At 71.7% G+C, this 53,677-nt stretch carries 55 protein-coding genes (1 of these 55 running past the window's edge); 28 read left to right on the forward strand and 27 right to left on the reverse strand.

Features of this window, described 5'->3' with window-relative positions:
* The 4 genes in view from FXF51_RS48365 to FXF51_RS48380 are tightly spaced (at most 58 nt apart) and all read left to right on the forward strand, a layout consistent with a single transcriptional unit that may run on beyond the window.
* Positions 1–85, forward strand: the 3' portion of a protein-coding gene (locus FXF51_RS48365; RefSeq protein ID WP_148441574.1) for an ABC transporter permease. It extends 770 nt beyond the left edge of the window; 85 of the gene's 855 nt are visible here — the last part of the coding sequence; the start codon falls outside the window, past its left edge; its stop codon occupies positions 83–85.
* Positions 86–98: 13 nt separating this feature from the next.
* Positions 99–332 carry a helix-turn-helix transcriptional regulator gene (locus FXF51_RS48370; RefSeq protein ID WP_148441575.1) on the forward strand — a complete coding sequence of 78 codons (234 nt, stop codon included), beginning with the start codon at positions 99–101 and terminating at the stop codon, positions 330–332.
* 35 nt (positions 333–367) lie between these two features.
* A complete protein-coding gene (uvrB, locus tag FXF51_RS48375) occupies positions 368–2,476 on the forward strand; it encodes an excinuclease ABC subunit UvrB (RefSeq protein WP_148441576.1) in 2,109 nt (702 codons plus the stop codon).
* 58 nt (positions 2,477–2,534) lie between these two features.
* Positions 2,535–3,146, forward strand: coding sequence for a PepSY domain-containing protein (locus tag FXF51_RS48380; RefSeq protein ID WP_148441577.1), 612 nt, complete (start codon positions 2,535–2,537; stop codon positions 3,144–3,146).
* 53 nt (positions 3,147–3,199) lie between these two features.
* Here the strand turns inward: FXF51_RS48380 and FXF51_RS48385 are convergent, their stop codons facing one another.
* Positions 3,200–3,961 (reverse strand): alpha/beta fold hydrolase, encoded by a 762-nt coding sequence (locus tag FXF51_RS48385; protein ID WP_148441578.1) that lies wholly within the window; start codon positions 3,959–3,961, stop codon positions 3,200–3,202.
* Positions 3,962–4,020: 59 nt separating this feature from the next.
* Between FXF51_RS48385 and FXF51_RS48390 the strand changes: the two genes are divergently transcribed.
* Positions 4,021–4,554: a PadR family transcriptional regulator gene (locus FXF51_RS48390; RefSeq protein ID WP_148441579.1), complete on the forward strand. Its 534-nt coding sequence runs from the start codon at positions 4,021–4,023 to the stop codon at positions 4,552–4,554.
* A gap of 21 nt (positions 4,555–4,575) precedes the next feature.
* Here FXF51_RS48390 and FXF51_RS48395 read toward each other — a convergent pair whose 3' ends face one another.
* From FXF51_RS48395 to FXF51_RS48405, 3 genes are all read right to left on the reverse strand, one after another.
* Positions 4,576–5,451: a serine protein kinase RIO gene (locus tag FXF51_RS48395; RefSeq protein ID WP_148441580.1), complete on the reverse strand. Its 876-nt coding sequence runs from the start codon at positions 5,449–5,451 to the stop codon at positions 4,576–4,578.
* A gap of 204 nt (positions 5,452–5,655) precedes the next feature.
* On the reverse strand, positions 5,656–6,171 hold the full coding sequence (locus tag FXF51_RS48400) for a Uma2 family endonuclease (RefSeq protein ID WP_262380340.1): 516 nt from the start codon (positions 6,169–6,171) through the stop codon (positions 5,656–5,658).
* A 94-nt stretch (positions 6,172–6,265) separates the two neighbouring features.
* Positions 6,266–6,871 (reverse strand): hypothetical protein, encoded by a 606-nt coding sequence (locus FXF51_RS48405; RefSeq protein ID WP_148441582.1) that lies wholly within the window; start codon positions 6,869–6,871, stop codon positions 6,266–6,268.
* A 155-nt stretch (positions 6,872–7,026) separates the two neighbouring features.
* On the opposite strand from FXF51_RS48405, the gene FXF51_RS48410 reads away from it, so the two are divergent.
* On the forward strand, positions 7,027–7,803 hold the full coding sequence (locus tag FXF51_RS48410) for a glucose 1-dehydrogenase (protein WP_262380341.1): 777 nt from the start codon (positions 7,027–7,029) through the stop codon (positions 7,801–7,803).
* Positions 7,804–8,598: an alpha/beta fold hydrolase gene (locus FXF51_RS48415; RefSeq protein WP_148441583.1), complete on the forward strand. Its 795-nt coding sequence runs from the start codon at positions 7,804–7,806 to the stop codon at positions 8,596–8,598.
* 170 nt (positions 8,599–8,768) lie between these two features.
* Here FXF51_RS48415 and FXF51_RS48420 read toward each other — a convergent pair whose 3' ends face one another.
* Together FXF51_RS48420 and FXF51_RS48425 are read right to left on the reverse strand one after the other, a co-directional pair.
* Positions 8,769–9,377, reverse strand: coding sequence for a DUF4126 domain-containing protein (locus FXF51_RS48420; RefSeq protein WP_148441584.1), 609 nt, complete (start codon positions 9,375–9,377; stop codon positions 8,769–8,771).
* Positions 9,378–9,381: 4 nt separating this feature from the next.
* Positions 9,382–10,290 carry a choline kinase family protein gene (locus tag FXF51_RS48425; RefSeq protein ID WP_148441636.1) on the reverse strand — a complete coding sequence of 303 codons (909 nt, stop codon included), beginning with the start codon at positions 10,288–10,290 and terminating at the stop codon, positions 9,382–9,384.
* Between the two features lie 68 nt (positions 10,291–10,358).
* On the opposite strand from FXF51_RS48425, the gene FXF51_RS48430 reads away from it, so the two are divergent.
* Complete coding sequence (locus tag FXF51_RS48430) at positions 10,359–12,719, forward strand: FAD-dependent oxidoreductase (RefSeq protein WP_148441585.1); 2,361 nt, start codon at positions 10,359–10,361, stop codon at positions 12,717–12,719.
* Here FXF51_RS48430 and FXF51_RS48435 read toward each other — a convergent pair.
* Genes FXF51_RS48435 through FXF51_RS48445 form a run of 3 tightly spaced genes read right to left on the reverse strand, consistent with a single transcriptional unit; the run spans position 12,697 to position 15,331 of the window.
* Complete coding sequence (locus FXF51_RS48435) at positions 12,697–13,467, reverse strand: GntR family transcriptional regulator (protein WP_148441586.1); 771 nt, start codon at positions 13,465–13,467, stop codon at positions 12,697–12,699. The genes FXF51_RS48430 and FXF51_RS48435 overlap by 23 nt on opposite strands.
* Before the next feature lie 45 nt (positions 13,468–13,512).
* The gene (locus tag FXF51_RS48440) at positions 13,513–14,640 is read right to left on the reverse strand and encodes an NAD(P)H-dependent flavin oxidoreductase (protein ID WP_148441587.1); all 1,128 of its coding nucleotides are present in this window, start codon (positions 14,638–14,640) and stop codon (positions 13,513–13,515) included.
* Between the two features lie 46 nt (positions 14,641–14,686).
* Positions 14,687–15,331, reverse strand: a complete 645-nt coding sequence (locus tag FXF51_RS48445; RefSeq protein WP_148441588.1) for an acyltransferase — start codon at positions 15,329–15,331, stop codon at positions 14,687–14,689.
* 110 nt (positions 15,332–15,441) lie between these two features.
* On the opposite strand from FXF51_RS48445, the gene FXF51_RS48450 reads away from it, so the two are divergent.
* From FXF51_RS48450 to FXF51_RS48495, 10 genes are all read left to right on the forward strand, one after another.
* A complete protein-coding gene (locus FXF51_RS48450) occupies positions 15,442–17,106 on the forward strand; it encodes a CTP synthase (protein ID WP_148441589.1) in 1,665 nt (554 codons plus the stop codon).
* Positions 17,103–17,714: an NUDIX domain-containing protein gene (locus tag FXF51_RS48455; protein WP_148441590.1), complete on the forward strand. Its 612-nt coding sequence runs from the start codon at positions 17,103–17,105 to the stop codon at positions 17,712–17,714. The genes FXF51_RS48450 and FXF51_RS48455 overlap by 4 nt, the downstream gene beginning before the upstream one ends.
* A 15-nt stretch (positions 17,715–17,729) precedes the next feature.
* Complete coding sequence (locus FXF51_RS48460; protein ID WP_148441591.1) at positions 17,730–18,635, forward strand: site-specific tyrosine recombinase XerD; 906 nt, start codon at positions 17,730–17,732, stop codon at positions 18,633–18,635.
* Between the two features lie 123 nt (positions 18,636–18,758).
* Complete coding sequence (locus FXF51_RS48465) at positions 18,759–19,694, forward strand: ParA family protein (RefSeq protein ID WP_372513629.1); 936 nt, start codon at positions 18,759–18,761, stop codon at positions 19,692–19,694.
* Positions 19,691–20,512 carry a segregation and condensation protein A gene (locus FXF51_RS48470; RefSeq protein WP_148441593.1) on the forward strand — a complete coding sequence of 274 codons (822 nt, stop codon included), beginning with the start codon at positions 19,691–19,693 and terminating at the stop codon, positions 20,510–20,512. The genes FXF51_RS48465 and FXF51_RS48470 overlap by 4 nt, the downstream gene beginning before the upstream one ends.
* A 453-nt stretch (positions 20,513–20,965) precedes the next feature.
* A complete protein-coding gene (gene scpB / locus FXF51_RS48475; RefSeq protein WP_148441637.1) occupies positions 20,966–21,544 on the forward strand; it encodes an SMC-Scp complex subunit ScpB in 579 nt (192 codons plus the stop codon).
* Positions 21,541–23,592, forward strand: a complete 2,052-nt coding sequence (locus FXF51_RS63200) for a pseudouridine synthase (RefSeq protein WP_262380345.1) — start codon at positions 21,541–21,543, stop codon at positions 23,590–23,592. Before scpB ends, FXF51_RS63200 begins: the two co-directional genes overlap by 4 nt.
* Positions 23,593–23,663: 71 nt before the next feature.
* On the forward strand, positions 23,664–24,023 hold the full coding sequence (gene aroH / locus FXF51_RS48485; RefSeq protein ID WP_148441594.1) for a chorismate mutase: 360 nt from the start codon (positions 23,664–23,666) through the stop codon (positions 24,021–24,023).
* 88 nt (positions 24,024–24,111) lie between these two features.
* A complete protein-coding gene (locus FXF51_RS48490) occupies positions 24,112–25,242 on the forward strand; it encodes a prephenate dehydrogenase (RefSeq protein WP_148441595.1) in 1,131 nt (376 codons plus the stop codon).
* A gap of 75 nt (positions 25,243–25,317) precedes the next feature.
* Positions 25,318–26,481 (forward strand): NAD(P)/FAD-dependent oxidoreductase, encoded by a 1,164-nt coding sequence (locus FXF51_RS48495; RefSeq protein ID WP_148441596.1) that lies wholly within the window; start codon positions 25,318–25,320, stop codon positions 26,479–26,481.
* Positions 26,482–26,540: 59 nt separating this feature from the next.
* Here FXF51_RS48495 and FXF51_RS48500 read toward each other — a convergent pair whose 3' ends face one another.
* The 3 genes from FXF51_RS48500 to FXF51_RS48510 all read right to left on the reverse strand — a co-directional run bounded on the left by FXF51_RS48500 (position 26,541) and on the right by FXF51_RS48510 (position 28,606).
* Positions 26,541–26,735 carry a DUF2795 domain-containing protein gene (locus FXF51_RS48500; RefSeq protein WP_148441597.1) on the reverse strand — a complete coding sequence of 65 codons (195 nt, stop codon included), beginning with the start codon at positions 26,733–26,735 and terminating at the stop codon, positions 26,541–26,543.
* Between the two features lie 20 nt (positions 26,736–26,755).
* Complete coding sequence (locus FXF51_RS48505; RefSeq protein WP_148441598.1) at positions 26,756–27,691, reverse strand: glycosyltransferase family 2 protein; 936 nt, start codon at positions 27,689–27,691, stop codon at positions 26,756–26,758.
* A gap of 66 nt (positions 27,692–27,757) precedes the next feature.
* Positions 27,758–28,606 carry a glycosyltransferase family 2 protein gene (locus FXF51_RS48510; RefSeq protein ID WP_187414988.1) on the reverse strand — a complete coding sequence of 283 codons (849 nt, stop codon included), beginning with the start codon at positions 28,604–28,606 and terminating at the stop codon, positions 27,758–27,760.
* Between the two features lie 117 nt (positions 28,607–28,723).
* On the opposite strand from FXF51_RS48510, the gene FXF51_RS48515 reads away from it, so the two are divergent.
* The 5 genes from FXF51_RS48515 (at position 28,724) to aspS (ending at position 34,488) form a co-directional block, all read left to right on the forward strand.
* Positions 28,724–29,353: a TetR/AcrR family transcriptional regulator gene (locus FXF51_RS48515; RefSeq protein WP_148441599.1), complete on the forward strand. Its 630-nt coding sequence runs from the start codon at positions 28,724–28,726 to the stop codon at positions 29,351–29,353.
* Positions 29,350–30,699 carry a carotenoid oxygenase family protein gene (locus FXF51_RS48520; protein ID WP_148441600.1) on the forward strand — a complete coding sequence of 450 codons (1,350 nt, stop codon included), beginning with the start codon at positions 29,350–29,352 and terminating at the stop codon, positions 30,697–30,699. The genes FXF51_RS48515 and FXF51_RS48520 overlap by 4 nt, the downstream gene beginning before the upstream one ends.
* Before the next feature lie 165 nt (positions 30,700–30,864).
* Positions 30,865–31,521: a (d)CMP kinase gene (gene cmk / locus FXF51_RS48525; protein WP_148441601.1), complete on the forward strand. Its 657-nt coding sequence runs from the start codon at positions 30,865–30,867 to the stop codon at positions 31,519–31,521.
* 38 nt (positions 31,522–31,559) lie between these two features.
* Positions 31,560–32,954 carry a ribosome biogenesis GTPase Der gene (der, locus tag FXF51_RS48530; RefSeq protein WP_148441602.1) on the forward strand — a complete coding sequence of 465 codons (1,395 nt, stop codon included), beginning with the start codon at positions 31,560–31,562 and terminating at the stop codon, positions 32,952–32,954.
* Between the two features lie 271 nt (positions 32,955–33,225).
* Entirely contained in the window at positions 33,226–34,488 is a 1,263-nt protein-coding gene (gene aspS, locus FXF51_RS48535; RefSeq protein ID WP_148441603.1) for an aspartate--tRNA(Asn) ligase, read from the forward strand.
* Between the two features lie 107 nt (positions 34,489–34,595).
* On the opposite strand, the gene FXF51_RS48540 is transcribed toward aspS, so the two are convergent.
* The 3 genes from FXF51_RS48540 to FXF51_RS48550 are packed head-to-tail and all read right to left on the reverse strand — an operon-like array spanning position 34,596 to position 37,314.
* Complete coding sequence (locus tag FXF51_RS48540; RefSeq protein ID WP_148441604.1) at positions 34,596–36,110, reverse strand: MFS transporter; 1,515 nt, start codon at positions 36,108–36,110, stop codon at positions 34,596–34,598.
* A 35-nt stretch (positions 36,111–36,145) separates the two neighbouring features.
* On the reverse strand, positions 36,146–36,796 hold the full coding sequence (locus FXF51_RS48545; RefSeq protein ID WP_148441605.1) for an LppX_LprAFG lipoprotein: 651 nt from the start codon (positions 36,794–36,796) through the stop codon (positions 36,146–36,148).
* 59 nt (positions 36,797–36,855) lie between these two features.
* The gene (locus FXF51_RS48550) at positions 36,856–37,314 is read right to left on the reverse strand and encodes a MarR family winged helix-turn-helix transcriptional regulator (RefSeq protein WP_148441606.1); all 459 of its coding nucleotides are present in this window, start codon (positions 37,312–37,314) and stop codon (positions 36,856–36,858) included.
* 34 nt (positions 37,315–37,348) lie between these two features.
* On the opposite strand from FXF51_RS48550, the gene FXF51_RS48555 reads away from it, so the two are divergent.
* Entirely contained in the window at positions 37,349–38,281 is a 933-nt protein-coding gene (locus FXF51_RS48555; protein ID WP_148441607.1) for a cation diffusion facilitator family transporter, read from the forward strand.
* Positions 38,282–38,297: 16 nt separating this feature from the next.
* On the opposite strand, the gene FXF51_RS48560 is transcribed toward FXF51_RS48555, so the two are convergent.
* The 11 genes from FXF51_RS48560 to FXF51_RS48610 all read right to left on the reverse strand — a co-directional run bounded on the left by FXF51_RS48560 (position 38,298) and on the right by FXF51_RS48610 (position 49,221).
* Positions 38,298–38,894, reverse strand: a complete 597-nt coding sequence (locus tag FXF51_RS48560; protein WP_148441608.1) for a 4'-phosphopantetheinyl transferase family protein — start codon at positions 38,892–38,894, stop codon at positions 38,298–38,300.
* Between the two features lie 17 nt (positions 38,895–38,911).
* Complete coding sequence (locus FXF51_RS48565) at positions 38,912–39,637, reverse strand: hypothetical protein (RefSeq protein WP_148441609.1); 726 nt, start codon at positions 39,635–39,637, stop codon at positions 38,912–38,914.
* Positions 39,634–40,953 carry an MCE family protein gene (locus FXF51_RS48570; protein ID WP_148441610.1) on the reverse strand — a complete coding sequence of 440 codons (1,320 nt, stop codon included), beginning with the start codon at positions 40,951–40,953 and terminating at the stop codon, positions 39,634–39,636. Before FXF51_RS48570 ends, FXF51_RS48565 begins: the two co-directional genes overlap by 4 nt.
* Positions 40,950–41,948, reverse strand: a complete 999-nt coding sequence (locus FXF51_RS48575; protein ID WP_148441611.1) for an MCE family protein — start codon at positions 41,946–41,948, stop codon at positions 40,950–40,952. The genes FXF51_RS48570 and FXF51_RS48575 overlap by 4 nt, the downstream gene beginning before the upstream one ends.
* A complete protein-coding gene (locus FXF51_RS48580) occupies positions 41,945–42,970 on the reverse strand; it encodes an MCE family protein (RefSeq protein WP_148441612.1) in 1,026 nt (341 codons plus the stop codon). The genes FXF51_RS48575 and FXF51_RS48580 overlap by 4 nt, the downstream gene beginning before the upstream one ends.
* A complete protein-coding gene (locus FXF51_RS48585) occupies positions 42,967–43,986 on the reverse strand; it encodes an MlaD family protein (RefSeq protein WP_148441613.1) in 1,020 nt (339 codons plus the stop codon). Before FXF51_RS48585 ends, FXF51_RS48580 begins: the two co-directional genes overlap by 4 nt.
* A complete protein-coding gene (locus FXF51_RS48590; protein ID WP_148441614.1) occupies positions 43,983–45,026 on the reverse strand; it encodes an MCE family protein in 1,044 nt (347 codons plus the stop codon). Before FXF51_RS48590 ends, FXF51_RS48585 begins: the two co-directional genes overlap by 4 nt.
* Before the next feature lie 3 nt (positions 45,027–45,029).
* A complete protein-coding gene (locus FXF51_RS48595) occupies positions 45,030–46,043 on the reverse strand; it encodes an MCE family protein (protein ID WP_148441615.1) in 1,014 nt (337 codons plus the stop codon).
* Between the two features lie 4 nt (positions 46,044–46,047).
* Positions 46,048–46,902 carry an ABC transporter permease gene (locus tag FXF51_RS48600; protein ID WP_148441616.1) on the reverse strand — a complete coding sequence of 285 codons (855 nt, stop codon included), beginning with the start codon at positions 46,900–46,902 and terminating at the stop codon, positions 46,048–46,050.
* Complete coding sequence (locus FXF51_RS48605) at positions 46,902–47,693, reverse strand: MlaE family ABC transporter permease (protein ID WP_148441617.1); 792 nt, start codon at positions 47,691–47,693, stop codon at positions 46,902–46,904. Before FXF51_RS48605 ends, FXF51_RS48600 begins: the two co-directional genes overlap by 1 nt.
* Positions 47,694–47,829: 136 nt before the next feature.
* Positions 47,830–49,221, reverse strand: coding sequence for an aminopeptidase P family protein (locus tag FXF51_RS48610; RefSeq protein ID WP_148441618.1), 1,392 nt, complete (start codon positions 49,219–49,221; stop codon positions 47,830–47,832).
* A 138-nt stretch (positions 49,222–49,359) separates the two neighbouring features.
* On the opposite strand from FXF51_RS48610, the gene FXF51_RS48615 reads away from it, so the two are divergent.
* From FXF51_RS48615 to FXF51_RS48630, 4 genes are read left to right on the forward strand one after another with little or no spacing between them, the layout of a single operon-like run.
* Positions 49,360–49,788 (forward strand): CBS domain-containing protein, encoded by a 429-nt coding sequence (locus tag FXF51_RS48615; protein WP_148441619.1) that lies wholly within the window; start codon positions 49,360–49,362, stop codon positions 49,786–49,788.
* Between the two features lie 21 nt (positions 49,789–49,809).
* Positions 49,810–50,478, forward strand: a complete 669-nt coding sequence (locus FXF51_RS48620) for a hypothetical protein (RefSeq protein ID WP_148441620.1) — start codon at positions 49,810–49,812, stop codon at positions 50,476–50,478.
* Between the two features lie 60 nt (positions 50,479–50,538).
* Entirely contained in the window at positions 50,539–51,312 is a 774-nt protein-coding gene (locus FXF51_RS48625; RefSeq protein ID WP_148441621.1) for a cyclase family protein, read from the forward strand.
* Positions 51,309–53,174: a thiamine pyrophosphate-binding protein gene (locus FXF51_RS48630; protein WP_148441622.1), complete on the forward strand. Its 1,866-nt coding sequence runs from the start codon at positions 51,309–51,311 to the stop codon at positions 53,172–53,174. The genes FXF51_RS48625 and FXF51_RS48630 overlap by 4 nt, the downstream gene beginning before the upstream one ends.
* Before the next feature lie 65 nt (positions 53,175–53,239).
* Here FXF51_RS48630 and FXF51_RS48635 read toward each other — a convergent pair.
* Positions 53,240–53,677 (reverse strand): PTS-dependent dihydroxyacetone kinase phosphotransferase subunit DhaM (locus tag FXF51_RS48635; protein ID WP_262380349.1); only part of this gene is annotated, 438 nt, incomplete at its 5' end.

A 53,677-nucleotide genomic window follows, 5' to 3' on the forward strand; every position in this document is an offset into this window, starting at 1 on the left:
TCCGATCCTGCGCAGGATGGCCAGGCGCGAGTCGGGCTCGGCGATGGAAGAGCGCCGTCACCGGGCGATGCAGCGGGTGACCTGAGAAACTACGCGTGATGAGCGAGAACGTCTACAACCGCATCGCGCTGCTGCGCGCAGAGCGGAACGTGACCCGCCGGCAGCTCTCCGACGCCCTGGGGGTCCACTACCAGACCATCGGCTATCTCGAACGCGGCGAGTACAGCCCCAGCCTCTACCTGGCGCTGCGCATCGCCGAGTACTTCGAGGTGCCCGTCGAGGTCGTCTTCTCCACCACGCCCTTCCCCCGGATAGGCGAGCGCACGGCCTGACGGTTTCTGTCAGTCGGGCCGCCTACAGTGGCAGCATGCGACCGGTCACTGATTTGCAGCGGAAGGTGGCGCCCTTCGAGGTCGTCACCGAGATGACTCCATCCGGCGACCAGCCGACGGCCATCGCCGAGCTGGAGCGCCGCGTCAAGGCCGGGGAGAAGGACAGCGTCCTGCTGGGCGCCACCGGCACCGGCAAGACGGCCTCGATCGCCTGGCTGATCGAGCGGCTGCAGCGGCCCGCCCTGGTCATGCAGCCCAACAAGACGCTCGCCGCGCAGTTCGCCAACGAGCTGCGCGAGATGCTGCCCAACAACGCGGTCGAGTACTTCGTCTCGTACTACGACTACTACCAGCCCGAGGCGTACGTCCCGCAGAGCGACACCTACATCGAGAAGGACTCCTCGATCAACGACGAGGTCGAGCGGCTGCGCCACTCGGCCACCAACTCGCTGCTCACCCGCCGCGACACCATCGTGGTCGCCTCGGTGTCCTGCATCTACGGCCTGGGCACCCCGCAGGAGTACGTCGACCGCATGGCCCGCCTGCGCGTGGGCATGGAGACCGACCGCGACCAGCTGCTGCGCCGCCTCGTCGACATGCAGTACACCCGCAACGACCTGGCCTTCACGCGCGGCACGTTCCGGGTGCGCGGCGACACGATCGAGATCATCCCCAAGTACGAAGAGCTCGCCGTGCGCATCGAGATGTTCGGCGACGAGATCGAGAAGCTCTCCACCATGCACCCGCTGACCGGCGAGGTCATCACCGAGGACGAAGAGCTCTACATCTTCCCCGCCTCCCACTACGTCGCCGGCGAGCAGCGCATGGCCGCCGCCGTGGCCGGCATCGAGGCGGAGCTGGCCGACCGGCTGGCCGAGCTGGAGCGGCAGGGCAAGCTGCTGGAGGCGCAGCGGCTGCGGATGCGCACGACGTACGACATCGAGATGATGCGCCAGGTCGGCACCTGCTCCGGCATCGAGAACTACTCGCGGCACATGGACGGCCGCGAGGCCGGCAGCGCGCCCAACACGCTGCTCGACTACTTCCCGGAGGACTTCCTGCTCGTCCTCGACGAGTCCCACCAGACCGTGCCGCAGATCGGCGCCATGTACGAAGGCGACGCCTCCCGCAAGCGCACGCTGGTCGAGCACGGGTTCCGGCTGCCGTCGGCGCTCGACAACCGGCCGCTGAAGTGGGAGGAGTTCCTGGAGCGCATCGGGCAGACGGTCTACCTGTCGGCCACGCCGGGCCCGTACGAGCTGGGGCGGGTCAAGGGCGACGTGGTCGAGCAGGTCATCCGCCCGACCGGCCTGGTCGACCCCGAGATCGTGGTCAAGCCCACCAAGGGCCAGATCGACGACCTGGTGCACGAGATCCGTGAGCGGGCCGAGCGCGACGAGCGCGTCCTGGTCACCACGCTCACCAAGAAGATGTCGGAAGACCTCACCGACTACCTCCTGGAGCTCGGCATCCGGGTGCGCTACCTGCACAGCGAGGTCGACACGCTGCGCCGCATCGAGCTGCTGCGCGAGCTGCGAGTCGGCGAGTTCGACGTGCTCGTCGGCATCAACCTGCTGCGCGAGGGCCTCGACCTGCCCGAGGTGTCGCTGGTGTCCATCCTCGACGCCGACAAGGAGGGCTTCCTGCGCTCCGAGACGTCGCTGATCCAGACCATCGGCCGCGCCGCCCGTAACGTCTCCGGCCAGGTGCACATGTACGCCGACAAGGTCACCCCGTCCATGGAGCGGGCCATCGACGAGACCAACCGGCGCCGGGCCAAGCAGATCGCCTACAACGAGGCCAACGGCATCGACCCGCAGCCGCTGCGCAAGAAGATCGCCGACATCCTCGACTCGCTGTCCCGCGAGGACGCCGACACCCAGCAGCTCATGGGCGGCGGCCGGCAGCAGTCGCGCGGCAAGGCCCCCGTGCCCGGCTTCGCCGCCCGGCAGGCCGGCCAGCACGCCAAGGCCATCGCCGGTGAGATGCCGCGCGCCCAGATGGAGTCCCTCATCGAGTCGCTGACCGAGCAGATGCACCAGTCGGCGGCCGATCTGCAGTTCGAGGTGGCGGCCCGGCTGCGCGACGAGATCAAGGAGCTCAAGCGCGAGCTGCGCGACATGCGCGAGGCGGGGGTTCAATAGGTCGTATGCCTTCTGACCTGGGCGAATGCTTCACCCGTGGGTGGGCAGCGTCCAGGGTATGAACAAGACGATCATTGGGGCCCTGGTCGGTGCGTCGGTGCTGGCGGGGGGCTGCGGCGCCGTCGTCCGCGAGGCGGAGCGGCTGGCCGTCCGCACCTCGCCGTCCATCGGCACCCCCACGTCCGCGTCCTCACCGTCCGCGTCCTCACCGCCCGGGTCCTCACCGGCCGGCTCGCCGGGGGCGGGTGACCTCAAGCAGGCCGCCCAGGCGGCGCTCGGCGCGGTGCCCGGCTCCACCCTCGTCTCCATCGAGACCGAGGAGAACGGCCGCCTGTGGGAGGTGCAGGTCGTCGGCAAGGACGGCACCGAGCACCAGCTCGACGTGGAGTCCGGCAAGGTCGTCGCCGGGCCCACCACCGAGCAGGAGGACGCCGACGACAAGGCCAAGCACCGGGCCCGGGTGTCGGCGGCCAAGCTCGACTACGCCCAGGCGGCCGACAAGATCGCGGCTGCGGTGCCTGAGGGGCGGGTCACGGAGCTGAACCTGGACACGGAGCAGGGGAAGACCGTGTGGGAGGCCGATGTGATCGGGGCGGACGGGGCGAAGCACGAGGTGGCGGTGGACGCGGCCACGGGCGCGGTCACCAGGAACAACGCCGCCACGTCCTGACGGACCACGGCACGTGCCCTGCGCCACCGCGTTCGGTCTGGGGGCGCCTGAGGTCAGGGGAGCAGGGTTGTGAGGGTGCGGGCGAAGGCCTCGGGGTTGTCGAGCATGATGTTGTGCCCCGACTCCGGCACCTCCAGCACCCGCACCCCGGCCTCCCGCAACTCCGCGGCCCCGGCGGGCTCGTCGTTCTCCGGGTACAGGAAGGCGCGCGGGATCGGCAGCCCGGCCAGCAACTCGCGCACGGTCGGCTCCGTCCCCCTGGCCAGGCTGACCGCGGTGCGGTGCAGCGCGCGCAGGTCGGCGAGCCGCATCGTGGACCACCAGTGCGGCCCCACCCGATCCCGCACCTGCTGCCACCCTCCCGCCAGGAACTCCTCCTCCCCGAACGCCGCGATCCCGCTGGTACCGGGCCGGACCGGCGCAGGAGGGTAGGGGTCGAGATTGGCGTCGACCAGCACCAGCCGGGCGACCAGCTCGGGATGGCGCGCGGCCAGGACCGTGGCCACCGCCCCGCCCATGCTGTGCGCGATCACCGAGGCCCCCGACACTCCGGCCTTGCGCAGCCCTTCCGCCAGGGTTTCCGCGTGCTCCTCCAGCGTGTACGAGAACTCCTGCGGCCGGTCGCTGATGCCGAACCCGAGCAGGTCGATCAGCAGGGACCGGTGGCGGGGCAGCAGGGGATGGGCCGCCACCTCCGCGTAGTAGGGGGCCGAGGTGGCGCCGAGGCCGTGGACGTAGACACGCGCCGGCTCCTCGCCGGGCAACTCCACCCAGCGCATGCGAGCGCCGCTGGGATGGACGATGGCATCGTGCATGACGGACCTCCTCGTATATCGGCATCAATATATATCGGGCCCGAGGTATGATGACAGCCATGCTGGAGCTGGCCATACTCGGGTACCTCAGAGACCGGCCCTTACACGGTTACGACCTGCGCCGCAGGGTGGCGGCGCTGATGGGGCACGTACGCCCGGTGGCCGACGGCACCCTCTACCCGGCGATCAAGCGGATGGCCGCGGCCGGCTGGCTCATCAGGAAGGACGAGCCGGGGGCCGCCGCCGCGCCCCGGCGCACGCTCTACCTGACGCCCGAGGGCCGAGCGGAGCTGGAACGCCGGCTGCGCCACCCGGGCGAGCTCGACATCAGCGACGAGAACCGCTGGTTCACGCTGCTCGCGTTCCTGCGTCACCTGGACGAGCCCAAGGAGCAGGTGGCGGTGCTGCGTAGGCGGCTGGCGTTCCTGGAGGAGCCGACGAGCTTCTTCTACGACGGCGACAGGCCGATGGGCGCCGAGGAGTTCGCCGATCCGTTCCGCCAGGGCCTGCTCACCATCGCCCACGCCACCAGCCAGGCCGAGCTGGCCTGGCTGCGCCACACCATCGAAAGCCTCGAATCAGTCACAGGCTGAGCCAGGCCGGGCTCGAATCGGTCACAGGCTGAGCCCGGCCTCCTTGCGGAGCAGGGCGGCCAGGCCGTCCGGGTCGGCGGCGGCCACGCCCTTGGCGGCGAACCACGTCGCCACGTTGCGCGCGTCGCGATCGAGGAACGACGGCCCGGACGGATGCGCGATCACGTCCACGATCTGCGGCAGGTCGATCACCACCAGCCTGCCGTCCTGCACCAGCAGGTTGTACGGGGACAGGTCACCGTGCGCGAGCCCCTCCCCGGCCAGCGTCACCATGGCCGCCACGAGCTGCTCCCACAGCCCGTCGAGCCCCTCGGCCACCTGCGCCAGCCGCGGCGCCGCGTACCCGTCGGCCGTCCCGACGAACTCCTGAAGGATCTCCGTCCCGACGATCTGCACCGGGTACGGCACCGGCACCCCCAGCTCCCACAGCCGGCACAGCGCCGAGAACTCGGCCACCGCCCACTGCGCGGCGATGGCCTGCTTGCCGAAGGCGGTGCGGCCGGCCATGGCCCGGTTCATGCGGTCGTCGCGCGTCCTGCGGCCCTCCAGGTAGCCCGAGTCTCGGTGGAACAGGCGGTGCTCGGACGAGCGGTACCGCTTGGCGGCCAGCAGGCACACCCGGTCGGTGCCGGGCACGCCGCGCGAGATCAGGTGGACGTCGGCTTCCTTGCCGGTCTTGAGTATGCCGTGCTCGGTGTCGACGGCGGCCAGCTCGGTGACGAGCCAGTCAGGGTGAGGGCGGGGGCCCTTCTCGGTCGGGGTGCTCTGGTCCCAGGTGGACCAGCGGTCGCCCTCAGGCGGGCCGTCGAGCGTCTCGGGGGCGTTGCCGAGCCATTCGAGGTCGTCGGCGTCGAGGGCGTTCCTGCCACGGCGGCGGTGTTGCGAGTGCTTCGGCACGGTGGGATGACTCCAGGTCTGAGGCCCACCGGCGGGTCGCGATCAGATCGGCTGACGCCCGGTGGGAGGGAATGAGGACGCGGAAAACGGCACGCGGACAGTCGTTGCCACGGTCTCAGCCTCCCTTCGTGCGGCGGTGATCGATACGCGCCATGAGTATCGCGATGCGGCGGGGACGGGTGCAACCCATTTACCCCGTGTGGCTCAGCGCCGGACTTTGTTCAGGTCGAGGTCGACGTCCACGTCGAAGCCGATGTTCGTCCGCAGCCGCCCGCGGTGGATGCCGGTTGGGACGTATGCCCTGACGGCGGGCTCCAGCTCGAACGTGTAAACGACGGGTACGCCGTCTTCCTGCTCCACCCGCCAGAAATGCTTGATTCCCGCATCCGAGTACTTGATCGGCTTCGTGGTGCGGTCGCGCTCCCTGGACTCGTCCGAGACGACCTCGACGGCCAGGTGGACATCCTCGGGCTTGAACGAGGTGGTCTTCCCGGTCAAGGCGGAGCTCTTGACGATGAGGATGTCCGGCTCCGGCCGCTGGTGCGGGCCCAGCGTCACCGTCATCTCCCGGACCGTCATGAGCCCACGCGGCGGGCGGAGCGACCGCTCCAGCAGGCGGAGCGCGAGCATGTGGAAGCCGTTCTGCGGCGGTCTCGTGACGAGTGAGCCATCGATCAGCTCGACGTGCCGGGGCGCGCCAGGGGGAAGGTGATCGAGCATGTCAGCGGTCCACCCACCGGAAGGCCCGGGGCGGAGCAACCTCGACAAGTTCATGCAGGACGCCCTCTCGATGAGACACCGCACGACGTGACCGTCAGGGCCGGTCCCTGCGCTCCTCCATCGACCGCCGATACAGCTCGTCGATCTCGTCCAGCGGGTCAGGCGCGCGGCGGCGGGCCTCGATCTCCAGGTCGGTGCGGGAGGTGAGGTCGGCGATGCCGGTGGAGGTGTGCTGGACCTGGTCGCCGAGGAGGTCGGCGCGGATGCGGGCGCACATGGCGGTCAGCTTGGCCTGGTGCTCCCTGAGCCGGTCGAGGGTGGCGTGGTCGACGTACGGGGACAGGCGGCGCTGCTGGGCGTACATGCCGAGCTGCCCGTCGTGCACGTCGGCCTGCGCGGTCAGGTCGGCCAGGAGGCGGGGCAGGTCGCCCAGGCCCCAGCCGAGGCTCTGCGCGTGCTCGACGGCCTGACGGGTGAGGGTGACCTCGCGGCGCAGGTCGAGGCGCAGCCGTTCGACTTCGGCGGCGTCGCCTGTGCCCATCGCGTTGACGTGCGTGCTGATGCGGGCGGTGGCCTGTCTGGCCTTGACGGCGGCCTTCTTGCCCAGCTTCACCAGGATGTAGATGCCGACGCCGCCCAGCAGCAGGAGGAACGCCAGGATCACCAGCACGATGACAAGGAACTCGCCGATCTTCGCCACCTCCTGTTGGTGTTGGTGACTTGAAGGATAGTCGGCTCCGGCGGTTGGGGCGCGCCCGTGGCCGATGCGCTGGGCAAGCAAGCTCTTGATCAGATCTGACCGGTGTGTTTCAGTGCACATGTCTTCCCAACCCACCCCTAGAGAGGGCATACAGGGTGCTTGACGGCAAGGTTGTGATCATCACGGGTGGCGCTCGCGGCATGGGGGCGGCCACCGCGCGGCGCTGCGTCGCGGCAGGGGCTCGGGTCGTGCTCACCGACGTGCTGGTGGAGGAGGGTACGGCGACCGCGAAGGAGCTGGACGCCCGCTTCGTCCAGCACGACGTGACCAGCCAGGACGCCTGGGCGGCCGTCGTCGCCGAGACCCTGGAGGCGTACGGGCGGGTGGACGGCCTGGTGAACAACGCCGGCATCGCCACCATGCTGACGATCGAGCAGCAGCCGCTGGAGGAGTTCCAGAACGTCCTCCAGGTGAACCTGGTGGGCACCTTTCTGGGGCTGAAGGCCGTGGTCGGGCCGATGCGGGAGCAGGGCGGCGGCGCCATCGTGAACCTGTCGTCGGTCGCGGGCCTGTTCGCCCTGCCCCTGACCGGCGGTTACGGCGCCTCCAAGTGGGGGGTGCGCGGGCTGACGAAGATCGCGGCGCTGGAGTTCGGGCGGGACAGGATCCGCGTCAACTCCGTCCATCCCGGGATGATCGTCACCCCGATGACGCAGGGGCTCGGGGCCGTGTCGGGGGAGGGCACGTTCGGGCTGGCCCCGGCCGGGCGCTGGGGGGAGCCGGAGGAGGTGGCGGAGGCGATCGCGTTCCTGCTGTCCGACGCCGCCTCGTACGTGACCGGCGCCGAGCTGGCGATCGACGGCGGGTGGACGGCGGGGGAGGGCTCGTTGCTGCCCCCGCCGAAGGTGCCGCCAAAAGATCAGGAGGCCTAGATGCCGTACCTGGAGGTGGGGGACGGTGTGGAGCTCTTCTACACCGACGACGGCGCGGGCGATCCGCCGTTGCTGCTCGTGCACGGCTGGGGGACCGACTCCCACCAGTGGTCGTGGCACATCGACGCGCTCGCCTCCGCGCACCGCGTGCTCGCCGTGGACCTGCGCGGCCACGGCTACTCGTCGGTCCCGGAGACCGGCAACACGCCGCACGCGATGGCCGGCGACCTGGACGTCCTGCTCGGCCGCCTGGGCATCCCCGAGGTGGTCGCCGTCGGGCACTCCATGGGCGGCCAGGTGGTCTCCATCCTGGCCGTCGAGCATCCGGAGCGGGTGCGGGCGCTGGTCACCCTCGACCCCGGCTACGGCATGTCGGCGGAGATCGCCGCCGGCTTCCCCCGGATGATCGCGGGCCTGCGGGGCGAGGGTCCGCACCGGGCGGCCGAGCGCATCGACGAGTGGTGCACGAACGCCGCCACGCCCGCCGTGATCAGGCGCTGGCACAAGCGCAGGCTGTACGGGATGCCGCCGCACGTGCTGGTGGAGGCGTTCGAGGCGATGTTCACGGCGCCCGGCGCGATCGGGGTGCGTCCGGCGAGTGACGACTACCTGGCCCGCAGGCGGTGCCCGGTGTTGTCGATCTGGGCGGACGCCGGGCGGGCGGGCTGGGAGGCGGGGCTGCTCAAGGACCCGGCGTCGGTGGTGCTGTCGTGGGAGGGCGCGAGCCACCGGCTGCACGAGGAGCGCCCGGATGACTTCGTCAGCGCCGTGGAGGGATGGTTGCGCCGCCTGTGATGGGCCCGGCGGAACGGGATGTCCCGCCGGGCGCCAACGACGTGTGAGCGTGCCAGGGTTGGGGGCCACGGATTGACGCTCACACGTTTCGATCCCTTTGTTCGCTACCTCGGCCCCAACGGTAGGCGGCCATCGGACACCGGCGCGTCACCCCGTGGGCGGATCGCGGGTCACCCTGGCGGGTGATGCCCCCTGGCCGCCCTCCTGCGGGCGCGGAAGCGGCGGGCCCGCCGCAGCACCCACCACGCCAGTACTGCGAGCAGCAGCAGCGCGACGATCACCAGGACGGGCGCGAACAGCGCGACCAGGCTCATCCCGAACGACCCGGCGTCCTCGACCGTGCTGACGACCGGCGCGCCGACCCCGGCCGTGCCCGCGTTGATCACCGGGCGGGCGGCGGACTTGAGCGCGTGCACGGCCAGCGCCATCACGATGCCCAGCAGCCAGCCCGCCCACGGGTTCTGCGTCATCCAGGAGGAGCTCTCGAGCTCGGCGGCGGCGCTGGTGGCGGAGAACACCACGCCGCCGGAGGCGGGGCGCACCACGGTCTGGATGGCGTCGTTGACGCTGTCGACGGCGGGCACCTTGTCCAGGACCATCTCGGCCAGCAGCAGCACCGCGAGGATGGCGAGCACGCCCCAGTTGGACAGCCACGTGTAGCCGTCGGGCAGCCGCACGGCGTCGGTGACGTTCGCCAGCACCCCCACGACCAGGAGCGGGATATACGCGTTCAGCCCGGCGGCCGTGGACAGCCCCAGACCGGTCAAAGCGGCCAGCATGTCCCTAGTCTGCCCGGGCGGCCTCGTCCATGAGGCGTGTCAGCGCGGGATCGGTGAACTCGGTCATCGCCCGCTCGTACTTCTCCATGCCCCAGGACCAGAAGTCGAAGTCGATGGTGTCGTTGGCGCCGTCCTGGATGGAGGCCCACAACGTCCAGCCGTACTTGGACATGAGGCCGAGCAGGCGCGCCCGGGCGATCTTGTGGCGCAGGCGGCGGCCGTAGTACGCGGTGACGAGCTCGTCCAGGTGGCCGGGCGGCAGGTCGGACTCGCTCCAGATGTTGCCCAGCTCGAAGCAGGGGTCGTTGTTGCCCGCGTACTCGTAGTCGATCAGCCAGAGGCGCTCGCCGTCGTCCAGGATGTTGCCGGGCAGCAGGTCGTTGTTGCACGGGACCGTCCCCTCGTCCCTGATAGCGAGACATTCCCGGATCCGGGTGACGGTGGGCATGAAGTCCAGGTAGCGAGGCGGCAGCCGGAAGCCGCGATCCCGCACGATCTCCAGGTAGCGCCGCTGCACCTCGAACATGTCGAAGTCACGCACGAAACGCGGCCCGGCGTGCAGCCGCCGGCACGCCCGCGCCACGCGCGGCAGATTCGCCGGATCCAGCAGATCCGCCTCCGTGTACGTCCGGCACCCCGGCAGGAATCCGACCACGAGCACGCCGAGGTCCGGCAGGTAGTCGTGCACCGGCGCGCCGACCCCCGCCTTCGCCGCCGCGATCGAGTTGGCGTGCTCGGCGTCCCTGTCGATGGCCAGCAGCGCGCCGTCGCTGGCCCACAGGCGCACCACGTACACGCCGGACGGCGTGGTGACCTTGTAGTTGTGGTTGGTGAGCCCGCCGGGCAGCTCCTCCACGGAGCGCGGCACGCCGGACAGCAACGGGATGCGATCGAGGACCTCGGGCGCGGCCATGCTCGATGCTAGCTCCACCGTACTAAACGGTCTAGACCTTTAGGGGCGCGCCGGTTAACCTCGCGACCATGAGCGACTCGGCCCGGATCGTGATCATCGGCGGCGGGGTGGGCGGCGCGTCCGTCGCCTACCACCTCACCCAACTCGGCGAACGCGACGTCGTCCTGCTGGAACGGGACGAGCTCACCAGCGGCTCCACCTTCCACTCCGCCGGGCTCGTCGGCCAGTTGCGCGCCGACCCCACGCTGACCCGGATGAACCAGTACTCCGTCGAGCTGTACCGCACCCTCGACGCCGGATGGACCGAGTGCGGCGGCATCAAGCTCGCCTCCACGCCCGAGCGGATGGCCGAGATCCGCCGCCAGATCGGCTGGGCGCGCACCTTCGGCCTGCCGCTGGAGGAGATCTCCGTGGCCGAGGCCGTGGAGCTGTTCCCGCTGATGGACCCGGAAGGCGTCGTCGGGGCGGCGTACCTGCCGACGGACGGGCAGATCGACCCGTCCCAGCTCTGCTACGCGCTGGCGAGCCGCGCCCGCGAGGGCGGCGTCACCGTGCGCACCCGCACCCGCGTGCTCGGCGTCACCGTCGAGCGGGGCCGCGTCACGGGCGTGCGCACCGACCAGGGCGACATCGCCTGCGAGATCGTGGTCAACTGCGGCGGCATGTTCGCCGCCGAGATCGGCCGCATGGCCGGGGTGCGGGTCCCGATCGTGCCGATGTCGCACCAGTACGTGGTCAGCGACGCCTTCCACGACCACACCGGCCTGCCCACCCTGCGCGACCCCGACCTGCTCGTCTACTACCGCCAGGAGGTCCAGGGCCTGGTCATGGGCGGCTACGAGCGTAACTGCGCACCCTGGACGGCCGGCCACGACTCCTACGACGCGGTGCCCGCCGACTTCAACGGCCGCCTGCTGCCGGAGGACTGGCCCAGGTTCGAGGAGATCTCGGACAACTCCCGGATCCGCGTGCCCGCCATGGCCGACGTCGGCATCCGCAAGCTGATCAACGGGCCTGAGGCGTTCACCCCCGACAACGAGTTCTGCCTGGGCGAGACCGAGGTCGCCGGGTTCTTCGTCGCCGCCGGCTTCTGCGCGCACGGCATCGCGGGCGCGGGCGGCATCGGCAAGGTGATGGCCGAGTGGATCGTCGAGGGCGAGCCCGGCATGGACCTGTGGCACATGGACGTGCGCCGCTTCGGCCGCCACTACCGCTCGCCGTCGTACACGATCAAGCGGGCGGTCGAGAACTACGAGACGTACTACGACATCCGCTACCCGGGCCACGAGCGGTCGGCGGGCCGGCCGCTGCGGGTCTCGCCCGCCTACGGCTGGCACACCGCCAACGGGGCCGTCTTCGGCGAGAAGTCCGGGTGGGAGCGGGTCAACTACTACGCGGCGAACGAAGTCCCCGGCGAGGAGGAGCGGCCGGCCGGGTGGGCCGGGCGGCTGTGGTCGTCGGCGATCGGGGCCGAGCACCGGGCCACGCGCACGGCCGCCGGGCTGTTCGACGAGAGCTCGTTCGCCAAGATCGAGGTCACCGGGCCCGACGCCGCCGCGCTGCTGGAATGGGTGTGCGACAACCGGGTCGCCAGGGACGTGGGCGCGGTCACGTACACGCAGGCGCTCAACCGGCGCGGCGGGATCGAGTGCGACTTCACCGTCACCCGGCGCGGCGAGGAGGAGTTCCTGGTCGTCACCGGCACCGCGTTCGGCGCGCACGACATGGGGTGGCTGCGCAAGCAGGCGGCGCGCACCGGCTCGAAGGCCAGGATCGCGGACGTGACCGGGCAGTACGCGTGCTTCGCGCTGTGGGGGCCGCGCGCCCGCGACGTGCTGGGCGGCCTGACCCCCGATCCGCTGGACTTCCCGTTCATGTCCGCGCGCGAGCTCACCGTGGGGGACGTGCCGGTGCTGGCGCTGCGGGTGACGTTCGTGGGGGAGCACGGGTGGGAGCTGTACTGCTCCAGCGAGTACGGGCTCGGCCTCTGGCAGACGCTGTGGCGGGCGGGGGAGCCGTACGGGCTGACGGCCGGCGGGTACAAGGCCATCGACAGCCTGCGGCTGGAGAAGGGCTACCGGGTGTGGGGGGCCGACCTCGGGCCCGAGACGACGCCGTACGAGGCAGGGCTGGGCTTCTGCATCAAGAACGACAAGGACTTCCTCGGCAGGGACGCCCTCGACCCCGCGCCCGCGCGGCGGCTGCGCTGCCTGACGCTGGGCGACCCGCGCGCGATCGCGCTCGGCAACGAGCCGGTGCGGGTGGACGGGCAGGTGCGGGCCAGGGTCACCTCCGGCGGGTACGGGTACACCGCGCGCGAGTCGATCGCCTACGCCTACCTGGAGGCGGAGCCGGGCACGCCGGTCGAAATCGAGGTGGAGGGCCGGTGGGTGCCGGGAACGGTGGTCAAGAGTCCTCTGGTGCCGTGACGCCGCTGCGCACCGTGATGCGGACCCGGTCGGGGCGGAACAGGTCGCGGGCGTACTCCACCGGGGTGCCGTCCGCCGCGTAGGCGGTGCGCTCGATCAGCATCAGCGGCGCGCCCGGCTCGATGCCCAGCTCGGCGGCCTCGGCGGGCTGGGCGATGACCGGGTCGAGATGCTCGGTCGCGGTGCGCGGCTCCAGGTCGTACCGGGTGGCCAGGAGCGCGTACAGGGAGCCGGTGAGGTCCTCGTCGAGCAACCCGGGCAGGCGGGGGAAGTACGAGCGTTCCAGCGCCACCGGCGACCGCCCGGCCGAGCGGACCCGCGCCACCTCGTGCACCGGCTCGCCCGGCGCGACCCCCAGGGCCCGCGCGGCGGCGGCGGGCGCGGGCACCGTCGCGGCCCGCAGGATCCGCGCCTCGGCCCGCAGGTGCGCGCGGCGCATCTGCTCCGTGAACCCGGCCAGCCCGGTCAGGTCGCAGTCGATGCGCGGCGCGGGGCGCGGCTCGGCCACGAACGCGCCGCCCGACCGGCCCGGCACGCGCAGCAGCACGCCGTCGCGCTCCAGCGAGGCCAGCGCCTGCCGCAGCGTCATCCTGCTCACGCCGAGCCGCCCGGCCAGCTCCCGCTCGCCGGGCAGCCGGTCGCCCGGCGTCAGCTCGCCGCCGGCGATCGAGGCGAGCAACCAGCGCTCGATCTGCACGTGCGCGGGGACGCCGGTGCCGCGTTCCAGCTCAGGCGGAGTCCCGACCACAGGCGCAGGTTACCTTCCGGGAAAGACGGGGCAAACGCCCGGGTCTCACCCCTGCGTCAGGTCGCGCAGCCGCTCGACCGCCTCGCCGAACTCGCTGATCATGTCGTAGACCACGTCTCTGGCCGGCTTGACCTGGTCGAGCTGGCCCACGACCTGCCCCACGAAGTAGTTGACCAGCTCCACCGCGCCGGGCTCGCCCTTCTCCGCCGCCGCCCCGATGCGCGCCATCGCGCCCTCGGCCAGCAACATCTGCAGCGGCATCCCCAGCGCCCCAGGGCTCTCCTGGCCGGAGTCCCACTCCTCCGTCCAGGCGGACCTGAGCTGGCGGGCCGGCTTGCCCGTACGGGACCGGGACCGGACCGTGTCCAGCGACGAGGCCGCCAGGAACTTGGCCTTGACCGCCGGAGCCGTCTCGGCCTCCTCGGTCGTCAGCCACACCGAGCCGCACCACACGCCCTGCGCGCCGAGCGCCATGGCCGCCGCCATCTGCCGCCCCGACGCGATCCCGCCCGCCGCCAGCACCGGGACCGGCGCGACCGCGTCCACGACCTGCGGGACCAGCACCATCGTGGAGACCTCGCCGGTGTGCCCGCCCGCCTCGGTGCCCTGCGCCACGATGAGGTCGGCGCCCGCCGCCACCTGCCTGCGGGCGTGCTCGACCGTGCCCACCAGCGCGGCCACCGGCACCCCCGCCTCCCTGGCCCTGGACACCATCTCGGGCGGCGGCGGCCCCAGGGCGCTGGCGATCAGCCCGATGCGGTGCTTGAGCGCCACGTCGATCAGCCCCGTCGCCCCGGCCGCCGTCACGCGCCTGCCGAACTCGTCGGCCACGGCCGACATCGGCTGGCCTGGCGAGCTGACGCCGTACTTGTTCAGCAGGTGGGTGACGAAGTCCCGGTGGCGGTCGGGGACGGCTTCCGACAGTTGCGTGCGGCGGTCGAGCGCCGAGGGGTCGATCTTGCCGGGGACGAGCACGTCCACGCCGTACGGGCGGCCGCCCACCCGTTCGTCCAGCCAGGTCAGCTCCGTGTCGAGCTGCTCGGGTGAGTACGCGATCGCGCCCAGCACGCCGAAACCGCCCGCGTTCGTGACGGCGGCCACCACGTCGCGGCAGTGGCTGAAGGCGAACAGCGGGAACTCGATGCCCAAACGCTCACAGATGGCGGTCCGCATGGAACGACGCTAACTGTCAGAACCTTGTTCGGTCCAGAGGGTGACCTCAGGGGATGCTGTCCAGCGTGACGGGTGTGTGCCAGCCCAGCTCGGGCGTGTAGCCGCGCACCCGCCTCGCGGGCACCCCCGCCACCACGCTGTGGTCGGGGAACTCGCCGCGCACCACCGCGCCGCCCGCCACCACGCACTGGCGCCCCAGCGTGGTGCCCGGCAGGATGATCGCGCCCGTGCCCAGCCAGGAGCCCGAGCCGATGGAGACCGGGCTGTTGCGCGGCCACTGCCGCCCGATCGGCACGTCCGGGTCGTCGTAGACGTGATTCTGGTCCGTGATGTACACGTACGGGCCCGTGAAGACGTCGTCGCCGATGTCGACCGACTGGTGCGCGACGATGTGCGAGCCCCGGCCGATCGAGCAGCTCGCGCCGATCCGCAGGATTGAGTCGGGTCCCAGATCCGGGCCGGGGACCATGCCGCACGACATCGACACCCGCTCGCCGATGAGCGTGTGCTCGCCGATCTCGATCCACTGCTCGCCGAAGATCGCGCCGGGCGGGAACGCGATGCTGACCCCGGCGCCGAGCGAGCGGAATCGGTAGCCGGCGGAGCTGCCTGCGGAAATCTCACCGGCGGCGCGGATCGCCCCGTAGGCACGGTGAATCAACGCGCCCAGAGCCCGCCGAACTAGTGACATAGGGACCAAAGTTACCGCTAGGTCATGCCGTTCAGGCATGTGAGGGGCGTTGTTTGATATCCTGAGAGCCCGTGGACACTTCGACCACACCTCGAGCCACGGGAGCCCCTTTGCGCAGCGCATCGCAAACCAAGCATCTGTTCGTCACCGGCGGTGTCGCCTCCAGTCTCGGCAAGGGGCTCACGGCATCCAGCCTCGGTCGCCTGCTCAAAGGGCGCGGTCTCAGGGTCACCATGCAGAAGCTCGACCCTTACCTCAACGTCGACCCCGGCACCATGAACCCGTTCCAGCACGGTGAGGTGTTCGTCACCGACGACGGCGCCGAGACCGACCTCGACGTCGGCCACTACGAACGGTTCCTCGACACCCACCTGCACGGCTCGGCCAACGTGACCACCGGGCAGGTGTACTCCAACGTCATCGCCAAGGAGCGGCGGGGCGAGTACCTCGGCGACACCGTCCAGGTCATCCCGCACATCACCAACGAGATCAAGGACCGGATCCGGGGGATGGCCGGCCCTGACGTGGACGTCGTCATCACCGAGGTAGGCGGCACGGTCGGCGACATCGAGTCGCTGCCGTTCCTGGAGGCCGTGCGCCAGATCAGGCACGAGGTCGGCCGCGACAACGTGTTCTTCCTGCACGTCTCGCTGCTGCCGTACATCGGCCCCTCGGGGGAGCTGAAGACCAAGCCGACCCAGCACAGCGTGTCCGCGCTGCGCAGCATCGGCATCCAGCCCGACGCCATCGTGCTGCGCTCCGACCGCCCCGTGCAGGCGGCGATCAAGCGCAAGATCAGCCTCATGTGCGACGTCGACGAGGACGCCGTCGTCTCCGCCGTCGACGCGGCCTCCATCTACGACATCCCCAAGGTGCTGCACTCCGAGGGCCTCGACGCCTACGTCGTACGCCGCCTCGGCCTGCCCTTCCGCGACGTCGACTGGAAGGAGTGGGAGCAGCTCCTGCGCCGCGTGCACCGGCCGGCCAAGGAGGTCACGGTCGCGCTCGTCGGCAAGTACATCGACCTGCCCGACGCGTACCTGTCGGTCACCGAGGCGCTGCGCGCCGGCGGCTTCGCCAACGACGCCCGCGTCAACATCCGCTGGGTCAAGAGCGATGACTGCGAGACGCCCGAGGGCGCGGGGCGCGAGCTCGACGGCGTGGACGGCGTGCTCATCCCCGGCGGCTTCGGCGTACGCGGCATCGAGGGCAAGATCGGCGCCATCCGCCACGCCCGCGAGAACAAGATCCCGCTGCTCGGCATCTGCCTCGGCATGCAGGGCATGGTCATCGAGGCCGCCCGCAACATGGCCGGCATCGAGGACGCCAACTCCGCCGAGTTCGACCCCGACACCAAGCACCCCGTCATCTCCACCATGGCCGACCAGGAGGACGTCGTCGCCGGCGAGCGCGACATGGGCGGCACCATGCGCCTGGGCAGCTACACCGCCAAGCTCGGCGAGGGCACCCTGGCCAGGCAGCTCTACGGCGGCAAGGCCAAGGCCGACGAGCGCCACCGGCACCGTTACGAGGTCAACAACGCCTACCGCGAGCAGCTCGAACAGGTCGGCCTGGTCTTCTCCGGCCTGTCGCCCGACGGCCGCCTGGTCGAGTACACCGAGCTGCCGGCCGACGTGCACCCCTTCTTCATCGGCACCCAGGCGCACCCCGAGTTCCGCTCCCGGCCCACCAGGGCCAACCCGATGTTCAAGGGCCTGATCAGCGCAGCCCTCGTGTATGCCGACGCCCGCGTCGGTGCGAAGGTGGGCCCATGAAAGTCGAAGACACGCCCGAGGCGTGGGACGTCGTCGAATCCAGGCACCGGTTCAAGGGCCACGTGATCGAGGTCGTCACCGACACCGTCAAGATGCCCCGCGACGAGGTCGCCGACCGCGACTACGTCGTCCACCCCGGAGCCGTCGCCGTGCTCGCGCTCGACGAGCACGACCGGGTCCTGATGATCAGGCAGTACCGCCACCCCACGCGGCACCTCATGTGGGAGCTGCCCGCCGGGATCCGCGACGTGGCAGGCGAACCGCTCGTCACCACCGCCGCCCGCGAGCTGGCCGAGGAGGCCGGCTACCGCGCCGACACCTGGTACACCCTGGCCGACCTGCGCTCCTCGCCGGGCATGACCGACGAGCGCGTACGCGTGTTCCTGGCCAGGGGCCTGAGCAGGATCCCCGACGAGGAGAACGGCTTCGAACACCGGCACGAGGAAATCGACATGCCGGTCGAATGGGTCCCTCTGGCCGACGCGGTCGAGAAGGCGCTCATGGGAATGATCCACAATTCCTCGACCGTGGCCGGTATCCTCGCCGCATATGCGGCTTCGGTCGAGGGGCACCACCTGCTGCGCCCGGCCGACGCACCGGAGGCGTGACGGAAGGACCAGTTCGTGGAGGCGGTGCTCTCCAGCTACCTCGCCCATCTGGCCGTGGAGCGCGGCCTGGCCGCCAACACGCTCGCGTCCTACCGTCGTGACCTGCGCCGATACTTCGAGCACCTCCAGGCGCGCGGGCGCCTGGAGCTCGGCGAGGTGGGGGAGGCCGACGTGCTGGCCTTCCTCGCCGCGCTGCGCGAGGGCGACGGCGAGCACCCCGCCCTGGTCGCCAGCTCCGCCGCCCGCGCCGTCTCCGCCGTGCGCGGGCTGCACCGCTTCGCCCTGCGCGAAGGCGTCACGGCCCACGACCCCGCCCACGAGGTACGCCCGCCGCGCCAGCTCCGCAGGCTGCCCAAGGCCATCGGCGTGGACGAGGTCGAACGCCTCATCGCCGCCTCCGGCCCCGACGGCGCGCCTCTCACGCTGCGCAACCGCGCCCTGCTGGAGGTCCTGTACGGCACCGGCGCCCGCATCTCCGAGGCCGTCGGCCTGGCCGTGGACGACCTGGAGGACGACCAGGTGCGCCTGCACGGCAAGGGCAACCGCACCCGGGTCGTGCCTCTGGGGCGTTACGCCCGGTCGGCGCTGGACGCCTACCTCGTACGGGCTCGTCCGGGGCTGCTCGCCCACGGGCGAGGCACCCCGGCTGTCTTCCTCAACGCCCGCGGCGGGCGGCTGACCAGGCAGGGAGCCTGGGAAGTGCTCCAGGCCGCCGCCGAACGAGCCGGACTCGACGGGATAAGCCCGCACGTACTCCGGCATTCCTTCGCAACTCACCTGATCGACGGTGGCGCGGACGTTAGGGTGGTACAGGAGTTGCTCGGCCACGCCTCTGTGACGACCACTCAGGTCTACACCTTGGTCACGGTCGACAAGCTCCGCGAGGTCTACGCCGCAGCGCATCCCCGCGCCCGGCAGTGATCTATAGTCTTTTGGGACGTGCGCCGCCCACGGCGTGCCGCCTTGCCGCGTTAAGTGGTGACGCCATAGTGTCCGTCCGGACGGTCCGGTTCGGGATCGTCAGGGAGGTTCGAGCTGGTGACTGTGACGACCAAGGGTTCGACCCCGGGGACCCCCGACAACCCCTGGGGCGACACGAAGACCAACGCGCCTTCCAACGGCGTCAATCTCGGCCCGACGCAGCGGCCCCGCCCGGTGTTCCCGGAACCGGTGCCGCCCGCGGTGCACGGCCCGGCGCGCGTGGTCGCGATGGTCAACCAGAAGGGTGGCGTCGGCAAGACCACCACCACCATCAACCTGGGCGCCGCGCTCGTCGAATGCGGTCTCAAGGTGCTGCTGGTCGACTTCGACCCGCAGGGGGCGCTGTCCGTAGGCCTGGGCATCAACCCGCTCCAGCTCGACCTGACCGTCTACAACCTGCTCATGGAGCGCGGCGTCACCGCCGAGGAAGTGCTCCTGCAGACCGGCGTCGAAGGCCTCGACCTGCTGCCCAGCAACATCGACCTGTCCGCGGCGGAAGTGCAGCTCGTCACCGAGGTCGCCCGCGAGCAGGTGCTCGGCCGCGTCATCAAGCCGCTGCTGCCGCACTACGACGTGTGCCTCATCGACTGCCAGCCGTCGCTCGGCCTGCTCACCATCAACGCCCTCACCTGCGCCCACGGCGTCATGGTGCCGCTGGAGTGCGAGTTCTTCGCGCTGCGCGGCGTCGCCCTGCTCATGGACACCATCTCCAAGGTCCAGGAGCGGCTCAACGAGGAGCTCGAGATCGAAGGCCTGCTCGCCACCATGTACGACGCGCGCACCCTGCACGGCCGCGAGGTGCTGGCCCGCGTCGTCGAGGCGTTCGGCGACAAGGTGTTCCACACCGTGATCAACCGCACGGTGCGCTTCCCCGACGCGACGGTGGCCGGTGAGCCGATCACCACCTTCGACCCGTCGTCCCTCGGCGCCAACGCCTACCGTGAGCTGGCCCGCGAGGTGCTCTCGCGCTGGCCGGCGCCTGCGACAATGGCCAGGTGACCACCGAGCAGCCGTCGCCCCCGCAGGGCTTCCAGGTCCACCTGGACGTCTTCGAGGGTCCGTTCGACCTGCTCCTCGGCCTCATCGCCAAGCACAAGCTCGACATCACCGAGGTCTCCCTCTCCAAGGTCACCGACGAGTTCATCGCCTACATCCGCTCCCGCGGCCCCGAGTGGGACCTCGACCAGACCAGCCACTTCCTGCTGGTCGCGGCCACCCTGCTCGACCTCAAGGCGGCCCGGCTGCTGCCCAGCGGCGAGGTCGAGGACGAGGAGGACCTGGCGCTGCTGGAGGCCAGAGACCTGCTGTTCGCGCGGCTGCTGCAGTACAAGGCCTACAAAGAGGTGGCCAAGGTCTTCGCCGGGCGGATGGCGGAGGAGGCGCTGCGCTTCCCCCGTACCGCGCCGCTGGAGGAGCAGTTCGCCAACCTCCTGCCCGAGCTCATCCTCGGCATCGGCCCCGAACAACTCGCCCGCATCGCCGCCAAGGCCTTCACCCCCAAGCTGCCGCCCACCGTCAACCTGGGGCACGTCTACCAGCCGCTGGCCAGCGTCAAGGAGCAGGCGGCCATCCTCGTCATGCACCTGCGGCGGCTCCGGCGCGCCACCTTCCGCGCGCTCGTGGCCGACTGCGACGGCACCTTCGAGGTCATCGCCCGGTTCCTGGCCGTGCTGGAGCTCTTCAGGGAGTCGGCGGTGACGTTCGAGCAGGTCGAGCCGCTGGGGGATCTGCACGTGACATGGACGGGCTCCGATGACGGGGACGTCGCGGTGGGGGACGACTACGAGGAATCCGCGGAGAGACCTACTGATGATTGACGCTGATGGACGACGCTGATGAATGACGACAACCCGTTGCCTAACCCGCGCCGCTCGCCGGACTCCGAGCCGCCGCTGCCCGCCTGGATGACGCTGCCCGGGTCGATGGCGCAGGCGGGGGCGCCTGAGGTGGAGGGCGAGGACGACGCCACGGGTGCGGCCGACCCGGCTCCGGCCGAACCGGGCGCGCCTGACGCCGACCCGGCTCCGGCCGCGCTGAGCGTGCCTGACGCCGACCTGGTTGCGGCCGAGCTCGGCGCGCCTGACGTCGCCCCGGTTGCGGCCGAGCCGGCCGACCTCGGGGAGCCTGACACCGGGCCGGTGGAGCCCGAGGAGCTTCAGGAGGCCGCCGCCGACGTGGCTGACGTGCCGGGGTGGGACGCCGGGCCTGCGGATGGCGATGTGGCGGAGGAGACCACTGAGGCTGACGTAGTGCTGCTCGACGCGACACCCCTGCTCGACGAGGCCACCGCGCCGGCGACCGGAGAAGGACCGGCGCTGGAGGCGGCGTTGGAGGCTATCCTGCTGGTGGTGGACGAGCCCGTCGCCGAGGTGACCCTCGCCCAGGTGCTGGAACGGCCCACACACGAGGTGAGCGCCGCCCTGCGCTCGCTGGCAGCGGAATACACCGCGGCCGGTCGTGGTTTTGACTTGAGAGAAGTCGCGGGTGGCTGGCGTTTCTACACGCGAGCCGACTGCGCGCAACTGGTCGAGCGGTTCGTCCGCGACGGCCAGCAGACGCGGCTGACCCAGGCCGCGCTGGAGACACTCGCGGTCGTGGCCTACCGGCAGCCGGTGAGCCGCGCCCGCGTCGCCGCGGTGCGCGGCGTCAACAGCGACGGCGTCATGCGGACGCTCGTCGCCAGGGGGCTGGTCGAGGAGGCCGGCACCGACCCGGAGAGCCAGGCAGTGCTCTACCGGACAAGCTCATACTTCCTTGAACGTCTGGGGCTGAGGGACCTGAGCGAGCTTCCCGAGCTCGCCCCCTTCCTCCCCGACGACCTGGAGAATCTCGAGGAGACGACAAAGTGATCAACAGGCGTAGCACCCCGTCCGGTGATGGACGCGGTCGTGGACGTGCCGGCGGCTCGGGCCGTGGCGGGCGTCCCGCCTTCCGCTCCGACGACACCCGTGGCGACACCCGTGGCGACTCGCGCGGCGGTGGCCGTGGCGGGTTCCGCCGCGACGACGATTTCCGCGGCACCGGCGGCCCGCGCCGTGACGGTGGCTTCCGCGAGGATTCCCGCCGTGACGGTGGGTTCCGCGACGACTCCCGCCGTGATGGCGGCTTCCGTGACGATTCCCGCCGTGACGGTGGTTCCCGTGACGATTCCCGCCGTGACGACTCCCGTCGTGAGGGCTTCCGCGAGCGGTCCTCGCGTGACTCCCTCCGCGCCGACCGGGGCGGCGTCCGCGCCCGGTACGGCGGCAGGCGGGACGGCGAGAACGACGGCCGTCCGGCCCGCGAGGACCGCTACGGCGGCCGTGGCACCGGCCGTGACGAGCGCTCCGGCCGCGACGAGCGCCCGGGTGGCGCCGGCCGCTTCGGCCGCGACCAGCGCTCCGGCGGCTTCGGCCGCGACGAGCGCTCCGGCGGCGAGGGCCGCTTCGGCCGCGACCAGCGCTCCGGCGGTTACGGCCGCGACGAGCGCACCGGCCGTGACGACCGGTTCGGCGGCCGTGACAGCCGTCATGGGCGGCGTGACGAGCGCCCCGCCCGCGGTGAGGACCGCGGCGCCTACCGCGCAGAAGCCGGTGACCGCCGCCCCGCCGCAGGCCGCGACGACCGTCGTGACTTCCGCCGTGACACGGGCCGTGACGACCGTCGTGACTTCCGCAGCGACGCAGGCCGTGACGCAGGCCGTGACGCCGTCCGCGACGACCGCCGTGAGGGGCGTCCCGACGCTCGCCGCGACTACGGCCGCGACGCGGGCCGTGGCAACCGCCGTGACTACGGCCGTGACGCCGCCGTCCGCGACGGTCGCCGTGACGACCACCGCGATGGGCGTCCCGACGACCGGCGCGACGACCGGCGGGACGACCGGCGGGGAGACCGTGGCGACGTCCGGACCGGTGGTTTCCGGGCCGGCCGGAGCGGCCGCCGCGAGGACGCCGCCCCCAGGCCGTCGAGCTCGACCCGCTCCCGCTACGGCAGGCGCGACGACGCCGGCGACCGGAAGCCCGGAAGGGGCGCCGCACCGCGCCGCGACGACGTCCAGACCATCGGCGGCGGAGCCAGGCGCCCGTCGTACAACAGCCCCCAGCACAACCGGGTGAAGGCCGCCCGCCAGCCCCTGCGCGACCGCGACCTCTTCCCCGAGGGCTACACCGACGAGCGCGACACCACCGAGGTGCCGGGCGGCGTCCGCCTGCAGAAGGTGCTCGCCCAGGCGGGCGTGGCCAGCCGCAGAGCGTGCGAGGAGATGATCGGCGACGGCCGTGTGACGGTGAACGGCCAGGTGGTGCGGAGGTTCGGCGCCAAGGTCGACCCCGCCACGCAGATCATCCACGTGGACGGCAAGCGCATCCCGACCGCGCCCGACCTCGTCTACTACGCGATCAACAAGCCGATCGGCGTCGTGTCCACGATGGACGACCCGCAGGGCCGCCCGTGCCTGGCCGACTACGTCGAGGAGCTGGCGCCGCGGCTGTTCCACGTGGGCCGGCTCGACACCGAGACGGAGGGCCTGCTGCTGCTCACGAACGACGGCGAGCTGGCCAACCGGCTGACGCACCCCAGCTACGGGGTGCAGAAGAAGTACTGGGCCAAGGTGCCGGGGCCGATCCCGCGCGACCTGGGCCGCAGGCTCAAGCAGGGCATCGAGCTGGAGGACGGCCTCGCCAGGGCGGACGCGTTCTCGATCGTGCAGGAGCACGGCCAGCAGGCGCTGGTCGAGGTGGTGCTGCACGAGGGCCGCAAGCACGTCGTGCGGCGGATGCTGGAGGAGGCCGGTCACCGCGTGATCGACCTGGCCAGGATCGAGTTCGGACCGGTCAAGCTGGGCAGGACCAAGCCTGGCACCGTCAGGGCGTTGACCTTGAAGGAAGTCGGCGAGCTGTACGCGGCCGTGAAGCTGTAATCTGGCCGGACGAAGGAGCCCGTGCGAGAACCTCCGCACGGGCTCTCCGGTTATGGAAGGGGACGAACCACATGGTGCGGGCGATCCGTGGGGCGATCCAGGTGGACGCCAACGACCGCGACTCGGTCATCTCCGGCACGGCCGAGCTGGTCAGCGCGATCATGGAGCGTAACCGGCTGACCCCGGACGACGTGATCAGCGTGTTGTTCACGGCCACGCCCGACCTGACGGCCGAGTTCCCCGCGCTCGCCGCGCGTAAGCTGGGTTTTCACGAGGTGCCGTTGATCTGCTGCACCGAGATCGACGTGCCGGGCGCGCTGCCCCGCGTCGTACGTCTGATGGCCCATGTGGAGTCCGACCGGCCGCGTTCGGAGATCCAGCACGTCTATCTGCGCGGCGCGGTGGCATTGAGACAGGACATCGCCCAGTAGCCGGCACCGTGCTCTTTCCGTCAAGCGGACGGCAAGCCGGCCGCGTGACACTACCAGCCCGTACGGCCCGATAAATCAGGACATCGAGATGGAACTTCGTACCGTGCTCGTCGTCGGCACCGGTCTCATCGGCACCTCAGCGGCGCTGGCGCTGCGCAAACGCGGTGTCCGGGTGCTGCTCGCCGACCGCGAACCGGGAGCCGTACGGCTGGCACGGGAGCTCGGCGCGGGCGAGGAATGGCACCCGATGAAGGCCACGCCCGCCGCGGGAGAGGCCGGAGGGCAGGCGACGGCGCAGCCGTCCGAGCGGGTGGACCTGGCGATCATCGCGGTTCCCCCGGCCCACGTGGCGACCGAGCTGCTGGAGCTGCAGCGCATCGACGCGGCCCGCTTCTACACCGACGTGGCCAGCGTCAAGGCCGAGCCCATCCACCGGGCCGCGCAGCTCGGCTGCGACCTGGGCGCCTACGTCGCCTCCCACCCGCTGGCCGGCCGCGAGAAGTCGGGCCCGGGAGCGGCCAGGGACGACCTGTTCCTCGGCCGGCCCTGGGCGCTGTGCCCGACGGAGGAGGCCGACCCCGAGGCGAAGGCGGCGGTGCTGCGGCTGATCGAGCTGTGCGGCGCCAACGCCGTCGAGGTGAGCGCCGTCGACCACGACCGCGCCGTCGCCGTGGTCTCGCACGCGCCGCACGTGGCCGCCTCCGCCGTGGCCGCCCGCCTGGCCGACGCCACGGACGTCGCGCTGGGGCTGGCCGGGCAGGGCGTACGCGACGTCACCCGGATCGCGGGCAGCGACCCCGGCCTGTGGCTGGGCATCCTGTCCGGCAACGCGTCCCCGGTCGCCGAGGTGCTGGAGGCCGTGGCCAACGACCTGGCCGACGCGGCCAGCGCGCTGCGTGCCCTGGCCGAGGGCGACGGCACCGCCACCAACGAGATCACCCAGTTGCTCAAGCGCGGCGTGGCCGGCCACGACCGCATCCCCGGCAAGCACGGCGGCCCTGCCTCGTCCTATGCCGTCGTCCAGGTCGTGATCGGCGACCGTCCCGGCCAGCTCGCCCGGCTGTTCCAGGCGTGCGACGAGGTCGGCGTCAACGTCGAGGACGTGCGCCTGGAGCACGCCCCCGGCCTGCCGCTGGGCATCGCCGAGCTGTCGGTGGAGCCCGACGCGGCCGGCACGCTCACGGAGGCCCTGCACGAGCGCGGCTGGCAGGTTCCCTGAGGGGTTTCCCGCGCCTGATGTCACATCCGCGCCTCCTGGATTCGTCTGCAAGCACGAATCGAGGAGGCAACGAACATGACGGACATCCTGGTACTCGGCGGAGGCTACACCGGCGTCACTGCGGCCATCAGGGCCGCCCGCATGACCCGGAAGACGGGCGGGCGCGTCACGCTGGTGAACGCCTCCCCGCGGTTCACCGAGCGGCTGCGCCTGCACCAGACGGCGGCGGGCGAGCGGCTGAAGGACCACGCGCTCATCGACGTGCTGGCGGGCAGCGGGGTCGAGCTGGTGCTGGGGCGGGTGACCGCGATCGACCCGGAACAGCGGCAGGTACGCCTCGACGGCGCCCCCGGCGGTGAGCCCCACGCGCTGCGCTACGACAAGCTGGTCTACGCCCTCGGCACCGTCACCGACGCGACCGTCCCGGGCGTGGCCGAGCACGCCCACGTCTTCGACGACTACACCTCCGGCCTCCGGCTGGCACGTCACCTGGACACCCTCACCCACGGCACGATCGTCGTGGCCGGCGGCGGCCTCACGGGCGTCGAGGCGGCCACCGAGCTGGCCGAGGCCCGCCCGCACCTGCGCGTCGTCCTGCTGACCAGGGGACGGCCGGGGTCGATGATGGGCACGGCCGCCCGCGCGTACCTGGACAGGGCGCTGGAGCGGCTCGGCGTCGAGGTGCGCGCGGGCGCGGACATCACCAAGGTGCTGCCCGGCGGCGTCGAGCTGGGCGACGGCGAGCTGATCCACTCCGACGCGACCCTCTGGACGACCGGCACCGCGGGCCTGCCCCTGGCCGCCCAGGCGGGCCTGACGGTGGACGCGCGCGGCCGGATCGTGGTGGACCAGGAGCTGCGCTCGGTCTCCCACCCCGACGTGTACGCGATCGGCGACGCCGCGGCGGTCAGCCAGAAGTTCGGCGTCCTGCACGGCACCTGCCAGGGCGGCATCCCCATGGCCCTGGCCGGGGCCGACTCGCTGGCCGCCACGCTGCGCGGCGGAACCCCCACGCCGTTCAGGTTCGGGTATGTGCATCAGCCCGTGAGCCTCGGCAGGAAGGACGCCGTCATCCAGTTCACCCGCCCCGACGACACCCCCCGCCGCTGGTACCTGAAGGGCCGGGCGGCCATCGCCTACAAGGAGACGGTCAGCAGCAGCCCGATCACCCTGTTCAAGCTGCTCAAGCACGACCTCGTGCCGGTCAGGGTCTTCGCACTCACCGCCGGGCTCTCATGAGCGGCGGGACGCGCGGAGGGCGGGGCCGTGATCGGCCCCGCCCTCCGCACCCCCACGGCTCAGCGTCTGGTGACCGCCTCGCTGACGGCGTTCGGGCCGTCGTACTGGCGGTCCGGCATGTTCTGCAGGGCCTGGACGATGTCGTCGCCCGCGTCATGGTCGCGCACGGCCTGGACCAGGTCCTCCCTGGAGGCGGGATAGTCCACGCCCCTCAGGTGTTTCTGCAGGTCGATCGGGTTCGGTGCGGTGCTCATACCCGCCTGCTGCCCCCCGTTCACGAGACGTAACGGCGGGCTCGGGAGTTCCTTTGGGAGGCCTCCAGGCTCGCCAGCCTGGCCTCCACACGTGGCGGCACGCGCCGCCGCTCGGCCAGCACCCACGGCAGCCCGCGCAGGGCGTCCAGGACCGCCAGCGCGGAGACGCGGTCGCGCGGCACCGTCCTGGCCAGATGCGCGGTACGCCGCAGCGCCGCGCGCACGGGCCGCCGCAGCCACGTGAACCAGAGCGTGTTGCGCAGCCCTGCCCGCCGCCTGGCGTGCGAGTCCCGCTGCGTCGAGGCCTGGTGGTGGACGGTCAGCTCCTCCAGGTAGCACAGCTCCCAGCCCGCCGTGGCCAGGTCCACGGCCAGCAGCTCCTCCTCGCCGCCCAGCCACAGCCGCCGCGAGAAGCCGCCGCATTCCAGGAACGCCTCCCGCCGCAGCACCGACGCGCCCGCCAGGAAGCTGCCCAGCGCGGGGCCGGGCAGCCAGCCGGGGCCCGGTACGGGGGAGTCGCGCAGCTCGGTCACGATCGGGTCGTCGCGCCCGCCAGGTTCGGCCAGGATGCGGGCCGTCACGACGGCCAGGCGGGGATGGGCGTCCAGTGCGTCGGCGGCCCTGGCCAGCGAGCCGGGGGCCCACCAGGTGTCGTCGTCGGCGAAGGCCACGTACGGGGTGCGCAGGCGTTCCACGCCCACGTTGCGGCCCACGGCGCCGAGGTTCTCGCCGAGGGCGACCACGTCCACCTCGGGGTAGGCGCGCGCCACGGCCTCGGCGGTGCCGTCGGTGGAGCCGTTGTCGACCAGCACCACCTGGGGGCGTTCTGGGAGGGCGAGCAGGCGGCCCAGCGCGGTGAGCGCCTCCTCGCGCCGGTTCCAGGTGATCACCACAGCGCCCACGCGCGGATCGGCCCTCGCCGGCTCCACAGCGGCCTCCGCGCCTGTGTCAGTCATCGGCCCGCTCCCATGCGCTCACGCCCGCTTCAGTCATGGGCCCGCTCCCATGCGCTCACGCCCGCGTCAGTCATCGGCCCGCTCCAGCGTGCGCCGCGCCCGTTCCACGGAGGTCGGCAGCTCGCGCCGTTCGGCCAGCGCCCGGGGCAGCCTGCGCATCGCCGTGCGCAGCCCCTCCCGCCCCGCCGAGCCGCCGCGCAGCGCCTGGAACGTGCGGCGGGCCACCACCCGCCACGGCCGGCGCAGCACGGCGGTGAGCACGGCGTTGCGCGCGGCCAGCACCTGCCTGCCGCGCGGGTCCCGGGCGGGCGAGGGGTGGTGGTGCGCGACCACGTCGTCCACGTACGCCAGCCCCCACCCCTTGGCGGCCAGGTCCACGGCCAGCCGCTCCTCCTCGCCGAAGAAGAAGATCACGTCGTCGAACCCTCCCGCGTCGAGGAAGGCCTCCTTGCGCACCACCACCCCGCACGCCAGGAACCCCAGCACGCTCGGCCCCGGCAGGTCGGGCTCGACGCCGAGCGGGGAGTCGCGCATCTGCTCCGACACGGTGTCCAGCCGCTCCTCGGGCCCCACCAGCACGCGCGCGCCCACGACGGCGAGGCGTGGGTGGGCGTCCAGGACGTCGGCGGCCCGTTCCAGCGCGCCGGGCGCCCACCAGGAGTCGTCGTCGGCGAAGGCCACGTAGGCGGTCTCGGCCATCTGGACGCCGATGTTGCGGGCGGGGGCGCCGAGGTTCCTTCCCACCTCGACCACGTGCACGTCGGGGAAGTGGCGGCGGACGAAGGTGACGGTGCCGTCGGTGGAGCCGTTGTCGACGAGGATCACCGGGCGCGGGTGCAGGGGGAGCGTGCGGGTCAGGGACCGCAGCCGGTCCTTGCTCGCCACGACCACCGTGACGCGGGCTCCATGCTTCACACGGTGTCACTAACCGGAGCGGACGGCCTTACTCCTCCGCAGATCCGTTGACGGGCGCGAGGGCGGGGCGTATGAAGGGGGTAACAGTGTTACCGACAAGAAACGGCGTTACCCAGCATGACGGTTTCCGTGTACCGGCAGGCCCAGCGCGAGGGGCAGAGCGTCGTCAGGGCGGCCGTCCTCGACGCGGCCAAGCGGCTGCTCGTCACCGAGGGGCCGGCGGCGCTGACCGTGCGCCGGATCTCGGGCGAGGTTGGCTGCTCGACCAAGGTCATCTACACGCTCTTCGGCGGCAAGGACGGGCTGGGCGAGGCGCTCTGGCTGGAGGGGTTCGCGCGGTTCGAGCGGTGGCTGCTGGCGGTGCCGCCGCACGACGATCCGTTCGAACGGCTGCACCGGGGGCTCATGGCCTACCGCGAGTACGCGCTGAGCGAGCCCGACTACTACCGGGTCATGTTCCAGGGCGCGCTGCCCGGGCTGTGCCCGCGTCCGGAGGCGATGGAGGCGGCCAAGCGCACGTTCGAGCTGCTGGTGCGCGGGGTGGCGGACTGCCTGGACGCCGGGCTGCTGCGCGGAGCCGAGGCGCGGGAGATCGCCGACGTGTTGTGGATGGCCGTCCACGGTGCCGTAAGTCTGGAAATTTCGGGGTTTTTCGATCGGGACGCGGCCGAGCGGCGTTACCGGCTCCTGTGCACCTCGGTGCTCACGCCGTTCCTGGACCGCGACGAGGGAAGGGACATGTCATGACCACTCCGTTCAAGGATGGTTTCGCCCCGGTCAACGAGGAGATCACCGCCTTCGACCTCGACGTCACCGGCCGCATCCCGGCCGAGCTCAACGGCCGCTACCTGCGTAACGGCCCCAACCCGCTCAGCCTCGACGACCCCAGTGCGGGCCACCTGTTCTTCGGCGAGGGCATGGTGCACGGCGTGCGGCTGCGCGACGGCCGCGCCGAGTGGTACCGCAACCGGTGGGTGCGCAATGCCCGCCTCGCCGAGCGGCTCGGCGAGCAGGCCAGGCCGGGGCCCGTGCACGCCGGGCTCGACTTCGCGGCCAACACCCACGTCATCGGGCTGGGCGGGCGCACGTTCGCCACCGTGGAGGCGGGGGCGCTGCCGTACGAGCTGGGGTACGAGCTCGACACCATCGGCGCGTGCGACTTCGACGGCGGCCTGCCGGGCGGGTTCGCCGCGCACACCCACCTCGACCCGGTCACCGGCGAGCTGCACGCGCTGGCGTACTTCTTCGGCTGGGACCACCACCAGCACCTCGTGCTCGACCCCAAGGGCGTGGTCCAGCGGGTCACGGACATCCCGGTCGCCGACAAGCCGATGGTGCACGACTTCGCGATCACCGAGCGGTTCGTGGTGATCTACGACCTGCCGGTCACGTTCAGCATGGCCCACGCCGAGCGGGGCGACCGCCTGCCGTACGCGTGGAACGACGACCACCCCGCGCGCATCGGGCTCATGTCGCGCGAGACCGGCGACCTGCGGTGGGTGGACGCGCCGCCGTGCTGGGTCTTCCACACGCTCAACGCCTACGACGACGGCGACGAGGTGGTCGTGGACGTCGTCACCTACCCCAAGGGGTTCGTGGACGCGCGGCTCGACCTGGGCGGCCGGCCCGCGCTCGACCGGTGGCGGATCAACCTCACGACCGGCAGGGTCGGGCAGGCGCGGCTCGACGACCGCGCCCAGGAGTTCCCGCGCATGGACGAGCGGCGCACCGGCCGTCCCTACCGCTACGGCTACACCTCCGCCACCCGCGAGCTGATCGACGTGGTGGGCGGCGAGCTGGAGGACCTGCCGGACGGCGCGTTCGACAACACGCTCATCAAGCACGACCTTCGGCGGGGCACGCAGGAGACGCGGCAGCTCGGGCGCGGCGCGTACGTGGGCGAGCCGGTCTTCGTCGGCGCGGGCGAGGCCGAGGACGACGGGTACGTGATGACGTTCGTCAACAACCCGGCGAGGGGTGCCGCCGACCTGGTCATCCTGTCCGCGCAGGACTTCACCGGCCAGCCGGTCGCCACCGTGCACCTGCCCGCCCGGGTGCCGCTCGGCTTCCACGGGAGCTGGCTAGCCGACTGACGGTCACCCGCTGCGCTCGCGACCATGCCGTGGGAGCCGGCTAGGCGACGGAGGTGCCCGCGAGCATGCCATGGGAGCCGTGAGGTGCTCGTGACCATGCCGTAGGAGCGTCCCGGAGACGGTAGCCTCTTCAAGTTGGACCTAACACGTGAAGAGGGAGAGGCCGTGACCGGTCTGGTCGTCGCCATGGACGGACCTTCTGGGTCGGGTAAGTCGAGCGTGTCGCGCGGCGCCGCCCGCGCGCTTGGCCTGCGTTACCTCGACACCGGGGCGATGTACCGCGCGATGACCTGGTGGATGCTCCAGCAGGGCGTCGAGCTGACCGACCCGGCCGCCGTCGCGGCCCGCTGCGGCGAGCCCGCCATCGTCTCCGGCACCAACCCTGACGGCCCGACGATCCACGTCGACGGCGTGGACGTCGCGGAGCCGATCAGGCAGGCCGAGGTCACCGGCGCGGTTTCGGCCGTCGCCGCCGTGCCCGAGGTGCGCGCGCGGCTCGTCGCGCTGCAGCGGGAGATCATCGGCGCCGGTGACATCGTGGTCGAGGGCCGCGACATCGGCTCCGTCGTCTGGCCCCAGGCCGCCGCCAAGATCTACCTGACGGCCAGCCCCGAGGCCCGCGCCCGCCGGCGCAGCGCCGAGGTCGCCGGCTCCACGGTGGAGGCGCAGCAGGAGGCCATGGCCAGGCGTGACACCCTGGACTCAACACGTAAGACGGACCCGCTCTCGATGGCGGCTGGCGCCATCGAGCTCGACACCACCGCGCTGACCTTGGACGAGGTCATCGCGGAGGTGCTGAGACTGGTCAAGGAGCGCACCTGACTCATCAGGTGCGGTACTCACATTAAGGACGAGACATCGTGTCAACGGGGGATTGGGTCGAGGCCGACCTCGACGAGCTGGAGATCGACGAGCAGGAGCACCACAGCACGCCGCTGCCGGTCGTCGCGATCGTAGGGCGGCCGAACGTCGGCAAGTCCACGCTGGTCAACCGCATCATCGGCCGCCGCGAGGCGGTCGTCGAGGACGTGCCGGGCGTCACCCGCGACCGCGTCACCTACGACGCCAACTGGCGGGGCCGCCGCTTCACCGTGGTCGACACCGGCGGCTGGGACCCTGACGCCACCGGCATGAACCTGCGCATCGCCGAGCAGGCCCAGGTCGCGGTGGAGCTGGCCGACGTGATCGTGTTCGTCGTGGACGCCACCGTGGGCGCCACCGACGCCGACGAGATCGTGGGCTCCGTGCTGCGGCAGTCCGGCAAGCCGGTCATCCTGGCCGCCAACAAGGTCGACAACCAGCAGCTGGAGCTGGAGGCCGCCGCGTTGTGGGCGCTCGGCCTCGGCGAGCCGTACCCCGTCTCGGCCCTGCACGGCCGTTCCAGCGGCGACCTGCTCGACGTCATGCTCGACGCGCTGCCCGAGACGCCCGAGGTGACGTTCGGCGCCGAGCGCGGGCCCGCCCGCGTCGCGCTGCTCGGCAAGCCCAACGTCGGCAAGTCCTCCCTGCTGAACAAGCTGGCCGGGGAGGAGCGGGTGCTGGTCGACCCGATGGCGGGCACCACCCGCGACCCCGTCGACGAGCTGATCGAGCTCGGCGGGCGCACCTGGCGCTTCATCGACACCGCCGGCATCCGGCGGCGCGACCGCGAGCTGCAGGGCGCCGACTTCTACGCCGCCATGCGCACCCGCGCCGCGCTGGAGCGCACCGAGGTGGCGATCGTGCTGATCGACGCCAGCGAGCCGCTCACCGAGCAGGACCTGCGCATCATCGGCCTGGTCATCGAGTCCGGGCGGGCCATGGTGGTGGCCTTCAACAAGTGGGACCTGGTCGACGAGGACCGGCGCTACTACCTGGAGAAGGAGATCGACCGGCAGCTCGTCCGCACCCCGTGGGCGCTGCGCGTCAACATCTCCGCCAAGACCGGCCGGCACGTCGACCGGCTCGTCCCGGCCCTGGAGAAGGCGCTCGACTCCTGGTCCACGCGGGTGCCGACGGCGCGGCTCAACGCGTTCCTCACCGAGCTGATCCAGCAGACGCCGCCGCCCGTGCGGGGCGGCAAGCAGCCGAAGATCCTCTTCGCCACGCAAGCGTCCGTCGAGCCGCCCAAGTTCGTGCTCTTCACCTCCGGCTGGCTGGAGGACACCTACCGGCGCTTCATCGAGCGGCGCATCCGCGAGGAGTTCGGCTTCGCCGGCTCGCCGATCGAGGTCACGATGAAGATCCGGGAAAAGCGCGCGAAGAAGGACAAGTGACTGGGGTACGATTCAGCGCAACACGCTGACGGAGACGAGTAACCAGCGGGCCGCACGGCCTGAGAGAGCCGCCGGTAGCTGCGAAGGCGGCGCCGTGCCCCGCTGGCGAAGACACTCCCGAGTGCGGGGAGGAAATGCCCCGCCGGTCTGACCCCCGTCATCGGGTCGTGGAGGCCGCCCCCGTCGCGGGGCGGCGAAAGTGCGGTGGCACCGGGAGCTCCCTTCTCCCCCGCACTCCCAAGGGGTCATGCACTTCCTTCCAGGAGTTGTGATGATCTCTCGTGTCATGTCGGCGGAGCTCGCTGAGCACGTCGGCCGACGAGTGACGATCGCCGGTTGGGTCCATCGCCGCCGGCGACTCAAATCCGTTTCCTTCCTCGTCGTCAGGGACCGTACCGGCCTGACGCAGGCGGTCGCCGTCGGCGACCTGCCGCCCGAGGAGAGCGTCGTCCAGGTCAGCGGCACCGTGGCCGCCGGCGCGCAGGCGCCCGGCGGCTACGAGCTGGTCTCGCCCGAGGTGGAGGTCCTCGCCGAGCCCAGCGCGCCGCCGCCGCTCGACCTGTACAGGCCCGTGGTGGGGGCGGCGCTGCCGACCGTGCTCGACCACGCGCCGGTCGCGCTGCGGCACCCGCTGCTGCGCGCCGGGCTGGAGATCTCGGCCGCGAGCGCGGCCGGGTTCCGCGAGACGCTCGACCGGCTCGGCTTCACCGAGATCCACACCCCCAAGATCGTCGAATCGGCCACCGAGTCGGGCGCGAACGTCTTCGGGATCGACTACTTCGGGCGGCCCGCCTACCTCGCCCAGTCGCCGCAGTTCTACAAGCAGGCGCTGGCGGGGGTGTTCGAACGGGTCTACGAGGTGGGGCCCGTCTTCCGCGCGGAACCGCACGACACCGCGCGGCACCTCGCCCAGTACACCAGCCTCGACGCCGAGCTGGGCTTCGTGCGCGACCACCGCGACGTGATGGCCGTGCTGCGCGAGGTCGTCGCGGGCATGCTGGAGTCCGTACGGCGGCGCGCCCCCGCCGCGCTCGGCCTCCTGGACGTCGCCCTGCCCGAGGTGCCCGCCGAGATCCCCGCCATCCACTTCACCGAGGCGCAGCGGCTCACCTCCTCCGGCGAGCCCGACCTGGCGCCCGCGCAGGAACGGTGGCTGTCGGAGTGGGCGCGGCGGGAGCACGGGTGCGAGTTCCTGTTCGTCACCGGGTACCCGATGGCGAAGCGGCCCTTCTACACCCATCCCGACCCGGCGCGGCCCGGCTACTCCAACGGGTTCGACCTGCTGTTCCGCGGGATGGAGCTGGTCACCGGCGGGCAGCGGCTGCATCGGTACGAGGACTACGTGCGGGCGCTGGCCGAGCGGGGGGAGGGGACGGCGGCGTACGAAGGGTATCTGCAGGCCTTCCGGTACGGGATGCCGCCGCACGGTGGGTTCGCGATGGGGCTGGAGCGGTGGACGGCTCGGCTGACGGGGGCGGCCAACGTCCGGGAGACGACCGCGTTCCCGCGCGACCTGCACCGGCTCTCGCCGTGAATGCCCGAGCCGTGAATGCCCGAGCGGTGAATGCCCGTCCCGCGCCGTGACCGTGCGTGCCCGTCCCGCTTCGGCGGGGCGGGCGCGTTCCGCGCCACGCGGGCGTCTCAGCGGCGCGGCATCAGGACGGCGACCATCGCGCCCAGCACGCAGATGAACGCCGTCACCAGGAACATCTCCGTGTACTCCGTGTGCAGGGCCGCCTGCACCTGGGCCGTGTAGTCGGCCAGTTGCCGCTGGTACGTCGCCTGGTCCACGCCGAACGGCAGCGGCGTGTCCAGCTCCGCCGTCAGCGACTGGAACCGGTAGAACCCCCACGCCGACACGGCCGCGATGCCGATCAGCATGCCCATCATCCTGGCCACCACGACCGCCGCCGACGCCACCCCGTGCTGCACCGCCGCACTCACCCGCAGCACCGCCGACGACACCGGCGCGATCACCAGCCCCAGGCCCAGCCCCGCCAGCACCAGGTCCCGGTCCATCACCCAGCCCGACTCGGCCAGGTCCAGCGGCCAGCGGCTCATCAGCCAGTAACCCACGGCCGCCAGCGCCATGCCCGCCACCGCCACGACCCGCTCACCCAGCCTGCGCGCCAGCAGCCCGCCCAGCAGGGCCGCCACCGTCAGCGCCGCCAGGAACCTGGCCAGGACCAGCGACGCGTCCAGCGCCTCCTTGCCCAGCAGGGTCTGCGCGGTGATCTGCACGAACACCATGGTGACCAGGAGCGCGGCGCCGGCCAGGAAGCTGACGCCGAGGGTGGCGAGGAGAGGGCGCTTGCGGGTGGTGGTGAGGTCCAGCAGGCGGACGGGGGAGCGGATCTCCCACCAGACGAACGCCGCCGCCGCCAGGAGGCCGGTCGCGATCACCGATGGGCCCCAGGGCGGGAGGACGGCGGTGGCGGGGTCGGGGTTGTAGAGGCCGATGACCAGGAGGGCCAGGGCCAGGGCGAGCAGGACGCCGCCGACCACGTCCACCCGGTTCGCCGCCGCCCCGCCGGTCGTGACAGCCGCGCCGGCGGGTTTCGTACGGGGCGGGACCGTGAAGTGGACGGCGACGGCGGCCAGCGCGGCCAGCGGCACGTTGATCCAGAAGATGGCGTGCCACTCACCCAGCTCCACTCCCGCGACCACCGCGCTGGGCACCCCAGCCAGTAACCCCCCGTACAACGGCCCGAGCGCGCTGCCCAGCTCCTGCGCCGCCCCCACCGCCCCCAGGGCGACCGGCCGCTCGCGTTCCTCCCACAGGTCCCCGATGAGCGCCATGGTGATCGGCAGCAGCGCACCTCCGGCCACTCCCTGCACGGTACGCCCCGCCACCACCATCACCTCGCCGGACGCCAGCGCGGTCAGCACCGAGCCGAGCGCGAAGGCCGCCAGGCAGGCGTGGATGAGGGGGCGGCGGCCGTACCGGTCGGAGAGCTGGCCGAGCAGGGGCATCGCGGCGACGTACCCGAGCAGGAAGCCGGTGACGATCGGGGTGGCTCGCTCCAGGTGGTTGAGCGGGATGCCGACGTCCTCGGCGACGTCGATCAGGACGGTCACCACGACGTACGCGTCCAGCGCCGCCAGCAGCACCACCGCGCCGCCCGCGCCGAGCACCACCCGCCGGGCGCGCTTCACCGATGGCGCCCGCACGCCGGGAGAACCCACCGGGCTCACTTCCCGGCGGGCGGCGTGATCGTGACGGGCGCGTCGTAGTCGCTGACCGCCACCGTGACCGTGCCGCCCTGCATCGGCAGGCTCGCCTTGGTCAGCCGGCTGGTCGCCTGGTCGATCCAGACCTTGCCGTTCACGTCCTGCGTGACGCCCGGCACGATCGAGGAGACGACGCCGGAGGGGAAGGTGGTGGCGACCCGGTAGGAGCCGTCCTCGACGCCCTCCACCTTGGGGTTGGTGGCCGAGGCGAGCAGGTGGGCGATGCCCTTGGTGGGCTCCAGGATCACCGACGGGTCGTAGAACTGCGCGAGCTGCGCCCGCGTCATCTGCTGGAAGCCGCCCGTCGGCCCCTTGAAGTGCACCGTCTCACCGACCAGCGCGAAGGAGACCTCTTGCAGGGTGCCCAGGAGGTCGATGGTGAGCGTGCCGTCGGCGTCGCCCTCCGCCGTCAACCGGCCGTCGGCCTTCTTGACCGGCACCTGCGGGCTGCCCTCGGTCGTGATCGAGAAGCCGGCCGACTTGACGGTCTTCATCGCCTCGGAGGCCTTCTTCATCAGCTCGGGCCCGGCGGGCAGCTCGGCCCCGCCGCCGCCCGATGAGCACGCGGACGCCAGCGCGAGCGCGGCCACGACGAGGAGTCTTCTGAGCATGACCGGATCGTATCGACCGGCGGTGGAGGCCGCGCGCCGTCGCCGATATCGGTTGGGTGTCAGCGCAGCTTCTTCAGTTGCTCCACCAGGGGCGCGTACGCCTCCTCGATCGCGTCGAGCTGCTCGTCGGTGAGCCGGTCGACGAAGTGCTCGCGGACGCTCGCCACGTGGAACGGCGCAACCCGCTGTATCGTGGCCCACCCCTCGTCGGTCAGCACCGCGAACGTGCCCCTCCGGTCGTCACGGCAGTCCTCCCTGACCACCAGGCCCTTGGCCTCCATGCGGGAGATCTGGTGGGACAACCGGCTGCGCGACTGGATCGTCGCGTCGGCCAGGTCGCTCATCCGCATCCGCCGGCCCTGGCTCTCGGAGAGGTTGACCAGGATCTCGTAGTCGTTCAACGAGAGTGAGTGCTCCTGCAGCTCGCGGTCGAGCCGATGCATGAGCAGCTTGTGCAGCGCCAGGTGCGTACGCCAGGCACGCTGTTCGGCGGGTGAAAGCCAGCGAGGCGCGCTCATGATCTCCAATCTAGCGCACGTACAGTTGAGCGCTATGGGAGAGGGCAAGTCGGGGGACAGCCTGGGCACCGTGCTCGTCGCCGGTGCCGCTAATCTCACCATCGCGCTGGCCAAGCTCATCGCCGGGGTGATCAGCGGTTCGGCGGCCATGCTGTCGGAGTCGGCGCACTCCGCGGCCGACACCGTCACCGAGCTGCTGCTGCTGGTGGCGGTGCGCCGTTCGGGCAAGCCCGCCGACCGGCGGCATCCCTTCGGGCACGGCAAGTCGGGCTTCTTCTGGGCGATGATGGCGGCGGTCGCGACGCTGGTGGGCGGGGCCGGGTTCTCCATCACGCACGGGCTGCACGAGATCAGCCACGGCGAGGAGCTGGGTAACCTGACGCCGTCCTACGTGGTGCTGGCCGTGTCGTTCGTGATCGAGGGCATCTCGTTCTCGAAGGCGTACAGGCAGCTGCGCGGCGCGGCGCGGCGCTACGACGTGAGCCCGTTGCGCCTGGTGCGGCTCACGTCCGACACGGCGTTGAAGGCCGTGCTGTTCGAGGACGCCGCCGCGCTCGTCGGGCTGCTCATCGCCGGGGCGGGGCTGTTCGGGTCGCAGGTGACGGGGTCGGCGCTGTGGGACGGGGCCGCGTCCATCGGGATCGGGCTGCTTCTGCTGGTCGTCGCGCTCATCCTGATCCAGTCGAACCTGTCGCTGCTCATCGGGCAGGCGGCGCCGCAGGCTCTGGAGACCGGGATCCGCGCCGTGCTGATGGCTCAGCCGGAGGTGGAGGACGTGGTCGAGCTGATGACCATGATCATCGGGCCCGGTGAGGTGCTGGTCGCCGCGAAGATCGACTTCCGGGACGAGGCCAGCGCGGCGGGGGTGGAGATCGCCTGCGAGGAGGTGGACCGGCGGCTGCGGGAGCGCTTCTCCGGGGTCAGGCAGGTCTTTCTCGACCCGACCCCGACCCGCCGCCGCTCCTGACCTCCGGCGCCCCCGCTCAGAGGTCCTGGCCGGGGATCGGCACGCGCCGGGCGGGGCTGTCGGTGACGACCGCCACCCTGATGTCCGGCCCCGCGCTCCACTCCAGCAGGTGGCGGCCCGACAGGTCCTCGCCGCCCTCGCTCACCTTGTCCAGCGTCAGCTCTCCGCGCTTGATGAGCGCCTCCTTGCGCGTCCAGTGCCTGATCAGCTCGTCGTTGCCGGTGACCAGCGCCCGCTCGCGCGGGGTGAGCACCCGGTTGGCCAGCACCGTGTCCAGCGGGCCGGGCCGGACGCGCTCGGCGTCCACGCCGACCTTGCCCGGGCCCGCACCCGCGCACACATAGCCGCGCGTGTGGCTGAAGCTGACGCCCAGGTCGGCAGCCTGCTCGAAGTACGGCCTGCCGTGGCCGAAGCCGTGCAGGTCGCAGTACTGCAACAGGGTCAGCTCAGCCGGATCGGCGCCCAGCACCTCGGCGGCGCAGAGCCGGACCAGCAGGTGAGCGGCGACGAAGATGGTGCGGTCGTGCTCGAACTTGAAGCGGGCGGCCCGCTCCCGCTCCACCTCGGTGAGCCATTCGTCGGGGGCACGCACCTCGTCGGGGCGGCCGCCCATCGCTAAAGGGCCGATCGTCAGTCCTTCTTCTTGTCGTCGCCGTTGAGGTTGTACTGGTCCTCCGACGCCGCGCCGAGCACGGTCACGTCATGAATCTTCCAGGTCCCCTTCTCCTTGACAAGACTGATCTTAAGGTGGGAGTCCTTGACCGAGCGGATCGCCTCCGAAGTGTTCACCTGCTGGTCCACCACGACGATGGCGTGGGCGGTGGCCTCGTCCACGTCCGCCAGGTACACCTCGCGGACGGTGGCCTGCGAGGTGGCCTTCAGCTTGACGATGACCTGGGCCATCGCGCCGCCGAACGCGGCGTCGTAGGTGGTCAGGAAGTCGCCCGTGGCCTGGGCGGCGAGGGTGGAGCGGGTGATCTGGAGGTTCTGGTAGTCGTAGCTGAGCAGGGCCCGGCTGAACGCGCTCGCCGCGCCGGACACCTCCAGGCGCAGGGCCCGCTCCGACTCCAGGCCCGCGCGGGCGTCCTCGGCCTGGGCGGCGGAGATCCACTGGAGGACGGCGGTGGCGGTGATGGCGGTCACCAGCATGGCCGCCAGGGCTCCCACGACCTTGGCCCGGGTGAAGCGCCTGCTGGGGGAGTGGGGCTGCTCGGGCTCGGGCTCGGTGGCGGGTTCAGCGGCGGACTCGGTGGCGGCGTCCGGCGCGGGCTGGGCGTCGGACGCGGTCTCCGCGTCGGGTGCCGCGTCCGCCGCCGCGTCGGCGGGTCGGGTGCGGTCCTCCAGGGCGTCGGTCATGATGACTCCTCACGGCGGCGAGCAGCCCGGCCCGCCGCGATCCAGCCCACGATGCCACCGCTCACCACCACGGCGAGGAATATCGCGGCAACCAGCGGGACGATGTTCATCGGGGTTCCTGACGCGGCCCGGGTGCCGGCCGCGCCCGTGGGTGACTCGGTGGTGGTGGCCTCCTGGGACGGCTCCGGAGCAGTGGTGTCCTGCTCGGAGGCGGCGGTCTGGGAGGCGGAAGGAGGGGAGCCAGGGTCGGGGCCGGGGTCGGGGACGGGTTCGCGGTCGGGGCAGGCCCGCACCTTGGGGATGGGCGGGGGCCCGAGGGGACCGGCGTACTCCTCGGCCGGCACCGGCCCGCCCGGGACGCTGAAGATGAACGACGCCTTGCCGTACACGGTCGTGCCGCGCCGGTCGGTGATGTCGCCGGCGAGGGTGAGCGCGGTCGGCACGATGCTGAGCAGGTGGTGCACGTTCCGTTCGGTCTCGGGCGAGAAGATGGGCCGGTGCGGCAGGCCGGCCGCCGTCAGGAGGCAGGAGAAGCCCGGCCTGGACGTGCGGATGGCGGCGTCGAGCTGGGCGAACACGCCCGGCCCCTGGTCGAGGATGGCGTTCAGGTCGGTGCGGGACGCCCGGAGGGTCGCGGTGACGGTGCTCAGGTCGGTGATCCCGGAGGCCAGCTTGCCCCGTTCGCCCGCCAGCGTGTGGGTGAGCCGGGTGAGCTGCACGGACAGGTCGTCGAGCACCTCGGCGTTGTCGGCGAGGGTGCCGGTGACGGCGTGGGCGTCGTCGACGATGCGCCTGATGGCGGGCGCGCGCCCGTCGAGGGCGACGGCCAGCTCGTGCACGATGGTGTCGGCGTCCTCGGGCGGCACCGCGTTGAGCAGCTTGCCGACCCCTTCGAAGAGCTTCTTGTAGTCGAGCGGCACCGTGGTGCTGGCCAGCGGGATCGTGTCGCCGGGAGCGAGGGCAGGCCCGGTGGCGCCGGTGGGCGGCGGGGAGAGCGCCACGTACGGCTCGCCGATGGCCGAGCGGCGCCGCACCTCGGCGGTGACGTTCTTCGGCAGCCGGATCTCCCTCTCGATGTCCAGGCCCACGACGATCTTCCCTGGCGCCAGCCGCACCTCGCCGATCCTGCCGACGCGGACCCCCAGGTAGGCCACGTCGAACCCGCGCATCAGGCCAGGGGAGGAGACGAACTCGGCCGACACCCGGTACGGCCGTTCGACCGCGTCCAGCCTGATGATCGTGCTGAACGCCCAGATCGTCATGACGACCCCGAGCAGCACGAAGAAGCCGAGGTTGAGGTAGATGCGGTTCTTCATCGCGGCGGCTCCAGCAGCAGGCTGAAGTCCCCGCCGGGCTCGCGTACGGGGGTGCCGCGCACGTTCGGCAGCAGCCCCTTCAGCCACACGTAGATCAGCACCTGACCGTTCACGGTGATGGGCGGCGTGTCGATGAACGACTGGAGCTCGGCCACCAGCCCCTTCAGGTCCTCGCTGCCCCGCTGCATGGACGTCGAGACGGCCTCCAGCTCGCGCACGAGCGTGCGCAGCCGCTGGGCGTGGCGCGGGTAGACGGTGAGGTTGGCCTGCTCGGCCAGCCGGGTGAGCGCCACGATCGTCTTCTTGACGTGGCGGCGGCCGTGCGCGAGCCGGCCGGTGGCGGCGGCGAGCGTGCCCGGCAGCCGGTCCAGCTCGGCGCTGCCCTCGGCCAGGTCGTCGCCGAGCCGGGCCAGGGCCTCGATGGAGGTGCCGAGGTCGCGGCGGGCGGCGGCGTAGGCGTCGGTGACCTGCGCGGTCTGCTTGATCAGCCGGTTGACCTCCTCGCCCTGCCCGGCGAAGGCGGTGGAGGCGGCGTCGAGGATGGCGTTGACGTCCTGGGCGCCGAGCGCCTCGATGAGCGGCCCGGCCTTGGCGGTGACCTGCTCGATGTCCGGTTCGACCGACGTCTCGGCGATGGTGGCGCCGTCCTTGACGTACGGGCCTGTGGCCAGGTTCTTGCCGGTGGGCGGGGTGAGGCGCACGTAGTTCTCGCCCAGCACGGACGTCTTGGCGATGGTGGCCGAGCTTCCTTCGGGCACCCGGTGGGCCGACTGGACCGACATGGTCACCCTGGCCCGGTAGCCCTCCAGCCGGATGCCGGTGACCGTGCCCACGCGGACGTCGGCGATCTGCACGCTGTGCCCGGCCACCAGGCTCTGCACGTCGTCGAAGACGGCGTGCAGGGTGAGGTCGCCGCCGGTGGCGCCGAGGGTCTGCAGCGAGCACCCGGCGGTCAGGGCCAGCGCGGCGAGTGCGGCGGCCGGTCGCCCGGTCATCGTGAGCCTCCCCGTTGCTCGAAGGGGCAGTTGCTCAGCCCGGCGGGCAGGCACGGCACCGGGCCCAGGTTCAGCGCGTCGAACAGCGGTGTCAGCCACGCCCTGGTCATCGCGTTCAGCACGACGCGGATCTTCAGCACGTGCTGCTTGCGGTCCCAGGAGTCGATCAGGACGTCGGCGAAGTCGGCCGCGCCCTTGACGGCCCGCGCGGTGGAGGCGCTGTTGGCCCTTACGGTCAGCACCAGCTCGGCCAGCGTGGTGGTGGCCTGGGGCAGCTCCTTCGCGTACTGCTCGATGATCACGTCGCCGCGCCGCACGAACGCGGCCATGGACGTGATGAACCCGCGCAGCCGCTGCCGCTCGTCGGCCAGGATCGCGCTGGCCTCGGAGAAGGCGTCGATGGCGCCGGTGACCTGGCTCTCGCGCCGGTTGAGGCTGGTGGCCAGCTCGTTGAGGCTCTTGGCCAGGCTGATGAGCTGCTGGTCCTGTTTGGCCAGGACGCCGGTGAGCTCGGAGGTGTCGGCGATCGCGTCGTTGATCGTCTCGCCGCGCCCGCGCACCCCGTCGGCCAGGTCGCCCGCCACCTCGCCCAGCTTCTCGTCGTCGAGCGCGTCGGTCAGCTCGGTGAACGCGTCGAGGGCCTCGTCGATCTCCACGGGCAGGTCGGTGCGCTCCAGCGGGATGGTCGCCCCTGACTGGACGCGCTGGTCGCCGGGCTTCCACGGCGGGTGCAGCACGACGTTGCGCTCGCCGAGCGTGTTCTGCGGCGCGATCACGGCCATGACGTCGGACGGCAGCGGCACCTGCCGGTCGATCCGCAGCTCGACCCGTACCTTGTCACCAGATATCTGGATCCGGTCCACGTAGCCGGCGTCGAGGCCCATCACCTTCACCCGCGCCTCCTCGTACAGGGAGGGCGTCTGACTGAAGATCGCGACCAGCAGGTACGGCCCCGCCCCGCCCACCGCGCACCCGGACGCCACGAGCACCCAGACGAGCAACACCGCCGCCAGCCGCCTCATCGCCCGTCCTCCCTGTCCTCGGCGATCGCCGCCAGCACCTCGGGGTTGATCGGCCCCAGACCGGTGGCGATGGCCTCCAGCCACGGCCCCTGCCCGCCCATCGTGGCCAGCCCGGCGAACGTCGGCCCCGCCCAGCCGAGCAGCGAGTTGAGCCGGTCGGTGCTGCCGCTGAGCCGCGTGGTGATGGCCGAGGTGTCGTCGAGCACCTTCACGAGCGTCTTCTCGTGCTCGGTGATCAGCCGGGTGGTGCTCTGCACCAGGTCGCTGCCGTCGCCGAGGATCGTGCGCAGCTCGTTGCGGCGTCTGCGCAGCTCGTTCAGCGTCACCTCGACGGCGTCGAGGAGCCGCCCGAGCTCGGCGTCCTTCTTCTCCAGCACCTCGATGATCCTGGTGCCGTTGTCGAGCAGCCGCTGGAGCTGCGGCTCGCTGTCGCTGATGGTCTCCGACAGGTCGCCGATGTTGTCCAGCAGCCGGGTGACGCGGCCGTGCTTGAAGGTGTCCAGCTTGCCCAGCTCGACGAGCAGGTCGTCCACGGCCTCGGTGTCGAGCCGCTCGACCAGCTTGGTCGCGTCCTTGACGGCGTCGTTGATCAGGGTCGGCACGCCGGTCCGCTCGACCGGGATGCGCCGCTGGGCCTCCGGGAGCTGGTCCAGGTACGGGGCCGCGACGGCGCCGGTGAGCTTGACGTACCGGCCGCCGAGCAGGTTGGACAGGGCGATGTCGGCGCGCGTGGAGCGGCCGAGGCGCACGCCGTCGTCCACCTTCCAGGTGACGACCACCTGGCCCTGGGCGTAGTCGGCGCGCACCTCGGTGACCTTGCCAACCCGCACCCCCGCGACGCGCACGTCGTTGCCGGTGCGCAGCCCGCCGGAGTCCACGAACACGCCGGACACGGTGTAGCCGCCCTCCAGCAGCCCCAGGTTGCCGACGAGGAACGTGGTCACCAGGACCGCGGCCAGCGTGGCCAGCGACGCCAGGCCGACGGCGTGCTTGTTGCGATCGCGGAAGGACTTCACCGGCCCACCAGCAGCTTCCTGAGGTCCTGCTCGCTCTGGATGCGGGTGTTGCGCAGCGGTGGCGGCGTCTGCATCCCGTACGGGCAGGGCGCGGCGCTGAGCGCCAGGCAGGGGACGGCGGTGATGAAGTAGTGGCCCCGGTTGACCGACGAGTACGCGCGCGTGAGCAGCGGCGGGAAGGTGCTGACCACCTTGTCGATCTCGCCCACGTGCCGCCTGATGCCGCCGGTCAGCCCCGACAGGTTGTCCACCAGCCCGCCCAGCTCGTCGGCGTTCTTGCCGAGCACCTCGTTGGAGGTGTGGAAGGTGGCCGACAGCTCCACCAGCGCCTCGTCCACGAGCCGCCGGTTGTCGGCGAACGCCTCCGTCAGGATGACGAGGTTGTCCACGAGCCGCTCGATCTGCGCGTCCCGCTTGGCGACCACCTCGGTGACGGTGGCGTAGTCCTTCAGCAGCTGCTCGATGAGCCGCCTGCGCTCGGTGACGGTGGTGGTGATCGCGTTGACGTTGTCGAGCAGGCGGGGGATGTTCTGGTCGTTGCCCTTGAGCGAGGTGGCGGCGGCCGTCAGGAGCTGGTTGATCTGGTCGGGGTCCAGGCTGCGGGTGAGCGGGCCGAGGTCGCTGATCAGCTCGCCGATGTCCACGACGGAGGAGGTGCGGGTGATGCGCGAGCCGGGCGGCAGCAGGCCGGGCGAGGTGCCGGGCAGCAGGTAGATCACGCGCTGGCCGACGGCGTTGCGCCAGCGGACGGCCGCCTCGGTGTCGGCCGGCACCTTGACCGCCTCCTGCACCTCCATGGTCACCTCCGCCCGCCCGTCCACGACCTCGATCGTGTCCACCTGGCCGACCGGCGCTCCGGCGATCTTCACCTGGTCGCCCTCGGCCAGCCCCGACACGTCGTCGAACACGGCGACCAGCCGGTAGCCCGCGCCGGTGCTGACCCGCGCGATCTGCACGGCGATGAACATGATCAGCGACAGGGTCAGGCCGACGAACAGCACGAACCGCACGAAGGTCCACCGGCGGCGCACGCGTTCCATGCCTCAGCGCCTCCCGTCGGTCGGGCCGCAGGCGCCGACGATCAGCTCGCAGACGTCGGTGGCCACGAACGCCTCCACCTGGAGCTGGCGGCTGTTGCCTGGACCCTGCGCCTCGATCAGCTCGTTGAGCAGGTCCACCAGCGTGGTCAGGCCGCGCACGCCGTCGCCCGCCAGGCCTAACTGGGCGTAGATGAGCGCGGCCACCCGCTCGGCCGAGTGCACGCCGGCCCGCAGGTTCTGCCGGTGCTTGGCCAGGCCGTGCGTGACCTGGCCGGAGATCGAGGTGATCTCCTGCAGCAGCACGCGCACCTTGTCGGCCCGCTCCAGCAGGTCGGGCGTGATGACGTTGACGTCGGAGGAGATGGAGATCAGCTCGTCGCCCTTGTCCGACAGCGCGGTGCCGAGCAGCGCCGCGTCGTGCAGGAACTGCCTGGCCCGCTGCCGGTGCCGGTGCGCCACGCCCACCACGGTGCCCGCGTCGCCGATCAGCTCGCGCAGGTCCGTGCCCTGCCCCTCCAGGCCCTTGGCCAGCGTGTGCACGATGACCGTGACCTCGCGCGGATCGACCGCGTCCAAGCCCTCGTAGGCGTCGCCGAGCGTGTCGGACAGGTCGAGCGGGTCGCGGGTGTCGGTGATGACCGCGCCGGAGGCGAGGTAGGGGCCGGTGGTCTCGCCGGAGCCCGGCTCCAGGGCGACGAACTTGGGGCCGAACACCGACGCGGGCTCCACGGAGGCGACCGTGGTCGCAGGCACCTCGACGGTCACGTGCATGGTGACGACGGCCCGGCCCTGGACGTCCAGCGACAGCGCCGTCACCTCGCCCACCGTGATGCCGCGGATCTTGACGGGGGAGCCGCTGTCGAGGCCCTGCCCGGCCCGGCCGAACACGGCGTCGAGGCGGATGCCGGGGACCAGGGTGGCCGAGCGCACGGCGTACAGGGCGGCGGCGGCGAAGACGGCCACCACGGCCAGCGCGATGCCCAGCCGGGCGGCGAGAGGAAGATCAGCTCGGGCCACCGGCTCACCCCGTCAGCGGTATGTTGCCGCCGCCGCCCCAGAAGAGGTACGACAGCAGCAGGTTGAGCAGCACGATCGTGACGATCGACTGGCGGATGGCCCGGCCCGCCGCCACCCCCACGCCCACCGGGCCGCCCGTGGCGTGGAAGCCGTGGAAGCAGTGGATGACGATGACGGCGAAGGCGAACACCGCGACCTTGGCGACGCTGAACACGATGTCGCTGACCGGCAGGTACAGGTAGAAGTAGTAGTCGTAGACGCCGGGCGCCAGCCCGAACAGCACGGTGCACATCAGCCGCGTGGCGAAGAAGCTGGCGAACAGCGCGATGAGGTAGATCGGCACCAGCGCCAGCAGCGCCGCCACCACCCGGGTGCAGATCAGGTAGGTGAAGGCGTTGATGCCCATCACCTCCAGCGCGTCGATCTCGTCGGAGATCCGCATCGCGCCCAGCTCGGCCGTGAACGACGAGCCGACCTGCGCCGCCAGCGCCGTGGCGGCGATGATCGGGGTGATCTCGCGGACGTTGGCGAAGCTGCCGACCAGCCCCATGAACGACTCCGCGCCGATGGCCTGCAACCCCTGGTAGCCCTGCAGGCCCACGGTCGCGCCGACCACGAACGCCATGGTGAACACCACGAAGATCATGCCGCCGCCGATGACGGTCGCCCCGACGCCCACGACCACGTCGCTGACCTGGCGGACGACGACCTTGACGTACTTCAGCCTGAGCACGACGTCGCGTACGGAGTAGAACAGCACCCGCCACACGAACAGCGGCCAGTCGGCCAGCGAGGCGAACCGCTCGGCCGCGTCCCGCCCCTTGAGGGCGATCCGCAGGCCGGCCGTCCGCGTCACCATCAGAGCGACCTCGGCGGGTAGGCCAGGAAGTACACGGCCGAGATCACGTAGTTGAACGTGAACACCAGCATGAACGTCACCACGGTCGCCTGGTTGACCGCGCGCCCCACCCCGACCGGGCTGGTCGCGCACGTCATGCCCTTCCAGCAGGCCACGCCCGCCGCGATGAACCCGAAGATCCACGCCTTGAACAGCGTCACGTACAGGTCGGAGGCCACGACCAGCGACAGCGCCCCGTCGAAGTACGCGCCCGGAGTGACGCCCTGCACGACCACGTTGAAGAAGTAGCCCCCGGCCGCGCCCGCCACGATGACCAGCGGGCACAGGCACACCGCGATCGTGCTGGCCGCCCACATGCGCGGCGTGACGAGGCGGTGGATCGGGTTGACCGACATGACCTCCATCGCGCTCAGCTCGTCGCGGATGTGACGGGCGCCGATGTCGGAGGTCATCGCGCTGCCGCCGGCCCCGGCGATGAGCAGCGCGCTGGCCAGCGGCGCCACCTCGCGGATCAGGCCGACGAAGACCGCGCTGCCGGTCGCGGAGCCGGCGCCGAGCTGGCGTGCCAGCTCGCCCACCTGCAAGGCCACGGTCGCGCCCAGCGGCAGGGCGACCAGCAGGACGGGCACGCTGGTGACGCGGGCCAGGAACCAGCACTGGTCGACGAACTCCCACCACCAGCGCCTGACGTCCCAGCTCCGGCGCAGGCCCTCCAGCACGATGACGAACAGGTCGCCGACCTGGCCGAGGGCCGAGCCGGCGCGCCGTCCGACGTACCCGGACCAGGCCATCACCACCTCCGCCGCCTACGGATCGCCAACCCTACTGACGGGCTGTCCAGTAGGCCATGGCTACGCGGGAATTTGCGCGAAAGGTATGAGCGCGGGTCCGTGCCTTGTCAGCCGGGTACGAATAGTGGCCGTTCCGTTACAGCAGGGAGCCCATCCAGGACTCGATCTCGTCCGGGTGCCGGGGCAGGGCCGACGACATCAGGGTGGCGCCGGTCGCGGTGACGACCAGGTCGTCCTCGATGCGGATGCCGATGCCGCGCAGCTCCTCCGGCAGCGTCAGGTCGTCCGGCTGCAGGTACAGGCCCGGCTCGACGGTCAGCACGTGCCCCTCCTCCAGGACGCCGTCCAGGTAGACCTCGGAGCGGGACTTCGCGCAGTCGTGCACATCCAGGCCGAGCATGTGGCCGCTGCTGCACAGCGTGTAGCGCCGGTACAGGCCGGTCTCCATCAGCTCGTCGGTGGACTGCTTGAACAGGCCCCAGTCGCGCAGCCCGTCGCAGATGACGCGCATGGCCGCGAGGTGGAAGTCGCGGAAGCGGGCACCCGGCCGCAGGGTGGCGATGGCGGCCGTCTGCGCCTCGTACACCAGCTCGTACGCCTGCCGCTGCACGCTGCTGAACCGGCCCGACATCGGGAAGGTGCGGGTGACGTCGGCGGTGTAGAGCGTGTCGGCCTCGACGCCCGCGTCCATCAGCAGCAGGTCGCCGGCGTGCAGCGCGCCGTCGTTGCGGATCCAGTGCAGCACGCAGGCGTGCGAGCCGGCGGCCACGATGCTGTCGTAGCCCACCGCGTTGCCCTCCAGCCGCGAGCGCAGCCCGAACACGCCCTCCAGGTACCGCTCGCCGCGCGGGTGGCCGAGCGCCCGCGGCAGCGCGCGCACGACGTCCTCGAAGCCGCGCGCGGTCGCGTCCACGGCGCCCTGCAGCTCGCCCAGCTCCCACTCGTCCTTGACCAGCCGCGTCTCCGACAGGAACGACTCCAGCTCCGCGTCGCCGCCGCCCGCCGGGACCTGGGCGTCCACCCGGGCGTCCACCCCGCGCAGCACCCTGGCCGGGCCCGTGAGGTCCAGCTCCCTGATGTGGGCGCACTCGATCTGGTACAGCTCGGCCGCCTCCGCCAGGTCGGGGCGCGGGCCCGCCCAGAACTCGCCGTAGCGGCGGTCGCGGTAGAACTCCTGGCCCTCCTCGCGCGGGGCGCGCGGCCTGACGTACAGGACGGCCTGGCCGGACGGCTCGATCACCAGCACGTCGTCCGACTCGCTCGCGCCCGTCAGGTACGAGTACGCGCTGTGCGGCCTGAACCGGTAGTCGCAGTCGTTGCTGCGGACCTTCAGCGTGCCCGCCGGGATCACCAGCCGCTCGCCGGGGAAGCGCTGCGCCAGCGCGGCCCGCCGCTTGGCCGCCCAGGGCGCGATCGGCCGCGCGCTCACCTCCGCCGCGCCTTGCCGCCCCCAGCCGGTACGCATGAACGCGGCCAGCTCCTCCGTGACGGGCAGATCGTGGCTTCCGGTGTTGAGCGGCTCGGTCATTCGGCAGTCCTTGGGTGATATTTCGGTCTATGTACGGAATTTCGTATGCCAAGCAGCCTACGTGACCCATTGACTCCGTCCCCACGGGCTTGTTTGCCTGGACACAAGCTTGGAAGACTGAGGGCAGAGGTGGTGCACATGCTCATCGGGACGATCCTTCGCGGCAAGGGCAGTGGCGTGACGACCGTGGCGCCTGAGGCCACTGTGCGAGAGCTGCTCGCCCAGCTCGCGGAGCACAATATCGGAGCCGTCGTCGTCTCCACCGACGGCGAGACCATCGAGGGGATCGTCTCCGAGCGCGACGTCGTACGGCGCCTGCACGACCGCGGCGCCTCGATCCTCGACGCCCCGGTCTCCGCGATCATGACGACCGAGGTCACCACGGTCGGCCCCGGCGAGAACGTCGACTCGCTGCGCCGCACCATGACCACGCAGCGCTTCCGGCACATGCCCGTCGTCGAGAACGGCAGGCTCGTCGGCATCGTCAGCATCGGTGACGTCGTCAAGAGCGCGATCGAGGAGCTGGAGACGGAGAAGGCGTCGCTCGTCGACTATCTCCATCGTTGACAGGGATGGCACGCTTGGTCCGTGATGTACGGGCCTCCGCCACCTGACTACCCCCGGTACCCCGAGTACCCGCGCGCGACGAACAGTCCGCCGATCATCGTGCTCGTGTCGGGGCTCGCCGCGCTGCTGGGCTTCCTGCTGGGGGTGCTCGTCGGGTTCGGGGCGGGGACGACGTCGGGGGAGGAGCCGCCCGATCCGAGGGTCACGGTGACGGTCGAGGACACTCCGCCGCCCGCCGAGGAGAGCGTCCCGCCGGGCCAGACCACGCAGCCCCCTCCCGCCCAGACCCAGCCGGGCTCGACGGGGCAGCCGCAGCCAGGTTCGACGGGGCAGCCCCAGCCGGGCACGACGGGGCAGCCGCAGCCGGGCACGACGGGGCAGCCCCAACCGGGCACGACGGGGCAGGGCCAGACGCAGCCCGGTCTGGGGACGACGCCGGGTGCCACCGGGCTCGCCGTCGACATCTCCTCCCTCCTGCGCACGCTCGTCGTCGGCACCGACATCCAGCCCGGCACCTACCGCACGAGCGGCCCCATGTCCGGCTTCCCGATGTGCTACTGGGCCAGGCTGCGCACCCCCACCGGCGGTGTGATCGCCACCGGCATGCCGAACGGCCCGGCCACCGTCACGATCCTGGCCACGGACAAGGCGTTCCAGACGGGCGGCTGCGTCGAGTGGACCAAGGCCTGACCTGTTTGCACTGGTAGGGCCAGCGTAGGAGGATGCGCTCAGCCCACCAAGGAGGAAGACATGTCGGTGTTGCAGAGCTTCGTGGACAGCGTGCGCAGCGGGGCCATCGAGGTGATCGATCTGACCGCGCCTCTCTCGTCGAAGACGCCGATCCTCCAGCTCCCCGAGCCTTTCGGCAACACGATCCCGTTCCGGCTCGAAGAGATCAGCCGGTACGACGACCGCGGCCCGGCCTGGTACTGGAACGACATCCACACCGGTGAGCACACCGGCACCCATTTCGACGCCCCCGTCCACTGGGTCACCGCCCGCGACGGCCAGGACGTCTCCGAGGTGCCCGCGCGCAGCCTGATCGCGCCCGCCGTGGTGCTCGACTTCGCGGCGGAGGCGTCCAAGGACCCCGACTTCCTCCTGCAGATCGACCACGTCAAGGAGTGGGAGCGGGCCAACGGCGCGCTGCCCGACGGCGGCTGGCTGCTCTACCGCACCGGCTGGGACGCCCGCTCCGGCGACCAGGCCGCCTTCCTGAACGCCGACGAGACCGGGCCGCACACCCCCGGCATCTCCGCCGAGTGCGCGCAGTGGCTGGCCGCCGAGACGCCCATCCTCGGCCTCGGCGTCGAGACCGTCGGCACCGACGCGGGCGCCGCCCACTCCTTCGACCCGGCCTTCCCCTGCCACTCCTTCCTCCTGGGCGCAGGCAAGTACGGCCTCACCCAGCTCCGCAACATCGACCGCCTGCCGGTGACCGGCGCCGTCGTGGTCGCCCCGCCGCTGCCCATCGTGGGCGGTTCGGGCAGCCCCGTCCGCGTGCTCGCCCTGGTGGAACGTTGATCGTCGCCGAGGCCGTCGGCCGGGCCCTGGCCGCCTGCGGCGCGGGCGCCGTCTTCGGGGTGGTCGGCAGCGGCAACTTCCACGTCACCAACGCCCTCGTGGCCGGCGGCGCGCGCTTCGTCGCCGCCCGCCACGAGGGCGGCGCCACCACCATGGCCGACGCCTACGCCCGGATGAGCGGGCAGGCCGGCGTGGTGACGGTGCACCAGGGGCCGGGGCTCACGAACGCCATGACCGGGCTCACGGAGGCGGCCAAGAGCCGTACGCCGCTGATCGTGCTCGCGGGGGAGGCCACCGAGGCGCAGTCCAACTTCCACATCGACCAGGCGGCTCTGGCTGTCGCGGTCGGGGCGGTGGCCCTTCGGGTCACCTCGGCGGCCACGGCGGTGGAGCAGGCGGTGGAGGCTTACCGGGTTGCGGTGGGGGAGCGGCGTACGGTGCTGCTGAACCTGCCGCTCGACGTGCAGGCTGCCGTCTACGAGGGGCCTGGGGACGTGGATGCGCTGGTCGCCGGGCTGTTGCCGGTGGTGCCGCCGTCGGGCCTGCCGTCCGCACCTCCCACCACGCCTTCCACGTTTTCTGCGCCGGCCGCCGCGCCCCGCCAGGAGCCGTCCGCTTCGTCTGCCGCGCCTCCTGAGGAGTCGTCCGCGCAGGTCCCTGCCTCCCGCGAGGAGCCGTCCGCCTTCCGCGAGGCGTCCGCGCAGGCCTCCGCCTTCCACGGCGAGCAGGGGCGGATGGGCGCGCCGGCCGGGGCCGAGGTGGCCGTGCCGGCGGGGTCCGAGGTGGCGGCGCTGGCGGCGGCGCTGGAGTCGGCCGAGCGGCCCGTGTTCATCGCCGGACGCGGCGCCAGGCAGGCGCGCCGCGAGCTGGAGGAGCTGGCCGAGCGGACGGGAGCTCTGCTGGCGACGTCCGCGGTGGCCAAGGGCCTCTTCCGGGGCAGCCCGTGGGACCTCGACGTGTCCGGCGGATTCGCCACCCCGCTCACCGCCGAGCTGGTCCGCGAGGCCGACCTGGTCGTCGCCTGGGGCTGCGCGCTGAACATGTGGACCACCCGCCACGGCTCCCTCATCGGACCGGAGGCCAGGGTCGCCAAGGTGGACCTCGACGCCGCGGCGCTCAAGACGCACGTCCCCGCCGACCTGGGCGTGGTGGGCGACGTGGCCGAGGTCGCCCGCGCGGTGACGGCCCAGGTCGCGCAGTCCTCCGGCTGCCGTACGGCGGAGCTGGCCGCGCGCATCGGGGCCGAGGGGCGGTGGCAGGCCGTGCCGTACGAGGACGAGAGCGGCGGCGGCCGGATCGACCCGAGAACGCTCACGATCGGCCTGGACGAGCTCCTGCCGGCTGAGCGGATCGTCTCCCCCGACTCCGGAAATTTCATGGGATATCCGTCGATGTTCCTCGATGTCCCGGACGAGAGCGGGTTCTGCTTCACGCAGGCGTTCCAGTCGGTCGGGCTCGGCCTGGCGACCGCCATCGGCGCCGCCGTGGCCCGCCCCGCCCGCCTCCCGGTGGCCGCGCTCGGCGACGGCGGCGCGCTGATGGGAATTTCCGAGCTGGAGACCGTGGTCAGGCTCGGGCTGCCGATGGTGATCGTCGTGTACGACGACGAGGCGTACGGCGCGGAGGTGCACCACTTCGGCCCGCACGGGCACCCCCTCGGCACCGTCACCTTCCCCCCGGCCGACCTGGCCGCCATCGCCCGCGGTCATGGCCTGGCCGCCGTGACCGTCACCGCGCGGGAGGACCTGGCCGGGGTGGCCGACTGGCTGAACGGGCCACGCGACCGGCCGCTGCTCGTGCACGCCAAGGTGACGGGGGAGCACGGCTCCTGGTGGCTGGAGGAGGCCTTCAAGGGCCACTGATCGAGAGGGGGCCAGACCATCAGAGGCCGCAATTCCCGGCGTTCAGAGGCCGTGGTTACCGGCGTTCAGAGCTTGCGGAAGGCGCGGGCCTCCTCGGCCGCCTCCAGCACGTCGGCGAGCGGCGAGCCCGCGCCCGCCGCCACCGCCGCCGCGATCGCCCCCTCCACGAACGGCACGTCGGCCACCACCACCCGCCCCTCCTCCTCCAGCAACCGGGCGGTCAGCACGGAACTGCCGAGATCAGGGATGATCACCACCCCGGCCCCGCGGTCGACGCCGCGCACGGCCGCCTCGATGAGGTCCAGGCTCGTGCCCAGCCCGCCGTCCGCCGTGCCTCCTGCCGCCGCCACGGGCGCGTCCTCGCCCGCGATGCCCCGCGCCAGCGCCGCCGCCTCGGCCGCCAGGCCCGCACTGTGCGACACCAGCACCACACCCACCATCACGCCGCTCCGCCACCTCCCGCCGTGAACCGCCTGAACCGCCTGAACCGGCCTGAACCGCCG

Origin of the sequence: Nonomuraea sp. PA05, assembly GCF_008086045.1 — a bacterium.
Lineage (GTDB): Bacteria > Actinomycetota > Actinomycetes > Streptosporangiales > Streptosporangiaceae > Nonomuraea > Nonomuraea monospora.

What these genes read in the sequence shown, in the direction of transcription:
- FXF51_RS48370 (WP_148441575.1), top strand. Translation starts at nt 99, where the DNA reads ATGAGCGAGAACGTCTACAACCGCATCGCGCTGCTGCGCGCAGAGCGG.
- uvrB (WP_148441576.1), top strand. Translation starts at nt 368, where the DNA reads ATGCGACCGGTCACTGATTTGCAGCGGAAGGTGGCGCCCTTCGAGGTC.
- FXF51_RS48380 (WP_148441577.1), top strand. Translation starts at nt 2,535, where the DNA reads ATGAACAAGACGATCATTGGGGCCCTGGTCGGTGCGTCGGTGCTGGCG.
- FXF51_RS48385 (WP_148441578.1), bottom strand. Translation starts at nt 3,961, where the DNA reads ATGCACGATGCCATCGTCCATCCCAGCGGCGCTCGCATGCGCTGGGTG.
- FXF51_RS48390 (WP_148441579.1), top strand. Translation starts at nt 4,021, where the DNA reads ATGCTGGAGCTGGCCATACTCGGGTACCTCAGAGACCGGCCCTTACAC.
- FXF51_RS48400 (WP_262380340.1), bottom strand. Translation starts at nt 6,171, where the DNA reads ATGCTCGATCACCTTCCCCCTGGCGCGCCCCGGCACGTCGAGCTGATC.
- FXF51_RS48415 (WP_148441583.1), top strand. Translation starts at nt 7,804, where the DNA reads ATGCCGTACCTGGAGGTGGGGGACGGTGTGGAGCTCTTCTACACCGAC.
- FXF51_RS48420 (WP_148441584.1), bottom strand. Translation starts at nt 9,377, where the DNA reads ATGCTGGCCGCTTTGACCGGTCTGGGGCTGTCCACGGCCGCCGGGCTG.
- FXF51_RS48425 (WP_148441636.1), bottom strand. Translation starts at nt 10,290, where the DNA reads ATGGCCGCGCCCGAGGTCCTCGATCGCATCCCGTTGCTGTCCGGCGTG.
- FXF51_RS48430 (WP_148441585.1), top strand. Translation starts at nt 10,359, where the DNA reads ATGAGCGACTCGGCCCGGATCGTGATCATCGGCGGCGGGGTGGGCGGC.
- FXF51_RS48440 (WP_148441587.1), bottom strand. Translation starts at nt 14,640, where the DNA reads ATGCGGACCGCCATCTGTGAGCGTTTGGGCATCGAGTTCCCGCTGTTC.
- FXF51_RS48445 (WP_148441588.1), bottom strand. Translation starts at nt 15,331, where the DNA reads ATGTCACTAGTTCGGCGGGCTCTGGGCGCGTTGATTCACCGTGCCTAC.
- FXF51_RS48455 (WP_148441590.1), top strand. Translation starts at nt 17,103, where the DNA reads ATGAAAGTCGAAGACACGCCCGAGGCGTGGGACGTCGTCGAATCCAGG.
- aroH (WP_148441594.1), top strand. Translation starts at nt 23,664, where the DNA reads ATGGTGCGGGCGATCCGTGGGGCGATCCAGGTGGACGCCAACGACCGC.
- FXF51_RS48490 (WP_148441595.1), top strand. Translation starts at nt 24,112, where the DNA reads ATGGAACTTCGTACCGTGCTCGTCGTCGGCACCGGTCTCATCGGCACC.
- FXF51_RS48495 (WP_148441596.1), top strand. Translation starts at nt 25,318, where the DNA reads ATGACGGACATCCTGGTACTCGGCGGAGGCTACACCGGCGTCACTGCG.
- FXF51_RS48500 (WP_148441597.1), bottom strand. Translation starts at nt 26,735, where the DNA reads ATGAGCACCGCACCGAACCCGATCGACCTGCAGAAACACCTGAGGGGC.
- FXF51_RS48505 (WP_148441598.1), bottom strand. Translation starts at nt 27,691, where the DNA reads ATGACTGACACAGGCGCGGAGGCCGCTGTGGAGCCGGCGAGGGCCGAT.
- FXF51_RS48515 (WP_148441599.1), top strand. Translation starts at nt 28,724, where the DNA reads ATGACGGTTTCCGTGTACCGGCAGGCCCAGCGCGAGGGGCAGAGCGTC.
- FXF51_RS48520 (WP_148441600.1), top strand. Translation starts at nt 29,350, where the DNA reads ATGACCACTCCGTTCAAGGATGGTTTCGCCCCGGTCAACGAGGAGATC.
- aspS (WP_148441603.1), top strand. Translation starts at nt 33,226, where the DNA reads ATGATCTCTCGTGTCATGTCGGCGGAGCTCGCTGAGCACGTCGGCCGA.
- FXF51_RS48545 (WP_148441605.1), bottom strand. Translation starts at nt 36,796, where the DNA reads ATGCTCAGAAGACTCCTCGTCGTGGCCGCGCTCGCGCTGGCGTCCGCG.
- FXF51_RS48550 (WP_148441606.1), bottom strand. Translation starts at nt 37,314, where the DNA reads ATGAGCGCGCCTCGCTGGCTTTCACCCGCCGAACAGCGTGCCTGGCGT.
- FXF51_RS48555 (WP_148441607.1), top strand. Translation starts at nt 37,349, where the DNA reads ATGGGAGAGGGCAAGTCGGGGGACAGCCTGGGCACCGTGCTCGTCGCC.
- FXF51_RS48560 (WP_148441608.1), bottom strand. Translation starts at nt 38,894, where the DNA reads ATGGGCGGCCGCCCCGACGAGGTGCGTGCCCCCGACGAATGGCTCACC.
- FXF51_RS48565 (WP_148441609.1), bottom strand. Translation starts at nt 39,637, where the DNA reads ATGACCGACGCCCTGGAGGACCGCACCCGACCCGCCGACGCGGCGGCG.
- FXF51_RS48570 (WP_148441610.1), bottom strand. Translation starts at nt 40,953, where the DNA reads ATGAAGAACCGCATCTACCTCAACCTCGGCTTCTTCGTGCTGCTCGGG.
- FXF51_RS48575 (WP_148441611.1), bottom strand. Translation starts at nt 41,948, where the DNA reads ATGACCGGGCGACCGGCCGCCGCACTCGCCGCGCTGGCCCTGACCGCC.
- FXF51_RS48580 (WP_148441612.1), bottom strand. Translation starts at nt 42,970, where the DNA reads ATGAGGCGGCTGGCGGCGGTGTTGCTCGTCTGGGTGCTCGTGGCGTCC.
- FXF51_RS48590 (WP_148441614.1), bottom strand. Translation starts at nt 45,026, where the DNA reads ATGGAACGCGTGCGCCGCCGGTGGACCTTCGTGCGGTTCGTGCTGTTC.
- FXF51_RS48600 (WP_148441616.1), bottom strand. Translation starts at nt 46,902, where the DNA reads ATGGTGACGCGGACGGCCGGCCTGCGGATCGCCCTCAAGGGGCGGGAC.
- FXF51_RS48605 (WP_148441617.1), bottom strand. Translation starts at nt 47,693, where the DNA reads ATGGCCTGGTCCGGGTACGTCGGACGGCGCGCCGGCTCGGCCCTCGGC.
- FXF51_RS48610 (WP_148441618.1), bottom strand. Translation starts at nt 49,221, where the DNA reads ATGACCGAGCCGCTCAACACCGGAAGCCACGATCTGCCCGTCACGGAG.
- FXF51_RS48615 (WP_148441619.1), top strand. Translation starts at nt 49,360, where the DNA reads ATGCTCATCGGGACGATCCTTCGCGGCAAGGGCAGTGGCGTGACGACC.
- FXF51_RS48625 (WP_148441621.1), top strand. Translation starts at nt 50,539, where the DNA reads ATGTCGGTGTTGCAGAGCTTCGTGGACAGCGTGCGCAGCGGGGCCATC.